Raw genomic sequence first — 56,138 nt, 5'->3', positions numbered from 1 at the left:
TATCCAGCTCGCCATTCTTCTTCTGATCTGGCAGGGCTTTCTGCATCCCATCAAGGGAGGTCTGCTCGTGCTTGCCGTCGGGTTTGCCGCGTTCTTCCTCACGCGGGACTCTTCACGCAGAAATCAGGCCGTCAGTAGAAAAAGCAAAAGAAGGATCGGGGCGGCCCTGACGGGTTCGTTCACCCTATTCCGCTAGGCTCCTGCGTCGCCAAGCTCCACCGAGCCACACGGGCCAGCCGCCCTTGATCGGGCGTCTGGCCCCTGCGTCTCGGCCCTTTCGGGTAACGGTTCACCCGCATTCTTTTCCGATGACGGACGGTCCTGGTGTGGGTGATCGGTTCGTGAGACGGCTCCTCAACCTCCCCGGCCAGTCCTGCGGACCGTCCGGGGAGGCACGTTCCACGACGGCGGCCTCGCATCCAGCGTTCAGTCTGACAGTCGCCGTGCCAGTCCGTAAAGCCACTGCGCGACCCTCGGCGGCAGGTGTCAGGCCCGCGTCTGCTGCAGGGCCGCACGCGACCCCGCATCAGCCGCAAACCTGCCCCCCTTGCTCGGGACGCTGCGGGCTTGACGGCCGGTCCCGTCGCCCGTCTTGGCCGGTGGCAGGATGGGCTCAGGAAAACGCCACCGTCGTTCCACTCTCGTCGCCGTCAGTGTGCTCGCCGCACGGGCAGGATGGGTCTAGGAAAACGACAGGTATTCATGAAGTAATCAAGAAATCTTTTTACTTGTCATGCAAAAATAAATCGCGTTTTATGGCGCTTTTCTGCGTTTTTTCTCTTGTAGGAAAAAGCCAAAAAGGCTATCTTTTACTTGTCGAGAGGGATTGGCCCTCAAGACAAAGCGCCCCGAACGGTGTTACGAGCACCGGACGGGACTTCGCTAGACTAGAAAAGGTTACTTTCATGTCCGACGCAGCAACCACAATCGCACCGAAGGCCCAGAACCGCAAGGCTGCAAACAAGGCCAGCCCCGCGGCCGTCCGCCGTTTCAACGAAGCCCGCGAGCGCACCAAGGCCATTGCCGCTCCCACGCTGGCAGACGTCATGCGCCTTGCCCCCAACGATGACAAGATCGCCGCTATCGTTCAGCATTTCGGTTTCGAGGCTGGCGACTATGACGAGCTGATGGGGGCCGGTCTCAGCATGATCCGCGACCAGTACACGCTTCTTGAGGATGTGCTTGTCGTCACCGACTTCCGGGGCGAGCGCAATTTCAAGGCCATGGAAATGCACCTTGGCCGCATCGTGGACGGCCTGATCCGCTCTGCCTATGGTGCCGCCAACTTCTATGAGAACAAGCGCCAGATTGCCCGCGACGAACAGAACTCTTTCAGCAACGAAAGCCGCGACGAAGACCGCCAAGGCATCGACGGCGGGGAAAACCGCGTAGATCGGGCCGTCCGTTTCGCTGCACAGCAGGCCCCTAAGGCTTACGCGCTCGCCGTCATGGCTCAGGGCGCATGTGACGCCTACCGCGAACTGATCGGGGAAGACTGGAAGCCTTACGTCAAGGACAACGCCCGCAGCCTCACCGAGAACGTCCGCGCCGCACAATGGGGGGCCGTTCTCTAACCCCCACAGGCCGGGCCAGCAGGTCCGGCCACTCACCGGGGCCGCGCTGACGGCCTCGGCGTTGCCCTCGGCCTCTTCTCCCGTCCGCCCTTTTCATTCTCCCGTCGTTTTTTCCAGGAAGGCGGACGCGCCTCATCGGCGCGAAGTGTTTTGCCCCCAATGCTCGCCCCCCACAGGGGGGCTGCGCCAGGAGCGTGCCCGTTTCAGTAATCCTCAATCGCGTTCGATAGCAGATCCAAAAACCATCCAGTCATGCCGGAAATGAACGCAGCCTCAAGGCAGGTCATGCCTTCCTTTTCATGGCCCATTAGCGCCGCTCCAAGCGCCATCGCTCCAAGCAGCGCTGTCAGAGGGACAGCGAGAAAGAGACCATAGCGCGTGCTGCGTCTCACCCATCCCATGGCCGTGTCGAAGACGGCTCTTGTCAGTGAGTGAACGAGGGAAGTTGCGCCTTAACCGCTTTCAGAACCGTCTTGCGTCGCCGAGACGGCAGTCTTGAATAGAATCTGAACCACGAAAAGGGCTGTAAAATAAGGCCATACGGTGGGAAAGTGAGGCATCGTCTCGATCTCCAGACGCAAAACACCGGCCCGTTCGGGGCGCAGTTCGGTTCTGTGGCGTCGAAAGAATCATGCGAGAGCAGTTTGCGACTGAAAACTCTGTCCGAAGTTAATTTCCCGAGCCAGAAGTGAAAGAAGGATCGGGGCGGCCCTGACGGGTTCGTTCACCCTATTCCGCTAGGCTCCTGCGTCGCCAAGCTCCACCGAGCCACAGGGTCCAGCCGCCCTTGGTCGGGCGTCTGGCCCCTGCGTCTCGGCCCTTCCGGGTAACGGTTCACCCGCATTCTTTTCTCTGAACGGACGGTCCTGGTCTGGGTGATCTGTTCGTGAGACGGCTCCTCAACCTCCCCGGCCAGTCCTGCGGACCGGCCGGGGAGGCACGTTCCACGACGGCGGCCTCGCATCCAGCGTTCAGTCTGACAGTCGCCGTGCCAGTCCGTAAAGCCACTGCGCGACCCTCGGCGGCAGGTGTCAGGCCCGCGTCTGCTGCAGGGCCGCACGCGACCCCGCATCAGCCGCAAACCTGCCCCCCTTGCTCAGGACGCTCCGGGCTTGACGGTCTGTCCCGTCGCCCGTCTTGGCCAGTGGCAGGATGGGCTCAGGAAAACGCCACCTCCCTTTCTCTCTCGTCGCCGTCAGTGTGCTCGCCGCACGGGCAGGATGGGTCTAGGAAAACAGGGGGCGATCAGCCGGGGCCGGGTGTCCGGGCGGACGAAAGAGACAGGCGGCCTGCCGGGGCCGTTGTGGCGGTCAGGGCTGGCTGGCCGGTCAGGGTCTGGATCAGGGCGCGGCCCGGTTCAGAGGTGGGAGTCCGGCTGGCATGGCGGGCGATCTCCCGATCCGTCCCGGCCAGGTCTGTCAGGATGTCTGTTTCCCGACCGTGAGCGGCGCCAAACGCAAGGACCTTTTCCCGACTGTCGCCATAGGCAGCCATGTCCTTCTGCACCTTGCCCAGCTCGCGCGCGAAGGTGGGATTGTGGCGCAGTTCTTTTTCGATCTCTTTCCCGAGCGCCGCATGACGGCCTCCGGTCTTCATGCCGGTGAAGGCCTGTGCTGCATCGCCGCCCTCCTGGCGGATCGCGGCCTCGATGTCGCGGCAGACGAGGGACGGCGGGGCCGACCAGAACGCATGAAGAGAGGCGGCGGCCTTGCGGCCTTCTTCCTTGGCCTGCGCCAGGAGCGCCCTTTCGCGCTTCTCTTCCGCAGGCCCGAAGACAGCCGGAATGACCGGACGCGGCACGGGCCGAAGCGTTGGAGCAGCAGAGGCCGTCAAAAAATCGGACTGCACGATGACAGTGTATCCGCCATCCTGTCGGACAGCGTTTCGCAGATCCGCGACAGGCACCGCCACGATCCCGTCAGGCGTTTCAAACGCACCGGAGAGGCTGGTCCGTGTCTTGAAGATCCCCGAGACCGTTTCCCCAGGTGCGGCCGTGCGGATGACGAGGTCATCCAGCGGCCTTGCGGCAGGGCCAGAGCCCATGTCCTGCATCAGCTCTTTCAGAGCACGCGCGCGGGCGGGATCGGTGGCATCTGTCAGCAAGGCCGCCATAGCAGGGTGATCCGGATCCTGCGTGCCGGCAATGGACGCGGACACCATGCGGGCTCTTGTGATGACGGAAAGGTCCACGTTATGCCCGTAATGACGGCCGAGTTCCGCGATGAACGCGTCCTGCGTTCGGCCGTTGCCCTCCCTGTACGGGTGGACATAATTGAGTTCGTTTAGAACCTTTCCGGCGACGGCCGCGAACTGCTCCGGCGTGGAGTTCTTCAGCACATCCGGGTTGCGGATGGGCTTGAAGGCCTCGTTTAGCCCCATGACGATATGGGAGCCGGGGAGGAAGGTTGTTGACCCTTTCCGCATGGAGCCGATCGGTTCGACCCGTGCTCCGTCCACGACCGGCCTTTCGTGGCGCATGTGACCGGCCCACTCATAGACGTCCTGAAAGATATGCCGATGGATGGCCTTCAGGTGGTCGGCATCGAAAGAGCCGGACGGCCCCAGACCCATCCGGATTTCCAGAATCCTGTGACTGGTGCGGCGGTACTCTTCGGGGTGAAGCTCGGAATGGCGGCGCAGGCCGAGACGATTTCGCAGAACGTCCGTCTGGTCAGGATCATCCGAGACATTCGGGTAGGTGTAGCCGTGGGCAGGAGGCATTAACGCGTCAGAGGGCGGGATTCAGTCTCCGCCCCAGTTCGGCGAGGTCGATCTGTCCCGCGACGAACGACTGGCAGGCATCCTCGATAAGGGGATCATGCGTGTAGCCCTGCCGTCTCTGGGCCGCGAGGGTCCATTCGACCGCATCCTGACGGCGCGCGCGCTCTTCATCCGAAAGGCCGGAAAAAGGCGTCGGAGCGAAGAGGGTTTTGGCTGAACTCATAGGAAGAAAATAGCGGTTTTTTCCCGGAATGGCAAGGTTTTCCGGGCTTCGCGGCCTCTCTGGATGCGTATTTTGAAGGAGCGATTTTTTACGCTCAGTCGCAGAACGCGGCGGCACGATGCTCTTATGACGAAGAGCCTTTCCCCTCTCGATAGCCGCCCGAAGCACCTGACCGGGCCGCGCCTGTCTCTTGCCCTGTTCCGGATCGGGTGGTCCGAGCGTCAGGCCGCCGAGAAATGCGACATGCACCGCAACCAGTTCCGGCGCTGCCTGGAGGGCACGTCCTCTCTTCCGGCTGATCTGTCTTTGTGGCTACTGGATCTGGAAGCGGCCCATGTGGCCCATCCCTGTCCCCGGCAGAGAAAGGCCGATCCCATTCTCGCCGAGATCCGCAAAGCCGGGTGACATTGCCCGCGACGTGGTGGCTTCCGGTGTCTCCACGTCCAGGCTCAGGGGATACGAAAAAGGCAGCCCGGAGGCTGCCTTTTTTATTTGTTTGCGAAGACGAAGCCAACGCTTCCGTTGGTCATGACGTATGGCGTGCAAGTCCGGCCAGGATGAACATTAGAATAGGGCTGCAACCACTTGGCCGAGATCCACATGGTCTTCCGCGCTAGGTTCACCGTCTGATAGTAACCGTTAACAGGCTCGACGGCTGTGTTCACAGGAACGAGCGTGGTTGCCGGGGCCACTACAGGTGACTGGTCGGACGGGTTTTGGCGGAATGGGATGGAGAAGTTCGGATCCATCATCTGCGCATCTGTCGCGTTGAGAGTCAGGCACTTATAGCCGGATAGGGGGCTGACAGGCTTGTTCGGCGATGCGGAAGCGCTGAAGGAATAAGACGCCGCCAAGACTGCCAGAGCGAGAAGTTTATGTTTCATAGTGATTGGGTATCCAGTTCTCTGTCTTCTGTCACTTAACTCTGGAGTACGGGAGCACTTGCCCCGGTCCCCATCTTGTTCGCCGTGCTCTGCCGCCACTCGCCGACGGTGGTTCCTGACGAGATGTTGTTGTTGCTCATGGCGGTCGAGGAAATGAAATCTGACATCATCGCGCTATCATCGGCTTGTGCGACTTGAGCCCCAGCATGACTTCCAAAATTATACATCGCTCTCGTATCCAGCGCGGTCGGATTGCTAATTCCTTGCGCCTGCAAGGTCATAGCTTCCTCTTTCATATACTGAGCCGCTGCGACCGCCTGTGTGGCTGGGTCCTGCTGCCCTGCCGTTCCTGATGTAATGGTACTCGCGAGGCCGGGGTTCGATGCCAGAGCCTTGCTCATTTCCTCGCTGTAAGTGCCATTTGCCATCTGAAACGCGCCTGTGATGGTGTGTCCGGACCCGGTGGCCGTATAGACATTCTGACAGCCGGATTCTACCTGACACGTCGCCGCCAGAGCAGCCGGATTAACGCCGAGGGAAGATGCGTTGTCAGCGGCCTGATAGCCCCATGAGCGGCTATAGAGCGTTTGCAATGAATCCGATCCGGTTGAGACGGGCTGCGTGGTCTGAATCACTTTCCCGTCCCCGCCGATCTGCTGGACAGTCCCGGCTGGTACCGTGAAGTTCGGCAGGCCAACTTCCGGATAGACGACATGCGGGACTTCCGGCAGGCCGTTCGGCACGTCAATCGACTGCGCCTGGCACGAACCGCTGAGGCCAAGTCCGGCCGAGAAAGCCAGACCTGTAATCAAAAAGGATTGTTTGAAGGGCGGCGGCATTGAGCACTCCTGTGTTGGGGTGGTCAGTATCCGCCCGTAGTCTGCGACTTGGAGTATTGTCTGAACAGCGCATCTTGTCCCGAGGTGGTGTGTCCGTTTCGGACACACCTAAATCAGGTGATCGAGAATAATTCCGAAGACGGTTCCGCCCACGATCATGGTGGCGAACCATCCTGCCCGCTTGCTGATTTCGTCCCGTCGGACACGAGTGCCCGCCATCACGATCTGCGCTTTCATGCTTTCGGCGATTTCGGCTTTGACGGTGCCCAGGACTTCCGCGACCTTTGCCTTGACGGTCTTTTCGTCAATCTTCTGGAGCTGGCGAGAGGCTGCCACGCCTTCATGAAGAGCCCGCCTGACCTCAATAACCTCCTCTGTTGCCGAGCGTGTGCATTGATCCAGCAGGCTCTCGCACTTGGCAACGCACTGCTCCATTCGTGTCTCGGCCTCTTGAAACAGCGCTCTATGCGCGGCCTCCGAGTGTTCACGATCCTTGAGAAGGAGGGCCTGATGAAGATTGTTCATCTCCATCAGGATCATGAGGCCATCCAGAACCTTGGCCTCAGGTGAACGGGGCCGGAGCGTCCAACGATGCGTCTGCTCGCGCAGCGCATCCAGTGAGCTTTCAAATCTGGCCTGACAGTCGGAAATCCTCTGGGTAAGGCCATCAGACATTACACGTCACTTTCGGCCGGAACCGGGAGGCCCTTAGGCATGTCCGGCAGGCGAGGCGCGCCTAGTTCTCGCAGGAAGACAGGGAAATCGCGGCGGTACCAGCGGTCAATCGCGAGACGGTCGAAAATCGAACTGGTCGGGAATCCGTCCTTTTGCTCGCCCTCGGCATACGCACGGAACGTGAGCGTTCGGTCACAGACGTCCTTCATGGGCTCGGCAGCCGGATAGAGGACGAGCTTTGCGCCGTTGTCCATGGCCTCTACAACCGCAGGGTGAATGGCAACCTCTTCGAAGACATCGTCCACGTCCAGGGAAGGAGGAATGAGGCCTTCGTTGAGAATGACTGCGGCGTTCCGGGGAGAGAACTTCTTGTTCGTCTGGAGGTCTTCCAGATAATCGAGATCTGCGCGTTCATGGCCGATGAGGAAAGCCACTGAGAGCGTGATGCCCATCATATCGAGGGCGCGTGTCAGTGATTCCGTGCTGATTAACTCATGCAGCGCTGTCCATCCGCCGCCGATGTCGAGAATGGCGTCATGGCGACTTTCCATGAGAGACTGGATCTTCTCTTCCAGCCATTTCCGCTGACGTTTCGTGTCGCCGCCTGTGGGGCTTTTCGCATCATGGAAACTGGAAATGGAGTGCGACCGGTTCAGCAGATCGGTGTTCCAGATCTCGGGTGTGCCGCCCTGCTCGTGGATCGTCTGGGCCAGAGCGTTGAGCAGGGTCGTTTTCCCGACCCGCTGACGGCCAATGATCGTAAAAATAACCGGCTTGCGCTTGGGGGCTGCCTTCTGGTCGGCAGCGCTCGTAGCGGTTTTGGCGGCAATATCCTTGGTCATGGATGGTCGGCTCCTGATGAGGCAGCCCCCTCACTGTGAGGTGGGCTTCTCTTCCTCTTTCGGACGCCATAGTGCGGGGCCAGTCTGCGACTTAACCCTGCCGCGCAAAAAAAAAATCAGTCTGGCGTGAGCCTTCTCTTCTCTTCCTTACGTGCCCGAAGCTTTGCCCTGATGTGTTCCAGAGACTGGCGGCCCTCAGCAGAAATGTTCGTATGCGGGTCGGCGTCTCTGGAGGGCGATGGCGTTACGGCGACTGAAATGGCGGGCACCCGTGGCGTGTCGGCAGGTCGTGGCGCGACGGGTCTTTCCTCACGTTCCGCGTAATACTCTTCTACAGCGGCAGGCCGCCAGTCTGCCGGGGTTCGGCTCGGCGGTTCTGGCGTCTGATCGGGTATGTCGTTTGCAGGTTTTCCGACTGTGATTCTCTCTCGCTCGCTCTTGAGGCGGGACCACATTTTCCTGATGGCCCCAAGTCCAACCGGAGAGAGCTCGACCTCCACACCATCTTTTCTCGCAGCTTTGGCGATCATCTCCCAGGTGGCGATCTTCGCATCGCGAAGTTCAGACACGATGTCCTGATTTTTTCTCAACCACTGATAGACGGCTTTCGAATGCGGCTGAGCGGGGCGTGTCTTGTGTGCCTCCTGGATCTCTCTCAGTGCCTTGGACATGCTCACTTTCGCCCCCGCTTTGTGTCCATTTCGGACACACCTCTCACGCTGCGCCGTTTTCACGGCCTCTGGTGTATCGAACCTCTTTCGCAGGCGAGGCATCTCCGTGTCAAGTTCGAGGCGTTATGGAGGCGACTACGAGGCATCTACGAAGCGATTTCGAGGCTTTCACGAGGCGGCTACGAGGCGAGATTGAGAATTAACGAGGCAACTATGAGGCAAAGAAAAGAGCTTCTTCATAGACCATTGCACCGTTGGTGCGGACGGCTGCGCCGCCGCTAGGCGGAAGGAGAGGGGGGGGTGTGACAATCTGTCACCCCCCCCACCACGAACGATCCGTTGCGTTAAGTCGCAGAATGGCCCCGCACTATGGCGTCCGAAAGAGGAAGAGAAGCCCACCTCACAGTGAGGGGGCTGCCTCATCAGGAGACAAGCATGGCCACCAAAAAGCGCCTTCAGAAGTCCACGCGCCTCGTAGATCCCAGCTTCAAATCTGGCGGGCTATTCGACTTCAATGGTGTCGATTACGCGACCTTCGTAAAGGACGGAGAGGCTTGGTTTCGTATGACGGACATCTGCCGTGCCATCGGTCATTCTTCACCTACGCGCGCGGCGCGGGGTTTGGACGATGATGAGCGGCAGGTAGTCGCGCTGCCTTCTGAGAGCGGCGTGCAGGATCAGGTTATGGTTAGCGAGAGCGGTCTGTACCACTTTCTGGTCAAGTCCCAGCTTCCTCTTGCGGTCACGTTTCGACGGCGTGTGACCAAAGAGGTTCTCCCGAGCATCAGACGAAACGGGTTTTATGCGCGGCCAGGGGTGAAGCTCCCGATAGCGGAAGCTCAGTCAATGGATCCTGCCGACCTCACACGCCTAAAGGAAATGCGTCAGTTGCCAGGGCGGTATATGGTTCTGAGTCTGCCGGGTCGGCCTCTGCATGTTGAGGCGCGTGATATGGAAGAGGTTCTGTTAGATTATGAGCAAGCTGACCTACAGACTCTCGTGAACTCTACCAAGCTAGTGGGTTCTCTGTGGCGAGCGCATCGCACAGAGGTGGCGATGCTGGCTGAGACGTTGCTTTCTGACGAAGGCTTTCAGCAGCTAGACCATGCCATCTCGATTAGCGCGCGATACGCACAATGGGTCCAACGGGCTTCGGAAAACAAAGCCTTGGCGCTAGCGAAGGCTACGACGAAATGATCTCAGTCGCATGAGGGCTTTCTATCCTGCCCTCATGACAGATCAGACCCAGACCCCCGACCGCGCTCCTGAGACCGATATTTCGGACCGGGAGCTTCTTGAGCATCTTCTCACGCGCTCTGACGAGCAGGGAGAGGAGATCCGGTTCATCAGCGAAAAGCTGAGTATCCTCATTGAGCTTCTGACCCCCTCGGAGAAGGGGGACGGCCCGACACTGGACGACATTCTCGCGCGCCTGGTCGAGCTGATGAAGGATCAGGAGCCGGTCATCAGGCGCATCGACCATACGACCGCCCGCAACAACGATCTGCTTGAAGGCCGCAAGGTTCGCCCGAAAGCAGAGGACGGCCACCCGTCATGATGACCTTCCGCAAGATCTCGGCGGAGTGCAACGGCCGGTTCGTCGCCGCCTACTTCACCGAGGGCGCGCCAGATCCGGAGCACGATTTTCGCACGGACACCGGCAAGGTGCCTGACGGAGATGGTCAACGCCTCACGAACTACTATCTCGGCCGGGATGGCCGGGCCTCTTTCAATCCGGGTATGAGCCAGAAGATGGCGGACGTGCTCGGCGTGGATCGGCGTGCCATGCCGACGACCGAAACACTTGCGGCCCTGTTTGAAGGCAAGCGCGCCGACAATGGCGAGCAATGGTCTCAGGCCAAGCGGAAGATCAGCGCCTACGACCTGACCATGGCCCCGCATAAATCGGTCACGCTGGCTGCCGAGTTTGCGCCAACACAGGCCGAGGGGGCCGCGATCTGGAACGCAGTGCAGCGGGCCAATGACGCGACCATGCAGTATGTGGCCCGTGAGCTGGGCTTTGCCCGACGCGGCCATGGCGGGGAAGACGGAGAAGAAGCCGGGGAGGTCGCCTGGACGTCCTACCGTCACCGCACGTCGCGCCCGACCCTGACCCTGCATGATGCCGAGACCGATACCACCTATCTGCGTGAGGCCCCGACCGGGGGCGATCCGCAGATGCACATCCATAATTCACTCTACAATGTCGTTGTCACCGACAGCGGCCATGTGGGCTCGCTGGACACGAAGCGCCTGCGCTCTCGCGTGCATGAGTTCGGAGCCTTCTTTCAGGCGGAACTGGCGGATGAGCTGCGCAAACTCGGGATCGCGCAGTCCTACGACGCCAAGGAGCAGGCAACCGTTATCTCCGCCGTTCCGCAGGAGGCCTGTGACGCTTTTTCCAGCCGCACGGCCGAGGTGACGCGATCCGCTCGGGCCTATGCCGAGAAGGAGGGGCACGACTGGAACACCATGACGGCCGAGCTGAAGAACAAGATGCTCAAGGCCGCCAGTTTGGCGCACAGGCAGAAGAAGAATGAATCCGCTGACGACGTTCAGGCCTGGCGCGAACGCGCCGCTGCGATTGGCTGGGAGCATCACAGCGTCATGGGCACGGCTGAGGCCACGGAATTATCTGTCGCGGACCGGCATGAGCAGGCCTACGCGTTTGCGGCCAAGCATCTCGGCAAGGAGTTTGAGACGGCGGCCGTTCTCGATCATGACAAGCTGAGGATGTACGCCGCTCGCGGCCTCATTGGAGCGGGCATCCCCGGGGGCATTGAAGACATCGACCAGGTCGTCAAACTGATCGAGGACAAAGGCCTTGAGGTTCGGGGCGAACAGGTGAGCCTTGTGTCGTGCGTGAAGAATGACCGGATGCGCGTCACCAACACGGCCCAGATCCGTGTCGAGGAGACCCTCGCCAAGGAGGCCGTTCGGGCCTCGGCGGATCGCACTGCTTCCCTTTCGGACGCCCAACTCACAGAGGCCATCGCGCGATGCGACCTCGATTTCGACAACGAACACGGCCAGTCCCAGAAGGCGGCAATCTACGCCCTCGGGAAGGCCGGAAAGATTTCGATGCTCACGGGTGTTGCCGGCTCCGGCAAGACAACGCTGCTTCAGCCACTCGTGGATGCCTGGAAGCGGGATACCCGGTTCTCGGAGAAGGGCCGTGAGATGATCGGTCTTGCGACGGCCTGGCGTCAGGCCGATGCGCTTGGTGATGCCGGGATCCATCAGCGCTACGCCATGATGCCCTTCCTCAGCCGCCTTGAGAAAGGCGAGCAGACCGTGGACGAGAACACGGTTCTGGTCATTGACGAGGTCGGCCAGATCGCACCGCGCCAGATGCTTCAGCTTCTGGAGCTGCAACGCACGAGCGGCTGTACCATCAAGGCCCTGGGCGATCGGGAGCAGGCGCAGTCCATTGAGGCCGGTGATACCGTCGAGATCCTGCGCAGGGTGCTGGCCAAGGAAGACATGCCGGAACTGCTGTCAACGGTTCGCCAGACCACTGCGCGCAATCGTGAGATCGCCGGACTGTTCCGTGGCGAGAAGCCGAGTGCGGATGCACTGGAGGCGCGTCGCCCCAAAGGGAAGGCCGCCTACGCCAACCGGGATCAGGAAAACTGGGATGATCCCCGCAACGCCTTTCACTTTGAGGAAGTCCGCCGCGCTATCGACATGAAGCGCGAGGACGGCACGATCCGGCTAGTCGGCGGCGATCAGGATGAGGTTCTGCAAAAGATTGCCGAGCTTTATGTCACGCGCCGCGACGCTCTGGCCGCGTCCGGATCAAAGCGCGGGATCAGCATGTCGGCCCTGACCAACCAGGACGCGGCCGACCTCAGCCGCGCTGTGCGCAGGATCCTGCAGAACCGTGGCGAGATTTCCCGGGATGAAGTGACGCTGGATGCGGTCGATCAGCGTGGCGAAACCTATGAGCTTCAGGTCGCTGCCGGCGATAAGCTGCGCCTGTTCCGGCGCACCTGGGGGGTGGTCGAAGGGACAGGGACCACCGTTGGCAATAATGGGGATGTCGTGGAGGTTGTCTCGCACGGCAAGGATGGCCTGAAAGTCCGGATGAAGGACGGGCGGGAGGCAGATGTTGAGTGGCGTCGGCTGAAGGACCACAAGACCGGCCGGATCCTGCTAGGCTTCGGTCATGCCATGACCATTGATGCCGCCCAGGGCCTTACCTCAGACGAACATATCAACGCACTCCCGCGAGGCGTGGCGACGGCAACCGGGTTTACATCCTACGTGGCCGAAAGCCGGGCCAAGGGCACCACCTGGACCATGATCTCAGACGGCGCGACGTTTGAGGCGGTGCGCAACGGGCGCGCGCTCGGCGATACGACGGAGATCACCAGCGACGATCTGTGGAATCATGTGGCCAAGGGTATGTCCAATAAGCCCTATAAGGCGCTTGGCATGGATCTGCCCTTCACGTCGCAGGAGGAACGGGAAAAGCACGTTCAGGAGCTGATCCGTCTCGGCAAGATGCAGGAAGAAATGGCGCAGGATGGCCGGGACTATGGGCGCGAGGTGGCCAACCGTGTGCAGGCGATCACTTTGGAAAAGACCGCGCCGCTGAAGCTGAAGGAATTGGACCGGCAGATAGAAGAGCTTCTGGCGCAGAGCAGTGCCTCTGTGTCGCACGCAGAGCAGGCGCTTCGCGAGAGCCGAATCACGATGGCCAAGGCTGCCTCGCCAGCGATCTGAGTTGACCCCGGCTGTCATGTGATGACGGCTTTCGGGTAGCCGTTCGCAACGACCCTCAACGGCCATCTCTGGAGGGCCATTGAGGTTGGCGTGGCGTAACCTTCTAGGCTTGAAGCCTCTCTCCCACTCTTCGAAAGGCGGCGAGGATCTCTTTTTCGCTGCCCCCTTTTGCTCCGACTGTATTGGCCGGGAGTGTTCGGAGCTGGTCGCGTGTCGCCAGAACAAGTACAGCACGCCGACGAGGCGTCCGCCCGGTCCGACTACCCACAAGACGCTCCAGTTGCTCAATCTGCCCCAGAAACGCCCCATCCATGGGCTGCGCTGGAACCAGGCTTTCATCTTTGTTGTCGTCGCGCTGGAACCGACCCCAGGCCAGCATCCCCGCGAACGGCGTGTTGCCTTCTCCATGACCGTGAGCCGTGGTGGCCCGCAGGAAAGCCGTCAGATCGGTCAGGCTCGTACTGACATCGCCCATGAGGGCCTTGCTGTCCCGATGGTTTTCGTTTGCAATCCTGCCAATCAGGGCTTTGAGCGAAGGCGGGAAGGCCGAGCTGGCCGTCTCGATCTGGAAGTCGCCGTTTTCCAGCGTTTCGACAATGCCCCAGGTCTCGGCATCCGGATCCACACCATGTCCGGACTTGGGAGAGGGCAGCATGACCGGACGGGCGCGGCGCACTTCTCCTGAGCGTCCATTGATGTCGGCAAAGAAGGTCTTGGAATGAATGACCCGGCCGCCGAACATCGTGACGGCCTCACCCTCGATCAGGCTTTGCAGATCGTTCCACGGCAGACGGGAGACCTCGCGGACCTCAGCGCCTGAGCCGTTGTAATATCCGTATCCATCGTGCTCCACGCGGGTTGCCTGTGTGACTTCGACCTTGTCGGCCTGCTGTTCCAGCCATTCACGCGTCTTCATGGCATCCTGAAGCCGCAGCGCATGGGTCAGGTTCGCGTTGCCGAGAAGGGAGAAGGCCTTTTCGCCAATCCGGGCCGTCAGGCCGGGCAGATCCTGAAACGAGATCCAGAACATGCAGTTCAGGCCACGGCCCATGGCGAGCATCCGGTCCATGCCGTCCGTCACATAGGCGGCCAACTCGTCGAAGAAGATCTGGAACGGTGCATCGCCAGCACCGGCCTTTAGCTTGAACACTTCGCTGGCAGAGCCGTGCAGCTTGGCGCCGAGGAGCTGGGCCATGACGCCGCGCAAAGAGGCCACGACAATCTTGCCCAGGCCCGCCAGACTGTCCGAGGAGTTCTCCAGAGACGGCAGGATGACGATCAGGATGCGGCGGTTCAGCACCACATCGCGCATGATGATGTCGGCCGTCTCGGCGCTGAAGATATGCCCGAGACTGACGCCAAGCTGGGTGAAGACGCGCGAGAAATACATCTTCGCATAGCCGTGCTGTTCGGACGGCTTGTTTTCCTTCTGCGCGTTCCATTCCAGTGAGGAATCATAGCCGGGCAGTTCGCCGAGATACGCCTGAAGCGGCCACCGCACATCGTCCGGAATATCCTCGACCCTGCGCTCGATAGCCTGATTGGATCCGGGATTGCGGATAAGGAAGACCTTGTGCCGCGCGAGAGTGCCGATCCAGCGCAGGTCGGTGGCATAGCGGATCGCGTCGATATTGATGGGGATGCCGTGGGTGTCGCGCATCCAGACGAGGGCTGGAACCACCGTTCCGATGAGGCCGACAGCACGGTCACGAAAGACGCCGTTGGAATCATTGGCCGACTGCTCGCCAAGCTGGCTGACCAGCATTTCGCGGATGGCGTCCGCGTTTCCGGTGGCAAACGGATTGAACGTGTTGGAATCCCGCGTGCCGGAGGCGGCGAGGAAATTCAGCGCCAGCACCTGGTCATCCAGCCCGAAGCGGCGTGCGAGGGCCAGCACATCGCCATAGACGGTGTTGTCGCCCTTGGCGTCCACCAGGATGCAACCGGAGCCATGCGCCAGAGCGTTCGTCATCAAGGAGACAATGGCCGTGGTCTTGCCGGAGCCGGTGGTGCCCGGAATGGCAGCGTGCTGGCGGGCTGCGTCCGAAGACATCCAGAGCTGGCGACGGGTGCGCGCCTCGGTGCCGAGATAAAGAATGCCGTTGGCCTGGCGGGCCTTGCGATCTTTGGGATTGAGATCGTTCGCATCCTTCAGCCCGCTGTAGCGCGGCATATGGAGCGGAAGACGCTCGGGCCGTAAGACGACCCAGGCTGCCACGGCTGGAGCCGCGAGGATCAGGGCTCCATCAATGGCAGGAACGAACCAGCCGAGACTGACCCCCACAAATCCAAGCCATCCGGCTAGCGGGGAGCGAAGCTCTTCCTTCGTCTTAGTCCAGAACGGGCGCGTGTCGCGGTATGTCTTCCCCCGCTCGACCTGCTGATGGCCAAGCGGGGCACCAATCTTTCGAGCCGTCATGGCTTTAGTTCTCCAGCCCAAATGGCGAACCGGCCTGTGCCGGCGTGGGTGCTGGGGACGGCATTTCCAGATGGGCGGGCTGATGCAGCGCCTTCAGGATCTGCAGTGGTGCCGTGGGTGCCTGAGCTTGCGGCTGAGTCTCCAGCGGGCCGCTGGAGGGCAAGGGCGGAAGAGGCGCGGACTCTGGCATCGTAGGCGCTGACGCGCGTAGGCCGCCAAAGGTGAGCAACAGACACGCGCAGACGGCGGCTGTGGCGGCAACCGGCAGAAAGCGGCGGATCCTGCTGGCCGGAGCGGCCTGAAGTCCAACCGGGGCGATCTCTGCCTGAGGGGCCGCGACAGGCAGGGCTTGCGAGAAATGAAGATGGATCGGGGCCGTGCTCCCCTCCTCGATGTCGAGCGTGAGGGGTGCGTTCTGGCCATGCTGGAGAATGATGCGGGTCATAAAACTGTCTTCCAAGTGGAGCGGAGCGTGGAAAGGGCGCGATCAAGCACCGGGATGTAGAGGGGCCGATGCAGGCGCTGTTCCTCGGACCAGTGGGCGCGGGCGCCAGCGGCTTCGATCCGGGGATTGGGATGCACGTCTTCGTTGGGGTTTTCGCTCGGGTAGCCCAGGGAGTGCAGGGCGTACCAAAGCGGCCGGTCGATCAGCTTGACGATGGCGAACGCCGGAGGCGCCAGCACGCCAGCTTCAAATCGGGCATCGCACAGAAGCGTCATGAGGGCGGTCGTGGTCCATCCGTGACGGTCACAGCTCTGCGCGATCGCGGCTTGCATATCGGGGTCTGCAAGGAAGTCCTGCGCGGTCTTCAAAACGTCTGCGGGCACCTTCAGGCTGACCTTCGGGCCGGTATCGCCATCAAGTCCTGCGTCTGCCAGACCTTCAGACAGTTGACCGAGCAGGGTCATGGCCTCATCGCGACGCTTGAGTTTGTGCAGCGCAAAGGCCGCAAAGAGCACCTGGGCCGCAGGTGGGGTCGCGACGGGTCCGGCTGTTGTGTAGTGCGGGCCGAGCTGACGCTCGAACGCCTCCTGCGCGCAAACCTCACTGAAACTGCCATCAGCGGCTGTGGCAAAGCGGCTGCGCCACTCGTCGGCCGTCAGGGCCGGATCGGCCGGGAGGGGTGCCCCGGTGGAAGGCGCAACAAGCCTGGTTACGCGGCGCTTGGCAAACCCGCGCAGGGTCGGAAACATTTTTGCCTGCACGGCAATCAGGCCTTCGAGATCGAGGACGGCCCGCAGCGCCTTGTTCTCTCCGAAGAAGAGGCACAGGCCCGCGCAGATCCCACCGACCAGGACCGCAACCCACCGAAGGTGCATCCCGACGATGGACAGGCCGTAATAGAGCTGAATCAGACGAATGGATGCCGGATGGTGCAGGGCCTGATGAAGCTGGATATTCAGATGCGCCAGCTCGGGCGTCGGCGACAGGATGCCGATCTGCCAGATCAGGGCCTTGCAGTAAAAGCGGCTGATCTCGGTGTGGAATGTTGACCAGACCATATAGGCGAGGACAACCATGCCCAACAGCGCAACACCGGCCAGCATCAGGGTAATTTCCCCGGACGAGCGTGTGCCTGAGGACCGCGAAACTGTGCCACTCATGCCGGGTCTCCTTGATGGCTGGTGCGGATCAGGGTCTGGGAAATCTCGTAAAAGCGCTTCAGATAGGCCGTGCCAAAGCGGGGCGTATGGGAGTGATAGCCCGCCACGGCCTGCCAGAGGTCGCCCCGGGCCTTGGTCATTTCCTGACCGAGGATCCAGCCGCCCGCTTCAAGATTGGCGCAGGAATTGTTCCGCAACGCCGCGTAGGCGCGGGACGGGGTGGTGTGCCAGTGGCGCGCAATCTCGGGAACATGGATCGTGTTGACCTGCATGGGGCCAAGGTCGGATGTCCCGTTGGTATTCTGCACGGCCTGACCGGGATGGCCGCCTTCGACATAAAGCAGGACGAGCATGACACCCGTCGGCACATGCGCGTTACGAGCGGACTCCTTCAGGCAGGCCGCGATTTGGCGTCCGCCGTCGTCTTCGGCCGAGGCAGCCGGGGCCGCCATGAGGGCCGCGAGGGCCAACGGAAAGAAAAGGCGGGCTTTCATGCGGCCTGCTCCTTCTGGACGGAGACAGGCTGAAGACGTGCCATACTGGCCTGCCAGAGGCCGGTTAGATCACACAGATTGATCTGGCCGTTCTGAACCGGGAGCGCGTCCAGCACATCGAGCAGGCAGAGCAGGACCGTGACGGCTGACTGCGCGTCATGGTCGATGACGCTCACGCCGAGCGCGGCTTCAGGATCATCGACCAGCTTCAGGCCAAAACCGTGCCGGGTCATTTCAAACCACAACGCCTCGGCGGTGATCAGGAACGCTGGCAGGAAGCCGCTGCTGGACGCCGCGAGCGTGCTGGCGCAGGGGGTTGAGTTGGTGGCATCGCTCAACAGAACGCCAAGGCCCTTGCGGTCGATGGCACGGACCAGAACGTCTGACAGCACGCCGATGGCAGGAGAGGCAGTCATCCGTAGCGCCTCCGCTTCCAGGTCGGCCGACCGGACCGGACGGGGCCGGTGATGAGGCGGCGAACGGTTCTGAGGGCCGCGGGCAGCGTCAGGCCAAAAAAGCTGATCGTTGCAAACAGGGCGGTCCCCAGAACGCCAATATACAGCGTCGTCCAGCTCCAGTACGTGACCGTCACGAGAAGCGGCAGACAGGCCCGGCCATCAAGGATGGCCAGACGGACAGGTTTTGCGGTTGCGCGCCACATCAGGCGTCTCTCCTCCAGGCCTCATTGGCCGTCTGTTCGGTGATCAGCCCGTCTTCCAGGGCCTTGCGGATGGCGACCGCGTAGCTCTGGCCGTCGCTTTCGATGGCCTGAGCCACGAGATCGGGCCAAAGCTCGCTCTCGGTGCGCATGAGCTGACGGCGCAGATCCTGATGAAAGGTCAGGTATTCGCGTACCGCGACACGGCCGCCGCCGACCCGATCCAACAGACGCTGGTTGATGACGAAACGCAGCGACTGCGCCAGAGCGCTGACGAGATTGTCCCGTTCGGCCCGGGGGCACAGCGCAATGGAGCGCTGGATCATGAGGGGGCCGTTATCGGCATGGATGGTGGTGGAGAGCTTGCCGCCCGTGATGGCGCAGTTGATGGCCGCTTCCATGGTCGGGCCGTCACGACACTCGCCAAGGACCAGATCCGAGTTTTCGCGGCGCATGGAGCCTTCGACAAACAACGGCGGCGTCATGTTTGGCGGTCGGATCTCCGTCTGGGTGATCCGGTTGCCGTTAGGAGGCTTGAGGCTGTCGAAAAGGAACTCGATCGGCTGCTCGCCCGTGGAGATGTTGCACGAGACGGTCGGATCCATCAGACGCTCATGGATCAGCCCGAACTGCAACGTGGTCTTGCCCGATCCGGTCGATCCTCCCGTGAGCACCATGCCGCTTCTGAGCAGGTTCGTGTCGCGGATCTCCTGCTCGACGCGCTGCTCATCCAGGCTCTTCGGCAGGGTCGGGATCGGCCGCAGGACAAGATTCATGCCCGGGCCGCGCATGGTCTGCACGGGAAAGATGTTGATACGAAAGCGCAGGGACTCACGACGGTTGAGCGTCACGCTATAGGCCGTATCGAGCTGAAGGCTGATCAGGACGCGCGCCGAGCCGTCCGCGCCATAGACGTGATCCACGATCTGCTTGAGATCCAGCGATGTCGTGGGGTCCATGGTGGCGTAGCGGTTGCGGCCATGAACCGTGAGCGTGGCACGGTGTCCGGTCAGCAGGTCGATGCGCGACGCGCCGAGGCCATGCGCCCATTTCAGGAAGTCATCGAGACCGGGCGCATGTTTCCGGGCTTCAGCAACCCAGGGGTATTCTCGCTTCGCCCGTTCGTGTGCCCAGGTGTCAGCGTCACGCAGTTTGAGGACGGCGCTCATCGGCAGTCCTCCGGATAGGCAACGCGGGTGCGGGCCTGAAGACCGGGCTGCCCGGTGATGCGGATCACGCGGTCGCCAAGATGCAGACTGTCGCCGCCGCCCACGGCCTGACGGTTCTCGAAGACCACGCGTGGCTCTTCGACACGACCGGCCCGGAGAAGGACGCGGTAGCGGGCCATGCCCGTGATGTCGCGCTGAAGTCGGGAGAGATCGGACAGGTAGATCTCATCAGCCACCTTTTCTCCGGAGGCCCAGCCTTCGGCCACCCAGTCGTTCCAGTGCCGCACTTCCTTGTCGGTGTGTGGCAAAGCGGATGAGGCCGGATGACGTGGCTTGTTCCAGGAGCGGACCAGATAGGTGCGCCAGTTCGGTGCGGCAGAGGTGAGCTGCGCCTCGCGGGTAATCTCGAAGACACAGCGGCTTTCATGGGCGATGGTGCCGGTGTCGTTCAGGGCGAAGGCCATCTGCGCCTGACTGACGATCGGGGGCTGCATCAGCGTCTGGCCATCACCGACCGGTAGGACGAAGGGACGGAAATCAAAGGTCGTGTCGAGGATCGGTTCGTTATGGCGCAGCATTTCATTGATGGCGAAAGAGCGCGCTGCCTGTCCGCCCTGTGCGCCGTAGGTCAGCGCGGCCTGACGGATCTGCTCGCGTCGGCCCGGTTTGAGGTCGTCGCCGGCTTCATCGTTCGGCCGCGCGTCCTGCAAGGCTTCGAGAGACGGCGGGGCCTCGCCGCCTGTGATGCGGTCGAGCTGAAGCGCGCCCGTGACCGGGGTGTTGGCCGGATTGCCCAGGGCCTCATCATTGGCGTTGACCTGATCCGCGCCTGGTTCAGGCGGGTTTGGCATGGAGACGAGCGTTCCGCTCCGGGCTGGCGGAGGAAGAGAGCTGGTGGACGGCATGATGGTGCCGTTGTCGGCCGCACCTGCGAGGGAGGGGAATGCGAGAAGGGCGGCCGTTGCGAGGCCGCAAAGCAAGGCGCGATCAGCCATGGTACGTCACCGAGATTGCGTGGGAGAGGGGATCGACAGAGACGGTGGCCTGTTCTCCCGCCTGCTCGCCGAGCGTGCGCAGGTGGTCAATCACCGGGGCCACGGCATTGATCTGGACAATCACCTTCCGATGCGGGCCAAACGCGGTCACGCTGTAGCCGATGTCCTTGCCGAGTTTGCGCACGGCAGGCTCAAGCGGGCCTTGCCAGACAAACCAGACCTGGCGCTTGAGGTCAGCCGGGAGGCCGGGATCCGGCGTCATGGGCGGCGGGGTAGGGCGCAACGTGCCGAGCTGGGCCAGATCCGCGTCGGTCGTGGCAATGGCGCGTTGCAGCGCAAGCTCGGGATTGGCCATGCCTGTTGTCGCCACAGGCTCTGGCGGTTTGGTGGCGCAGGCCGAGAGGGCCAGCAGAAGAACAGGTGTCAGAAGGTAGTGGTGTCGCATGGATCCCTCCAGATGTTGGAAGGATCATCGCGGGCCTATCTGCGACTTTCAGAAAAAAATTGAAGGCATTTCATCGCCACTCAGGGACAAGTTTTGCTTGCGCTGCTGGTTTTTTGTGTTGCTTTTGTTGAACATATGTTTAACAGAGATTTCTAGTAAGTCGGTCCCAAAGAGAAGATACGCGAATGCCGGTGAGTGCCGCAGAGTAAAGAGAGATCCCGACACGATGCCCCAGATTACTGCAAACACAGCCCATTTCGGAATGCGGCTTGAAGCCGATTTCAAAGAAGAGTCCTTCAGGAAGGTCAAGGAACTCGGAACGACGCCCGCTGACCTGTTTCGGGACGTTCTTGAATATGTCGTCAGAAACAACCGTCTGCCGATCCGCAAGGAAGTCGTGAGCGACGATGACGCCGTTCTCCTTGATCTGGTCAAGAAACGCCTGAAGAACCCGGGGGAAATTATGAGGAACGTGAACCTTGACGATCTACTCTCTGGACATCCCGGACGTCGTAAGGGATGAACTGTACGCGCTGGATTACAGCGTTGCAGAGCGGTTCGTAAAAAAGCTCCGCAAGATCCTGCATAACCCGCATGTTCCAAAGAACAAGCTTCGCGGTTTGCCGAACTGTTATAAAATCAAACTGCGTGATGATGGCATCCGTGGAGTGTATCAGGTCCACGATCAGGAGATCACAGTTCTTTTGATCGCGGTCGGCAAGCGCGACAAAAGTGCCGTTTACGAAACTGCTAAAGACCGATTGTAAAAAGAGGGGGCCTTATCCCCCCTTTCTTTAATCGTGCGTCTTACGCCGCCGCCCGCTGCTGTTCATCCATGGCCTCAAGGCGTTCGTACAAGCCCCCGGCAATGCCTTGGCCTGACAGGATCTCATCGACCAGAGCGTCCATGACGTCCTGCTGTGCCTGCTCGTCCTGAAGAAACGAGCTTTTCATCGCCAGGGCCTTGCGGCGTGCCAGTTCCTTTTCCGCACTCCCGCCTGGAAACACGATGGCAAGGCACCGCAAGGCGCGGCTTGAGGGCATCCGGGCAAAGAGACGCGACCGCAGAGCGGTATCGTTGGGCGTGCTGGAGAAGGCCCAGAGTTCAATGGGGCCGAGCACGTTGACCAGAAGCTGCTCATATTTACCCTCGGCTGCGTTCATCACCACGAAGAACGGCGCACCGTTGCGGCCTGGACCGGGCAGGCGGTTGCGCACCACATAGGCGCTCGCAGGCGTCAGCTTGAAGTTCTCGATCATCTCATTGGCCTCCCGTTCGTCTCCGCACTTCAGGATCCAGCGGGCCGTGGACTGACCCACGAGATCGGCGCTGAAATCACCGCTGCGCTGACTGATGAACGAAAGCTGCACATTGTGCTTACGGCCCTCACGAACGTCCCGGATCGCCTGCTTATCGACCTGCGGGGCCTCCTTGGGACGATGCCACTCCTCAAAATCGAGACGCTTGATCGTCTCCTTCATCTCGGTGAAGCGGCTGCGATGATACTCCCGCACATTCTCGGGCATGACCGGCAGATCCGCATATTCCGGGTGCAGGAAGAAGTTCCGGCCGATCAGGTAGCGGCCGAGCATATACATCAGTGCCGTCTGCCGGTTTGCACTCTCTGACCCCTGTGGCGCGACACGGGCCAGATCCAGCACGATGATCCGGGCGTCGCCCAGATCAAGCTGGGTCGGCTCGGAGAGCGTCGGATATTTCTTGATCGCCGCCATGATGTAGCGTTCGAACGCATCAATGAGCGTCTCGTGTGTCGGCAGGATGATCTTGGAATAGCGATTGAAGATCTCCGGCGCGCGGGCCGCTGCAATCAGATCCTGAAGAACCGGAACAGCGTGACGTTGGGCAATCCCCGCCAGACGATGCTCGCCCGCAGCGATCAGGGCCGTCACAACGTCACGCCACCAGGTCGGATCCGCACTGTCGAGATCGCCTTCGGCCGCCGCGTGGTGCGGGAGCTGCAGGCCAAGGCGGTGGATGGCCTCATCCACCAGGGGCTCGATGCCCTCGCGGTAGTGCTTCGGATTGCCGCCCGCAACACCCGTGCACTGACGATAGGCCTCCGCAATCACGTCGCCGACGAGCTGGTCCATCCCTTCGAAAGGCTGACCATCAAGGGGTGTGGCCAGCAGGGACACAAAGTTGTCGATGGCGACTTCTTCAAGCGGCAGCGGATATTCCAGGCCCACCTGAAGGTCGAAGATATTGACCTCAAAGCCGGGCGCCATCTGCATTTCCACGAAGATGGCCTCATGGGCACGATCCGGCCCGAGCGCGTTGCGGACCATTTCGATAAAGCCGAGAGACGCATGGCCGATGTCCAGCTTCGCCAGCAGCGGCAGCTTGACGCCATTATTGCCCATGGCCGCAGAACTCAGGAGCAAGCCGAGAAGAATGGTGTTTCCGAGCACGGTCTTACCGCTGCCTGGAGGGGCGACGATGATGTCCGCGATATGCTCACGTACACCGCCGCCAGTCGGATCGAACGGCCAGATCCCGCCATCGGGCTTACGAAAGAGGATGGAACCTTGCGGGAAGGGGGAGGCGCTTCGCATCCACGGCATCATGCTCATGGCATCGCCGAGAGGCGCAAGAGACGGGGTGGCCGTAGAGCCCAAAGAGAGCACGGGAACCGATCCCATGGCGGCCTCAAGCGGATCACCTGGTACCCGGGTCGTTTTGCAGCCGCCCCAGCTTTCAATGCCCTGAGACAGATCGGCCGCACGGCGGCGCAGCAGCTTGTCTTCGCCGACCGGTGCCCAGGTGCTGGCGGTCATCCGCATCCGGACGGAATTATGGTTTTCCGTCTCGCGCATACGTTTGATGGCCTGAAAGGCGCGCGTGATGTCTTTGTTACCCGGAAACATGCCAAGCATGGTGGCCCCCGTCTCCTTGATCGCGAACGCGGCTTTTCCGCCTCCTTCAAGGATCATGGAACTCCGCCAGGGCAGACGCTTGCGGCCCAGAGTGTTGAGCAGTTCGGAGAACGGGCGCGGATCCTCGGGGCCGAGAAGCATATCCACCGGCGCATAGGTATAATCGCCGACCGTCACGAGCTGGCCGCCCTGATTTTCGGCGTCTGCGTTGAAAATCTGATCGCGCAGGGACGGCCAGAGCAGATTTTCGGTCTTTTTGCTCTGTTTTTCGTCATCCGGGAGACGGGGCATGACAGGATCGCCCACCAGCGTCGGCTTCCAGCCGCTTCCGGCCGTCTCACGGTAGAGCGTCTCACGCGCCAGCGTGATGGATTCATCGGCGCGCAGCAGCGTCGTGGAAATACCAAGATTGGACATGCTGTCCTGCACACGCGCGACAAAGGCGTCGTGACGACCGGCCATCAGTTCAGAGCGCAGGGTGAAGCGCTGACCGCTCCCCGCTTTTGGCCAGGCCTTGACCTGCTCCTTCCGCTCCGCCGCCACCTGTTTCTTTTCTTCGCGGGTCAGCACGGCGGGTCGGGTCCACAGGATGTAGCAGGCATCTTCCCATCGCATCACCTGAGGCCACCGCAGCCGGCGCTCATTGATGATGTCGTGGAAGTCGGCGTTCATCATGCGTGAAATCTGCTCGCACCCGTTGAGCGCCAGCAGATCGACGGCCACGCGGGCCTGATCGGGGTCGGAGATGTACCAGCCTTCGATCGCATGGCCGGTGCCTTCGAGAAGGCCTTGCAGCTCAATGCGCTGTTGCTCGGCGATGGCCTCAACGTCTGCACGCGAGCACATGGTGCGCAGACCGTTCACGCGCAGGACAGAGACGTACTCGCCCCGCAGCGTCACGAGCCGGTCCTGATGAACGGCATCCGTGTGATTGGTCTCGACATCACAAAAGGATTCGAGGGGCTGACGAAGGAAGAGGCTCGCGCTGGCAAGCAACTCGGTCAAAAAGCCAGACATTGGAAACTCCGCGTCAGGATGGGGTGAGAGCAAGGGCCTTGTCGAGAAAGGCCGGATAAACGTCAGCGCCAGCGTCGAGCAGTCTGCCGGTCGGCAGAATACGAAGGCCTGCGCGGAGCAGATCGAGATTGCGTCGGACGGCTTCATCGGCGCTGCCACACAGGCGCATGGCCGTTGTGACCTGACGGATGGAGCCCGATTGCAGCCGGTGCTCGGCTTCAGCGCGCCGACTTTCGAGCAGACGCAGGAGCGTCATGGGCGTGCGGAAGGAGGGGGAAAACTGCGTGCCAAGCAACGGGTCCGGGATAGCCTTGAGGATGTTCTCCCAGAACTGGAGGTCAGACTGACCCTGTTGTCTGGCCATCAAGCGGAGTGTCTGGTGGGCCGTGCGAACAAGAAACATCAGGCGCGACTGAGACATTTCCGGCCACCAGACGAGCATGGCTTCGGCGTCGATAGCTGCCCGCGACGTATCCTGAAGAAGATTGCACACCTGACAGACCCGGAGACCGGCCCCTGAGGAGGGACCAGTCCAGGGAAGACCTGCACCGGGCGACAGCAAACCGCAGCACGAGCAGGTAAACGCGCCATCCGACCCGTCTTTCCCGGGCCGGATCTCCTGGTCGAGACCAGGCTGGAGGAAGAACGGATCGGAGGTCATGTCGGCTTACTGGAACTGGTAGCTCTTGGCGGTATTGCTGATTTCAGCATTCCCGTTGGAGGCCGTGTTTGCAGAGTTGTTGATCCACTTCGGACCCGTTGCCGCCACACCGGCCAGAACGAAGCAGACGACGCCGGCGATTGCCATGCCAGGGCGCTTCGTCTCTTCCTTCTGGGACTTGTAGAACAGCACGATACCCGTCACGAGGGCGACAATGGCCAGAGCGTAAAGGGTTGCGGCAGACCCGACACCGATTGTGTCCGTGCCTTCCTGCGCCATGTTCTGGATCTGATGGCCAAGACCGTTGCTGGAGGCTGTGCCCCCTGCGGCAGCAAGGGCTGTGCCAGCCATCACCATCGGCAGCATGGTTGCTGTTGCAACGGTTGCGCCGATCTTGGTGAGGGCGCGGGAAGAAGACGGGGCTGTCTGGGATGTCATGAGTTGTTTCTCCGTTGTGAGGGACAATCCCCTCTGCCGATGACTCTGACCGCGCGATCTGCGACTGAGGCGGGAGAGGGGTATTTTTTTTCGTCAGTCCGTTTCAGGGCCAGAAAGAGAGGATCCAGGTGGCGTCCTTGACCGGATTGAGGAGCATGACGCCAAAGACGTACTGAATGCCGCAGCCAAGGCGCTCGCGGTTCGATCGGCCTTTCTGGATGGCAAACCAGGTCAGGACGGCGAAAAAGCACGTCCAGGCCCCGAACATCTGAAAGAACAGGGCAAAGTCTTTGACGATCGCCATGATCGCGTCTTTGGGGCCGGTGCCGGTGATCAGGCTGTCCGCCGTGCTGTAACTGGTCGCCGCGTCGCCCAGAGTGACCTGCACATCCGTTCCGGCCGAGGCCGTGCTTTTGGTGAGGATGACGTTGAACGAGGCGAAGACACCGCACAGGACAAGCGACAGATAGGGCAGCCACGGCTTGTCCTGCAGGGCCTGAATGGTCGGGTGGTAATACTGGTAGATCCCGATCAGGCTGAAGATCAGGCAGGACACGGCCGCCGCATAGCAGGCCGTGGGCAGGAGCCAGCCCATGCCAACGGCGATTTCGTTGACGAGATTGACAAGGCCTTCCATGCTGGCCTCCTCAGTTCAGGTCGCCATGAGCCGTGTGCAGAACCCAGGTGGCGCCCTGCTGGCTAATGGTCAGGACCGCGCCGTAGCCCGGGATGACCGTGCCAACACCCACCTCGAACTGGCGGGCCTGCCCGCTTGGGGCCGCACTGTCCTCAATCATGGCGAGTTGCGGCGAGGCCGCGACGATCCGGTAGTGATGGACCCACGCAGGCTTTGGAGCCGGACCCGCCACGGCGGCCGGAGCGGGTGGGGCGGCTGAAGATGTTGCGGCCACTGTCGCAGGCTTGTTCATGGCAGCGCTCAGGGCGGCACGTGCCTTTTCGGCTGCGGCGTGGGCCTGGGCGGCCTCATCCGCTCCGGAGTTTTCAGCGCCCGTGACGGCGTGATTGGCTTCAATCAGGGAAATCCGGCGTGTCAGATCGTTCAGGCGGTCTTCCTCAGCTTTGCTGCGCCCTGCCAGAGATTGCCGCAGGCTCTGGACCTCGCCCCGCTCACGTTCGATGACGCGGGCCTCTTCGGTGACGAGCTGAAGCACGTCGATCTGCTGCTGCGTCGCCATGGGCGCGGCCTGAAGGGTCTGGGCTGTCTTGACCGGATCGGCAGGCGGTGCGGGCGGCACAACGGCCGGAGCCTCAGTTCGGGGGGCGTCAGGCTGGGCTGACGCAGACTGCGATGCGGCTGACGGCGTTGCAACGACGGCTGCAGGCGGCGCTTTCGGGGACGTCGCAGTGGCGGGCGGGCTCGCAGCAGCTTTCGGATGGCCGAGGGTCTGCATTTCTGCAAGATCGGCGGATGCAGGAGGGGCCGCTACCGGAGCCGGTTCGGGGGCCTGAGCCACGGGCGCTGCCGACTGATCCATGCCGACTTCCTGGCCAGGCGCGGAGACAGCGCGATGGTGGTGCCCACTTGTCGCCAGAATCCCCACGAGGAGAACGGCGCAGATCCCGAGGCCCGAACCGCCGTAGAGTTTCTGGCGGGGTGTCAGTGCCGCGTAGCGCGAGATGATGGGCGTGAGAAAAGAAGCAGAGTCGGACGATCCAGGGGCCGTCGTGTGACTGTCATCATGGCCCGTGGCTTCGGGGGTGTCCCCGTCCGGACCGTCAGACACCGTGTCGTGCTGGTGAGGCGGTGGGGGCGCTGTCGGGACGGGATCCATCCGGCGTGGCGTGACTTCGGTGTTCAGGTGGTGAACTGTGGAACTCATAAAAAAGATCCTTCTGGCTGAGACTGCCAGAAGGATCGGGGAACGATCTGCGACTGAGTGCGAAAAATCAGGGCTTGTCGAGAACAGGATCCATGAACATCACACCCACGTTCACGTTGGCGGCGAGGATGATCCGCGCGCGTGTTGGCGTGTCCTGTGTCAGGGCACTGTTGACGGCCGAGGCGGCACTTCCTGCGGCGACACCGAGCTGCTGACCCATGTTCAGGCGCTGGATATAGTTCATGCCGCCCAGGGCGCTGTAGCTGCCTTGGACATTGGACGTGGTTTCGATGGCCTGCCCAAGGCCCTGCACGAAGGCTGCGGCGGCAGGCATGACAAACCGCTGGAAAATCAGGGGATCAACGCTGGAGGCGACACCCTGCTTCATGGTGTCGGGCGCCATCACCACGCCGTTGGTTGCGAGAGTGCGGCCCTGATGAATGATCTTGTTGACCTGCACGACCAGAAGCTGCTCGTTTCCGGGTGCCCGCGCAACCGTTGCAATCATGCGGTCGCCCGCAATCGGGCCGCTATCGGCTTCCAGCACGATCTGCCCTGACAGGTCGCTGTCGGTCGCTGTGACGGTATGGGCATAAATCCCTCGACCGGCCGGAATGAGCGCTGGCGCGGCGGCTGTATCATGTGAGGCCGTGGCCGCTGCGGAGGCTCCTGCCGCACCACGCGCGGCCATGGCTTTCTCGGCCTGGGGCTGCGCCTCCTGCTCTGGCTTGAAGACGGCTTCCTGAAGATCCGAGACAGGCGGCCGGGTCTGAAGGCCGCTTTCGATGCGCGCGATCTCTGCGACATAGCGGGCACGGCGCTTCTCGCGCTCCTGCTGCTCGGCCTGAGACGTCTCACCATTCCCGGATGCGGAATAGGCGGGATCGGTCTGGACCAGCGGGGCTTCCGGCGCGTTTTCGATGTGTGGAGGCCTCGGTGGTGGAGCTGGCGACGGTATCGGAGCGCTGTATCCGACTTCCTGGGGGTGAGGCGCTTCGGCTTCATGCGGAAGAACCGCATCCGTCCGCTCGCCCTTGGTGTTGCGTGTTACTGCGGGAGCGAGATCCGGGGTGTAGGATTTCCCGTCCCCCTCGGATTGCTGTGCGGCCTCAGTGTTTTGCATCTGGCGCAGGCGATCCTGCTCAGGGTTGGTATTGGTCCCACCGGGCAGAGCGTTCATCTCCACGATCTGCCCTGGATTGGATTTGGGCATCTGCTTGGTCTCATGATGTGAGACGAGAAGCACCAGAGCGATCACGGAGACGGCCGAGGCACCGAGCAGAATCAAGCGGCGGTTTCCTCCGCGTGTTGCGCTCGACAGAACGGATTTGAATTTGGGAAGCTTCGGGATCATGGCGTCATGTCCTTGAGAGACGCGGACACGGTCCGACCGGAATCCGACAGGAGAATGTAGGGGGTCTGGCGGAAGGCATAGAGGGTGTAGCCGTCTTCGCCACGCTCTGAGCTGTCCCAGGCAGGCGTCATGAGCGCCAGCCGCGTGCGGATGTAGAGTTCATTGCCCATGCGCCACGCCCGCACATCATCAGGAGAAAGACCCTCGACGCTCTGGGGAACGGCGGAGGCCGGAGCGATCCCGGACAGCATGGCATTCATGAACGGCTCTGCCGTGCCGGGGGCGGCTTCCGGACCCATTTCCTGCTTTGCATTGGGGCCGTCTTCGTTCACGCGGACCGTCAGGTTGTCATCATAGGTGCCGCGCCCTGCCAGAAGCAGGAAAGAGATCGGCTTGATTGCGCCCTTCAACGTGACGAGCAGACCGCCACGCGGTGACAGCGACAGTGGCTCGATGTTGATGGTGTTGCTGCCAGCATAGGGAACACAGGTGTAAAAGCCTGTGGTCTGCACGGCAGGCGATCCCCCTTTGCCACCGTCCGAGGAACAGTTCTTCAGACCGTCAGGATTGGCGGATGTGCTGGTCGTGTTCCAGGCAATCGGCCAGGGTGCGCCCGAGCGGTCCACAAAAGAGACGGCTGTGGGATAGCCCTTGGTCGTAAAAATCAGGGATGTCTGCTGACCGGGCGCGAAAGAGACGCGGATGGCCGGTCGGCTGGTCGGTGCGGCGACTTCCGTAGCAACATCTTCACGCGCCTTCTGGTTCTCTTTGAGGCGATTGCCGAGACGGCGGATCATCTCCGGTGTCAGGGGAATGGCTTCGTCCTCGGCAGCCTGCTGGTCCTGCTGCTCTGGAGAGAGGTGTGGCGCGGCTGGCGCGGCATCTGGAGCAGGTGCAACTGACTGTGCCATCCCGGTGAAGGGCAGGAGGCCCATGAGGCCGAGAAGGGCCAGCGAAAAAGAGCGGGTTTTCATGGCGCGGATCCTCACTGCGGGCTGGCCACAAGCTGGGTGATGGCAATGCCGTCGGGGTGATCCTGATCTTCGACCCTTTCCACATGCACGGTTGCAATCAGGGTCTGCGAACTCTCCTGATTGACGTTCTCGCAGGTCTGAACGAACGGAAACTGCACGACATAATGGTGATGGCCGTTGACCATGCTCTGCTGGCGAATGGTTGCGGCGCGCGTTGGCTGTGCATAGCAGAGCAGTTTGGCTTCTTTCATTTTCGCCAGATTGCCGTCCTGAACGAAGGACTGCGCGAACGTATTCCAGCCATTGATGGTGAAATGCGAGCCTGCTGCGTTGAGCTGCGACGGATAATCCCGGTAATTGATGTTGTACGGCTTGAGCGACCACTTGATGACCCAGGACAGGAAATCCTCCTGACTGAGGATCGGGCTGTTCAGCGCGATAGCCGGGCGAGGAGCGTTGATCCCGTCCACGAAGAAATACTTCGGGTGCGGATGGTACGACCAGGCGCGGGCCAGGAGCACGGCCAGCACCACCACGACGGCGGCGAGGGCAATGGACGTCTGCAAGGAACGCTCAACGATCTTACCCTGAAAATCAGGATCGGTCAGGCGTCGGCTCAGGGATCCCGAGGAGCGGCTCATGGCGCGGTGTCTCCGTGGAACGACAGCGGGGCTGCGGATGGCATTTCAAACCTCATGATGACTGTGTCATCGTCACCGTGACCCGTTGATCTGCGACTGAAGCTGAAAAAACAGAGAAATTTGCGGATTAATCGCCAGAGCGCATGACGGCGGTCTGTTGGTGCAAACGGCTGATCCGGTGGCCGTTACGGCGGGTGGTCCAGAAGTAGAACCCGGCCTTGCCGAGGCATTCGCGGCGCACGTAATCCATCTTGTTCAGATAGACTTCATACAGGGCCGGTTCGAACGCCTTGCGCATGTCTTTCTTGGAACGGCGAGGCAGGTGCAGCCAGCCGGACTGACTGACGATAGTGCGATCCGTCAGGAGGAAGTCCTCTGCCACGGCATCAGGGGACTGGTGTGCAAAATGTCGCATGGCGAGCTCGTGCTGCATTTCTACGGACCAGCGTGTGGTGCAGGCGTTCCGGCTGAAGCCGACGACCAACCCGGAGGGTGAGTTTCGGACCTGCCATCTGCGGCCCCGACGCTCTTCTGGCGTCAGGCGCGAGGCCTGTTCCCAAGTCAGAACGACGGATGGGTCGGTGGGAATGGCCAAAGAGTCAGCGGCAGGACGGAGACTGACGAGCTTCCGTTGCAGGCTGCGGACACTGCGTCCCATTTGCTTGGCAATGCGCTGCAACCCAATGCGACGCTCACGATGTGCGAGCAGAGTAGCAACGTCGGCATCAGTCCAGACGACCTCGGCATAGCGCTCTCGTGCAGGCAGACCGAGCGCAGCGCGCTTTTTGCGAACTGCCATGACTGTGCGGTCGAGGCGCTTTGCTATGGCGGACAGGTCTTCGCCGTTGGCCCATGCGCGGCTGAGGCGGCTGATGTCGAGAAGAGACCATGCCCGAGGGCTGTTCCTCAGCGCGGTGCGCTTGAGAGGAAGTCCTTCCTCTCGCGCAATGGCCTCGATTTCCAGGCGGCTTATGAAAAGTGCGGCCGCTATGTGCGCGACATTTACGCCCTTAGTTGCCATCGTGACGACGAGCGCTTTGATTTCCTCAGGGTTTTTCCCAAGGGAAATCGGGGAATGCGTACTGCTGCCTTCTACGAGTGATGATTGGAAAAGCCCACCTGCTACGACGCCGGAAGCCGGAAGTGGGGAGCAGAGGGTGTGTGCAAACATCGTCGGAAGTCCCTATCGCGTTTCAACGTGTAAGGTCTTATCCGACGATAGATCATCCGTTTCAAGTCTTATTACAAGAAACGAAGAAAAGTTTTTCGTTAGTTCACTGTCTTCTGAACAGCTGCGCCTAATGCGATGAAGCTATCGTTAAAAAATTCCACCTGCTCGCGGACGCTCTGAATGTTGCTGTAGAGCCCAAGCGTGCGGAGAGAATTGAAAATGTCTTTTTGGTTGGGGAGGCCAGGGAATAGATCGGCTGTAGCGACCTTCAAGGCCGCTGCGATCCGTCGAAGAGACTCGATTGAGGGCTTTCTCAGGCCAATTTCGATTAGTTGCATAGCGGGCGTCTGGTGTCCGCTAGCCGCGCCCAACTCAGAGACACTCAACCCGCGGGCAAGTCTAATATCTCTGATTCGTTCACCAAGCTGCCTCACAACTGGTTCTCGTGGGTCAGTTTCTGACGAGGTGGCATTCTTGCTTTCGGCCACGTCATGCTCGCGTGCTAAATGGAGCTTATGTATCAGATGAGATAAAGATGTAGACGATTTTTGGAAGGCACTGACCAGGTCCAGATACTTCTGTGTATCCTCTTCGCTTACTTTGACTTCGATCGGCAGTATATCGTGATCATCAGGGGGGAGTATTTCAGTGGGCGGCGTCTTAAGGGCTAGAAGTATTTTATGCAGGGTAACATAAGATACATTTTTACCCCTCTCGATATTTGAAATCGTCCCGACGGCCAAATCTGTTACGAAACAAATATTTACGACATTCATTCCCTTGCCTTCCCGGACATCCTTAATTCGCTGTCCTAGGTCCACAAGGTATTCATCAGATTGGCCGTCACTTACCTGCGTCTCTGTTTTCTTGTTCATGGCTAGTTCTCTCTCTCGGCAGGCTTACGCACCGGACTTCGGGTCCGGATACTGCAAAATACCTACGAGAGCGCCCCTGACAACTGAGTTCGAATTTAACATTTCTCCTCAGTCGCATGTCGATCTGCGATTTAGAATTTTAAGTTATTTCAGGAGAGACCATGTGTTTATAATCTTGCCCCCCGCCCATGTGCAGCCAGCTCCAGCGATGCCCAAAGCAATACTGACGGAAGCGGCCTTCGAGATCAGTCACGCCCCCCCGCCCCTTCCTTCGCCAGCCCCTTCGGGACCGGTCTCTCTTGCACCTCCCGCAGAACCATCCGTGCAGACGGATCCGCCGAAGGTGGTTCATCACTTCCGCATGACGTCCGGCTATGGCCATCAGGTGCCACTCTCGTTTGCGATCAGGCAGATCGTGCCATTCGGTGTGCGTGTCACTTACGGTGCGGGCGTTGATCCAGGCGAGGCTGTGGACTGGCAGGGCGGTCGGGAATGGAACAAGGTTCTGGCCACCACGGTCAGCCCGCTTGGCGAGCGTATCGAGGTCGGGCGCTCACACGTCACTATTTTGAGGAAATAGGCCTTAGTCGCAGATCGAGCTGCTTCTCTGCTGGGACTTACTCAGGAGAGAGGCATGTCACCAGACGATCCCACACCGCACAGGGACACCCCGCAGAGTTCTCTGGCCCCTAACCTTGCTCTTGCACGGCACAATCTGCTTGAGCATTTCCGTGTCCGGAATGGACACACTTCCGGCACGGACGGGGCGATCATCGCCTCTCTGGCCGATCTCCTTGTGTCTTTACCGAGCGAGGAGCGACGGATCTTTGTTTCCGACGTGGTCTCGACCGTCAGCGCCGGAGAAGATCTTGTAGCATCTGCGGTCTCCAGCCGCGCTGAACTGGTCGCATGGACGGACAGCCAGAAGCGGGCAGAACTGTCCGCGCGGGTCTTTTCTGAAGATCGTCTCGCGCTTCTGCGCGACCTTCTCGATCCAGAAGCAGAAAGGGCGGCCGCATGAAACGGACATCCTTTCTTCTCGTGGCCGCTGCGTTGTCGGTCCCTCTGAGCGCATCTGCCGCAACACAGGGCAGTCAGGCCTGCGCCACCCTCACGCAGGCGGCAGCGGACGCCGTAAACGGGCGCATCAAGGCTAACAATGCTTATGAGAAGCAGCCTGAAAGTGTCAGTGGCCTCTCCTGCCTGAACAAGTTCTTCAATGGAACGGGCCTCAATCTCCTGACGAACATTGCGAACCCGGCAGCGCTAATCAATGACGTTGTCGGGCAGGTCGAAGGAGAAATCTGCTCGGCTGCCCAGAACGAGTGGGACAATACCGTCGGGGCGGCCCAGCAATGCGGCCTGAGCCTGAACGGTGTGAATGTCGGCCTTGGCTTGTCAGGCGGAGGCGGCATGATGTGTCCCTCCCTGAACTTTGGCGGCAGCGGCCCCCAGCTCGCGGCCGGGAGCCTCGGGAACGGCGATTCAAACGGGTATGTCCGGGGTGAGCCACGTCTGCCGACCGGCTACACCAGCACCTCTCTGGACGGGGTATTCTGATGAAGATCCGCCTCAATCCAACAATCGCAACGATGCTCCTTTGCACGACCGTTCTTGTCGCGATGCCTAAGCCTGCGAATGCGTTTATCGGTGAAGCGGCGGTGGTCGCGGCCATCAGCGCCCTGCAGAAATTTACGGGCTCCGCGCTGTCGTCGATGACCAAGACGCTGACGTCTCAGTTGAACAATTCGATGGATAGCCTGACGAACCCCAATTCCGTCAGCTCCATGCTGAACAAGGGTTTCACTCAGCTCAGTAACTACGAAAAGGCGGGTGTCGCCGCCGAGCAGCGTATTGCGGATGCGTCCAATACAGCGATGGCGGAGTTTGCTCGCCGCCAGCAGGATACGACGATCCGCGACGAGCATATGATGAACCCGGAGTTCTGCACGGGGATTGACGGGGCGCAGGCCACCCAGGGCGCGTCTCAGTCGGCCAGAACGGCAACCCGCGCGATTGCGACGATTACGGACAGTCGTGGAGAGGCCGACGCCGGAACGCCGTCTTACTATGGCAAGGGTCAGGGCGTGGCATCGAGCATGGCGTTGCACGGGCGGCGGTATTGCTCGCAGGAAGACGTCACAGCCGGTCTCTGCTCGGCTCTTTCCCGTCTGCCCAATGCTGACCAGCGGGCCATTTCCCTGTTCGGGCAGGACACCCTGTCGGCTGACGGCGGTGTGGACGCCGCCAACGATTACAGCACCACACTTATCCAGCCTGTGGCTCCGGCCGCATTGCGCGGCGAGCAGCTTACGTCCACGTCCGGACGTGAGGCCGCGTTGCGTCGTCGCGCCTACAACGCCCGCATGTCGCTCTCGCGCTACGTGATGAATTTCATCACCTCGCTGGAGATCCCGTCGATCAACCTGACCGACGTGCAGAAAACCGAGATGCAGGCCGAGGGCATGACTGTCTCGGATCAGGCCTCGTGGCTGACGTCGATGAGTCTTGAGGTCAATCGCCGTGTCTCTGGCGTGACTTGGAACAAGAACCTTCAGCAGATGCCGCCCGCAACGGTCATGCGTGAGCTGGCGATAGAGCAGGCGCAGGCCAACTACCTCGCCCTGCAGACTTACCGTCTCGGCCTTTTCCAGTCTTCGCTTGCCGCAACGCAGGTGGCCCAGCACGAAGAGGAAAGCGAGGCCAAGAGACTTGCCCCCATCCCATCCCCAAACGTCAATCCCGGAGGCTGACATGGCCCAGAACGATACGCAGATCCCTGCCCTCGCGGACGTCTTCCAGAGCCTGGAGCGTGTGCGGCCCCAACTTGAGAAGGATGCGCCCCAACTGGCCGGTCAGATTACCCTACTTGCCCAGAAGCATCAGGATCCGGACCTTGCGGCCAATGAGCGGTTTCGGACCAACGTGGCCTATGTGCTCCAGGACGCCGAGCGTCTGGTTGGGCCTGTCCTGCCGCAGGAAAATGGGCTGCGCGAGGAAATGACACAGCGCGCCATGACCGTACCTGGCCTGACGTCTGAGACCCTCAAAGGCTTCATGAGACAGACGCCTGACCTCATGGATCAGCGGCTGGTGGACACGGTGCGCTCTGTGTCGGAGCGCGTCGCATCCATGGGGGCCGATCAGCAGGGTAATCCGGAGATTGACGAGGTTCTTCAATCCCTGTCGGAGCGGGTTGCCACTGCCGCACGGTTCTCGACACACGACCCTGACGCGCAGGCCGTTACACAGGACGAACAGGCGGACGTCAGGCCTGTGGAACCGGCTTCCGAGTTTGATGGCAGCCCTGAGCCACCACCTTTCGACGAAATTCCTGAGGCTCCGGATCTGGAGCATGACGGGCTGGAGGAGAACGAGGCAGTATCTCCGGCGCGTACCCCTGAAGCCGAAGCTGTTGATAACAGGATGCACCCTTCGCCCGGTGGCGGTGACAAAAACAGTCAGCCGGAGAAAGATGGCCGCACTCGACCGCAGGCGCAAGACGCCGGACAGCGAGAAGGCGCGGCAGCGCAGAAGCCTGACGGTGATGGCAAAGCCAGACCAACTCAGGATGCAGGGAGTCGTGCGAGGACGGGTTCGTCGCAGAAGGTCGAAGAGCAACCTGACCAGAAGGACGATGAGAAGGTCGTTTATCAGGTGCGAGGACCGGGTCTGTTTACCCGTCTCGCACAGGCCATTCGTCCTGAGGCCGTGCAGCAGACCGTCACGCCCGGTTCTAACTGGATGGCCAAGGCCCAGACGATGAATGCGGCCCACGGGCAGCAGGCCGACGCCAACCATCTGGATCAGACCGAGGCCCTGGGCCTGAAGGCCCAGAGTGCTCTGGAGGCCGTGCAGATTACACCGGCATCGTCAGTCATGCGGGAAATCGCGGAGGCCGCAAAATCCGAGCCAAACGGCATGGATGGTGTGCTGAGCGAAATGCGGCCGGGAGGTCGGCATGAAGGCCTGCAATCGCGATTTCAAGCCGAACGGAGCACCAACCAGGCGTTCGCAGCGCAACTGAAGGAAGCGGGTGAAGCCGTCGCGGCCTATGGTGCTCATCGTGAGAAAGCCGCCGATATTGGGGTGCAGCGTGGGACAGAGGCTCAGGTCGAGCAGCGCTTCAACGGCCTGGACAGCAAGATTGGCGAACTCGCCAAGGGGGTGCCGGGAAAGGAGGCCGGAACCAGCATGGTCGAAGATCTCTCAGAGAAGGCGCGTGAGCTGGTGAAAAAGGCGGTCGAGGCCGTTGCTTCGGTCTTCCGGCCGTCTCCGTCCGCGTCCGCCAGTGCAAGCCCGGGACTATAAGTGATGATTTCCTTCAGACGGTTCAGCAAAACAGGCGGGGCGCTCTGCGCCCTGCCCCTCCTTTTTGCAACAGGGATGGCTCACGCACAGTCGGTCACAGGCAATTCGACGTCGGGAAACTCCACCTATGGCGTGACGTGGAATATGCTCGATCCCGGTGATGACTGGGCCGCGACCATGATCAAGTCTGTCTTTCCGGTCTTCGGATCGTCCTCGACGTCCACCGGCACAGAGGCCACGGTCATCGGGACCATGCTCGGCGATCTGTCCGGCTTCGTCATGGCGTTGGCCATGGCCTTTGTTTCTTACGTCATGATGATGAACATGCACCGCTCGGCCGAGACGTCGAAAGTGCTTGGATCCAATCAGACGTCCATGAGTATCGTGCGTATGGCCTTTGGCGCCATCATGATGCTTCCGGTTGCAGGCGGCTTCAGTGCTGGTCAGGCCGCGTTCGTTCAGGGTTCGCTCTGGGGTGTTGGCATGGCGAAGACGGTCTATTCCTCCGCCGTGCAGGCGATTGGTCCGGACGGAAAAACCATCGCACAGCCCATGGTACCGGGTACGAAAACCATTGTGGCTGGCCTGATCGCCAATGAAATGTGCCGGGATCTGGTCAACCTGGCCTCGTCCAATTCCAGCCTCGTGCCAGCACCGACCGGGAGAACCGTAAAGGCCGTATCCGGCTCCGATCTGGGTATGATTACCTATCCCTATCAGATGACCACGGGAGACGGGCAGCCCGTTTGCGGCTCCGTGACGATCCAGGCTCCACGCACTGCGACGAAGATCCTGGGGATCACGGTCGATACGGCCTCTATGCAGCAGCAGATTCTGGATAGCGTTCTGGTGGGCGAGATCCGGCCGCAGGTCCAGCAGGTTGCAAACCAGTTCTGGCAAACCAAAAAGTCCTCCAGTCTTGCCCCGCTTGTAACCCTTATGACGCAGGCAACCAATGACTACACCAGCAAGCTGACGGCCAAGGCTGCCAATATCCGCCAGCAGGTTCAGGCGGCCGTCACACAGCGCAGTACCAGCTTCCAGGCGTGGAACAGCGGGACCAATGGAGACGCGGCCAACACCAAGGGCCGTCTGGATAGCCTCGGCTGGACAGGTGCGGGGGCCTACTACCTTGAGTTTGCCCGTCTCAATGGGGAAACCATGTCCCTGATGGCGTCAACGCCGACTGTCAGTGCCCCGACCTATGTGGGACTGGGCGAGGACGTTCACGGAGATATTGCGCCGATGATGCAGTCGATTGGCGCACTTCTGGCCAATATCTCCAATATGGTCGCCACGCAGGACGGCATGAATGCTCCAGGCGGAAGCAGTGACCTCTATGCCGGCGTTACTCCGAGCGGTGACGGCGCGGGGGTGCTGTCTCAGGTCGCGCGGTCTCTTCATCTGAGCGACTACACGCTCCAGACGGTCATGGCCTTCATCGAACCGTCTGGCGCTGAAGGTTACTGGACGGATCCGTTCGGCAATCTCATGGGCCTCGGGAACTGGATGATCACCACGGCCCTCCTGGTCATGGCGTCCGCAGCACTTCTTAGTTCGGACGCAGGATCGGCAGTCACAGCGGCTGGCGCGGCTCTAACCGGCAATTTCGCGGGGGCTGCTGGCATTGGTGTGGGGCATGTCGTCGTGCAGTTCCTCAGCACGCCAATCCTCACAGGCGCAATGGCGCTTCTGCTTCCGGGCCTTACACTCGCGTTCGTGCTTCCGATGATCCCCTGGGTGATGTGGATGGCGGGCGTTGCTGGCTGGCTCATTCTGGTGTGCGAAGGCGTAATCGCTGTCCCGCTCTGGATGCTGGCCCACATGACAATGTCCGGCGAAGGCCTGCATGGGCACGCGAAAGCAGGATATGCGCTGATCTTCAACGTCCTTTTCCGACCGACCCTGTTGCTGTTCGGGCTTTTCCTCGGCTACTTCGTGTTTGATGCCATGTCCTGGCTGATCCACCAGACATTCGGTGTGGCAGCAGGGTTCGTGCTGTCACATGGCTGGATCGTGACCAATCTTATTGGTGTCGTCGTCATGCTCGGCATGTATGTCACAGTTCACATCACGCTTGCTCTCATGTGCTTCAGGCTGATTGCGATCCTCCCTGAGCGTGTTCCTGCCATGATTGGCTTCCATGAAGGGAACCGCGTCGATCTGGATCAGTTTTCTAGGGACGCGGCCGTCGTTGGTATGGCTGGGACGCTGAAGGGCATCCAAAGCTCATTAACTAACGGACTGCCTGCAAAAGGAAATTCGCAACTTGCCAACTCGACTTCTGCAAAAGAAAAGCAGATGGTAGATACAACGATGAACAAAATCACCTGAACGGAGGCTGACGGTGGGAAGTGACAGCTCTGGAATGAGTGGCTGGGCAGGATACATGCTCGGGCAAATGGCAGCCGAGTCAGAGCAGTCGCGAAACCTGTTCGTCGCCAAAACGCAGCACCGGATGGTGCAAAACGGCTATGAGGTCCGTATCCAGAACCTTGTAGCAAAAGGGCAAGAGTTCCTCGACCATATCAAGTGGCAAGAAGGGATCATGAAAGAGCGTAAGGACCAGATTGCGGCCCTTGAGGCAGATCTGGCCGAAGTACGCTCCGATTTGGAGCGTCAACGTGCTCTTACGAAAGAATGGGTAACGTATGCCGATGTAGGCGACCGTAACATGGAGCGTCTGCAAAAATGGGCTGATGACGCCGAGGCGTCACTCAAGCAGTATCGCGCCCTCTACGGCCCTCTTCCAGACGCTCCAAAAAGCAGCTCTTAGTCGCATCTCACCCCGATAGGGTCTCCTTAATTCTTCAGGAGACCCATTATGCGTTCTCGTACCTCTCTTTATCTCGCCGGATCGCTGTTCCTGGCTGCACCGGCAATGGCGCAGACCCAATGTGCTGTTCCTTCCCCGCCTGCCCAAACATCAGCACCTCAAAAGGCCGCTTCGCTCGGGCCTCAGCCGACTGACGCGATCCAGCGACTGGTCCAGGCAGGCAGCGAGATCCTGTGGGCAGAGCCACAGCACGGCCTCCAGACTGGCGTTGCTCACGGCGATAACCAGCTTCTTGTGTTCTTCACACCGGAAAATCACAGCTTCATTATTGGCGGGACGCTCATTCCCGTCCCCTATGACCGTCTTCATGAGTTGATGGGCAAGCGGGCGACAGATCTTGAGGTCTGGCGCGGCACCAGAGGCATGTTTGTGCGCAATGGCGACCGTTTTCAGGTTGTCTATGCGACGCCAGACGGTCAGGCCGCGATTGCGGGCACAATATGGGATACCGCAGGCAAAAACGTCACAAGGCAGCAGATCCGCTATATCCCCGGGGCAGTCCCCACGGTTCGGATCGACGTCCCGGAAGGTGGAAAGGCCCCGGCCGGTTCGTTGTCCGAGCAGATCTATGCCGGTGTGGTCGGCCAGAAGGGTGCGCCGGAAGTGATCATGTTTATTGATCCGCGCTGCACGTTCTCGATCCGCGCCATGCAGCTCCTTCAGCCCGCCGTTGACAGTGGGAAGCTACGTTTGAGGGTCGTGCCGCTTTCGCTCCTGGACTATGAGGATGGCGGCGCAAGTACGCGTTACGCCAAGGCCATGACCTCGCTGCCTACGGATGCGAGTATGGTTCAGGCCTGGACGTCTGGCGGCCTCTCGAATGTGCTGGATCACCCGTCTCCTGAAGCGCAGTCTCGACTTGATGCCAATATGGCAGCCGCTAAAGCGGTATCGCTGACGGGCACACCGACCTTTTTCTGGAAGCATCATGATGGGTCTCTGGGGCGTCTCGACGGCGTGCCTCCAGACCTGAACAAGTTCCTGACGGATGTCAGCCAGTGAGTGGGGCGAGCGAAAAGAAGGGAGTCCTGGCCAAGACAGGCCGGGCAGCCCGGTTTGTTGTAGGCTCTCCATCCGTCGCAGTCGGGGCCACGAGTATTCGGGATGGCTACAGTCTGCTTCGGACACTGTGGGGCATTGTCCGGAGAAAGCCTGAAGCGGAAGACGGGTTTCGCGTTGATGATTCGGGCCGCATCGACATTGTTGCGACGGCAGAAGTGTACGATGTCAGTCCGGCCGCAGTAGAGATCTATCTCCAGAACCAACAGGCCAGGACGTATCAGCGCGCCTGGGCCGCAGCCCTCATCGGGGCTTGCCTTCTTGCAGCGTGGATCATTGTCGGCCTCAGCGGGTTATGGCGGAGTCAGACGCTTGTGACTGCGATCGAGATGACGCCGTTCTGGTTCGCCCTGGGGCTCTATATTCTGCAGAATGGGTGGATGAACTGGCAGTTTCGTCAGCGGAGGAAGGCTGGGATGCTGGCCTATATCAGAGAGGCCGACTCCCTTTTTCCTCGACGGTCCTGAAGCAGGTAGCGGCCCCAGAGGGCCGCTTTTCTTTTAGAAGGTTCCGGGCGGGTGTGTGGAGTTGTTGTTAGGGCCACCGACGGCCCAGGCCGCGTGCTCATAGTCTTCACGGCCTCCCGAATTGCGGGGATCTTCCACCTTTACGATATGACCTTGCCGATCATAGACGGGGGGCGCCCAGACCGCTCGGGCTGATCCATAGGCCGCCCCTGGCTCGTAGCGAGCATGTTTAAGTGGAGGTGGCTTGGGACCATGGCCATGATCGGCCGAGACGTTGCCTGAGCAGGCCGCCAAAGCAAAAAGGGTGATTACAGGGAGGAAATGCAGTTTCATTGACCAGTCTCCGTTTCGATGTCACGAAGACTGGCACGCTCATCTGCGACTAAGACGAGAAACGCAGCTCAAGCTTTGAAATCGAAGATTGATTCTTTATGAGCGACGCAGAGCTCTCCGGCCCTACCAGCTTCAAACGCACTGAATTTCTTCAGACATTCGCCTTTGAGTTTGAGAAATACGGTATCGACACAATCCAGATTTTTGAGCTTACTCACATGGCGCTCACACTCTTCGACTTGACTAACGTAGTCGTTTATCAAAGTAGACGAGGTAAAGGTCATTCCAGACATAATGGCGAGAGTGTGAATAACGCTATCAACACAAGATTGTGTTCGAGCGCAAAAGGATAATGCATCGAAGCTAGTAATTAGAGAACCTGACTGATTACTCTCTTGCCTTACAACCGAACCCATCCGACACCTTTACAACTACTAGACGAACCCGAGGCCAGATCGTACCAGAGTTCTGGATACAGTCTCTTTATGGACTTTATCTGCTCTCTCTTCCTTTTCGCTCTAGCACGGGCTCACGCAAAGAAAAAAGGTTTCCTTAACGAATTGTGAAAAAAAATTACGGAAGGCCGCTTTTGTTCTCATCACTCCCTTGCGAGCGTGGAACAGACTCATGTTACAGATGAAAGTCGCAGATCATTGTGGCGATGTCTCAGCGGCCGGGAGACTCTGAAAAGGGCCTTTCTTTCTCGCTACAGGAGAAGCATAAAGGCAAATCGCCTATTTGGGCTTGAAGAAGGAATTGTTTGAGTGAGTTAGCCAGAGCCCAGATACGTTTAAGGCCCCGCTTTCACGAGGCCCTAAGAACGTAGTCCCATCGGTCGCCAAACCGATTGAACTGGATTGAAATTTCTTCCGCTGATTTTTCAATCCTACATTTCAGCTTCGAATGCAAGAGTTTCTTGCAAACGGGAGTGGCTTGTTTGAAGGGTTGGAAAGCAGGGCTTCGGAAACCCGAAATCCTGAGAAGTTTTCCATGACCTGTTCTCTTTCGCATGACCCCCATCAGGCTGGGGTGAGACGCATCACTCCAGCCATGATCCTGGCCGAAATGCAGTGTGAAGCCCTGCCCCGCAGCGGTGCCACCAAGGCGCAGATCCTAAGCGCTTTGCATACAGAGCCCCGGGCGCTTGGCCTTCAGCCGCGCCAGTCCGATCTGCTTGGCTTTCTGATCAGCCGCACGAAGCCAGTGGACTGGGAAGACGACAATCTCACCATCTGCTCTGTACGCAATCGCGACATCTGCGAGCGCTTTGGGATCGAGAGATCCACGGTCAAGCGTTGGCTTCGCGGCCTCAGCGAATTGGGCTGGATCATCATGCGCGATAGCCCGAATCAGCAGCGCTGGCTAAGGCGCGAGGGCCGCAATGGTGCGATCCTTGAAGGGTATGGGTTCGATCTGTCGCCGCTGTCTCGCCGCTATGATGAAATGCTCCAACGCGTCGAGGCCTTCAGAGAGCGGGAGCGCGAAGGAAAGCGTCTGCACAAGCGGGCGATGGTGTTAGGCCGCCGCATTACGGCCCTTTGCGCTACGGCCCTGGAGACGACGGCTGACAGGCCGACGGTCATGAGCATCCAGCAGAACGGGCATCAGCTCCTGGCGTTGCGTGGCAATGACCACGACCTGGACATCCTGTCGCCGCTGGTTGAGCAGATGGAGGGTTTGGTCGAGCGTCTGGAAGCCATGATTGCGGGGGCTGACCCTGTGGAAATGGACCCCATGGGGCGCACTGATGGATCCCACAATACTAATACAAACCCAAATACTATAACTAAAGTTACTGTAAGCGGAGCCGGCTGCGCCGGCATTGGCATAGAGGAAGGAGTAGTTGGGTCTGACAGCGCCTCCCCTCCCAAGGCCTCACCGCTTCGGGGCTTCAAGGCCGGACCGAATTTCCTTCTCCAGCTTGTTCCTGAATTGCGAGATCTCTGCGCCAGCAGTCGCCCACATGAGGCCGAACTGATCGAGGCCGTCGAGATGCTGACAGGTTCTCTGGGAATTTCCTCTCATGCCTGGCGCCAGGCGTGCAGCGTCATGGGCCGATACGAGGCCGCCGTCGCCGTCTGTGTGATTTCCGCGAAGTCCCGCAAAGGGAAAGTGCGGTCGGCTGGTGGCCTGCTTCGGGCCATGATCGAGCGTCACCTTGACGGCAAGCTTGTTCTGGACCGTACCCTCTATGGGCTTGCGTCGGACCTTTCGACTGATCGGACTTACCATTGATGCCTCAGTCGCAGACTGAGCTGGCAGATTGGGCGAGTGAAAGGAGAACTGTATGTTGGCACATGAAGAACAGGACACAGCATCTGCTGAGACCACCGTTCAGACCGGAGGAATTGCAGCGGATCGCCTGAGATCCATCATTGAGCGGGTTGAACGCCTGGAAGAAGAACGAAAGGCGTTGGCCGGAGACATCAAGGACATCTTCAGCGAAGCCAAGTCGGCCGGGTTCGACGTCAAGATCATTAAGCAGATCCTGAAGCTTCGGAAAATGGAGCCTGCCCAGGTTGAGGAACAGGAAACCCTTCTGGACATCTATCGTCGTGCTTTGGGAATGTGACTTACTGGTGTGTCCATTGCGGACACACCTTAAAGGAGAAGCCAGATTTTCACGCCAGCAATGACGGCAATGTCCTACCGTGTGGCTATGGTATCCGGGATTGTTGGGATCAGTCTGATCTTGGCCGGGTATGCGCGGGTGAAATATCTGCGGTCTAACCCATCCCCGTCAGGCCTGTCGTCTGCGGCGGTTGAGCGAGTTCTTCTGATTGTTTTCTACGGGTCGCTCGTCAACATCGCCGTCGCTTTGCTCACCCTCTGAGCGTGGTTGCCAGCCAATCCGCTAAAGAGTCGGAAGCGATAAGAAGATGTTCTGGACAGGGCGCAGTCCCGTTACTACGCCTGCACCTCAAAGGATCTTGCGTCCTGTCAGCTTTAGCCACCACGTTGACCATGGCAGAAGGCATGGAACATCAGGATGCATTCTGGACACGGCTGAAGGCTGCACATAGGCGCAAACTGGCGTTCTGGTCGTTGGTCTCCGATCCGTAAGTGTGGTTTTTCCGAAAAAGTAGGTGGGCCTGCATGACACACAAACTTTATTGCCATCCGACCAGCGTGTGGATATACTTTCGACATATCCCGCATGGAGGTTAGGATGCTCACCCGCACGACGCTCTTTCTGTCCAATCGCTCTCAGGCCGTGCGCCTTCCCAAAGCAGTGGCGTTTGATGTCAGCCTAAAAGACGTGGTGATCATCCCGGATGGTCCGCGTCGCATCATCGCCCCGGCAAATGTTGCATGGGACGATTTTTTTGCTGCTTCGGGCACTCCATTGCCTGAGCGCGACCAGCCCGGAATGCAGGAGCGCGAAAGCTTCTGATGCTCCGTTATCTTCTGGATACAAACTTTTGTATTCGCGTCTTGCGTGATCGTCCACAAGGTCTGCGCGAACGTTTCAATGATAACGCTGAGGCGCTCTGCATCTCCGACGTTGTCCTTTACGAGCTTCTTTATGGAGCTGAAAAGTCTCAGAATCCGCTCAAGACCCGGCGTGAAGTCGAGCATTTTGCAGCCCGTCTGTCTGTGTTGCCGTTTGATGATGATGCCGCAGTCCATACAGCGGAAATCAGGGCATCCCTGGAAACGCGTGGCTGTGTCATCGGTCCGTACGATTTGATGATTGCCGGTCATGCGCGAAGCAGGGGGCTTGTCGTCGTGACCGGAAACCTACGAGAATTTACCCGTGTAAATGGGTTGCGATCTGAGGATTGGACGGCAGATTAGGGGGGGAGGGCTGGAGGTCGGCTATTAGGCCGTAAGAATAGAGGAACTGCCATATGGTGAGGTCGACACGGGAGGTCACTTCACGTTGGAGCAGGCATTCAACAGACAGATGGTAAGCGTGCCGAAAGCACGGAGTATTGACCTAGGACGCATCCGGTCTAAGCAGAATTGTAAATTTTCTCTCTCCATTATCGCCATGCAGTGGCTTACACGATTGAATAAATCTGGGTAAAGTAAGACGGATATTATGTGGAAATTGTTCAATGTCATCATCCACCTTCTCGCCGTCCGATAACTTTAGTCCGCCAAGAGAGAACCGCTTATACCCGGAGCTATTTGCGCTCCATAAAGAAATTCATGATTTTTCCAAAAATTTAAATGATTTCTTACGTCTTCTGGAAATCCAAAAAAGAATAATAACTTCAATTTCTGAAGCAGAAAAAGAGATCCAATCTTCAAAGAAGGCTAGGCGCGATCCGAAAGACTGGCAGTATATAAGATACAACTTCTTGTGCCTTGGGGATTGCTTAGCGTTTCTCTACATGGACAGATTTGCATTGAAGCAAACATATTTTAATGTCGAGACATACGAACCCAAGCCGAGTGGTGGCTTCATCTCAGGTAAATCTGGTTATGAATACGAGATGAAGTGTCTGGAAACGGTTATTTCCCTCAATGTTCCTGCGGTTCTATGTGATATTACCAATGTGCTTCGTTACGGAGATATTTGCCTGCTGGGAGGCAATGACCCGTCTTTTATTGAAGTCAAATCATCTAATACGAAAGATCGTCGTGGTAGACGTCAACAGAAGAAGCTTCAAACGCTATGCGATTTTCTAATCTCTGATCGTGCAGAGAACTTTCGTGGTCACCACGGTGTAACTATTAGGTCGGAAATATCGAATACTCCGATATTGTATGCAGATGAAATGCAAGCGGCTGTTGAAGAGGCAATTAAGGTAGGCTCAACGAGCTTTGAAATCGATGAGTGCCTGAAAGTCGTTGTAATCGCAGACGGAAATGTAAATTCTGATTACGGAAATCTCTTTGAAAAAAGAGACTTATCCAGATCCCTGTTTGTTTTTGTTAATGAAATAAAAACAAACATGTCGTGGGGTTCCTATTACCCATACCCTTTGACTTTTTCAGAGCCCACTCATTTTGAAGCCTTTATCCGAGGTGAAGTTCACATTATTACTTCCCTCAACATAGACGCATTCGAGAAAAAACTAGCCCCCGAGCATGTCTCGCTGACCTTTGAAGAAAATGGATGTGAAATCCAGTGTCACATCCATTTTTCTGATTTCCTCGTTGATGGCGAAAAAGCACACTTCGTAATCAGCGAGCATATGTTGTGCCGTATATGGACAGATTTTATACGCCCAAGATGGGTTATTGAGAATGCTATCTGTTTGATAAGAAATATTCCTGATGTAATGTTGGCGCACCCAAACTCTGATGATCAGCGTAAATAGTATAGAAAGAGATATAAAATACAACAAATACGACTATATAAAATATAAATCAATCAAAGAAAAATTAGTGATAAAGTGCCTTTATAGCATAATATTAGATTGAGAAATGATTTTACTGTATGGAATTTTATCATATTTACTGAATCACTGTTATTGTTTGATTAACTTTATTTATTTGGATTTGGTTCAATCCGACGCTTCACCTTTGGACAAATCGTGTCAGCTATGTGGAAATATGTTGCTTACAGCGTATGTCTGACATGAGGCAATTCTGTTGAAAAAGTCGCTTGCTGTACTGGGCGGATAGGGTCTTGTGAGGAGCTTAATGCTCCTTTTTTCCTTCAGGTGGCCCGCTGGAGGGAGCTGACTGGCATCAGCTTTGCCATTTTGCGCAGGTTCTGGGCGGTTGCGGCGAGGAGGAATTCATCTCTGGCACCATTTGGACCTCGTAATCGCAGTCGATCCAGTTTGAGTATGCGTTTGAGATGCGCGAACAGCATCTCAACCTTTTTCCTCTGTCTTCGTGATGTCACGTAAGCATCGGTTTGGGCGATATCCCGCGCCATGTCGCGAGCGCCTTCATGCACGGACCGCATGATCTTGCGGGCAGGTGTATTCGGAGTGCAGCGCTGCCGGAATTCACATCCACTGCAGTCCTTTACGCGGGCTCGGTAACGAATGAAGCCATCCTTGTCGACACGGGAACGGGGTGTTGTGAAGTTCCGATTGGATGTGCGGAGTTGATGACCACCCGGGCAGGTATAAAAGTCATTCTCATGATCGAATGTGAAATCAGACCGTGCAAACGTCCCGTCGTTGCGGGCTGACTTGTCAAACACAGGAATGTGCGGTTCGATCCCTTTGTCCTCTACCAGCCATGCGAGGTTTGCGGCATCACCATAAGCACCGTCTGCAGCCAGGCGTTCGGGCCATAAACCAAAGATATGCTGTACCCGTTCAGTCATGCGACGTTGTGCCGTGACTTCCGCCTGACGCACTGATGTCGTGGCCTCAACATCGACAATAACAGCATGCCTGAGGTCGATCAGATAATTGGTGCTGTATGAAAAGAAAGCCTGATTGGGCGTGGCTGCAGAATAGCGTGCAGCAGGATCTGTGGGAGATAGCCTTTTAGGGACAACGGGTGTCGACGCACCGAATGCGGCATCGTCAAGAACGGCAAGATATTCTTTTACGGCACGCCCTGCCGCATCAGGAGGAAGACCTTCGTCTCCCGGCACAGCCCGCTGTCGATTGGCATCCGCCCGGATCAGGCTGGCATCCACGGCAAAACCTTCCCCACCGACCAGGCCCGTCTCGATACAGCGCCGGACGGTCATCTCGAACACTTCGCGCAGAAGGTTGCTTTCACGAAAACGGCCATGTCGATTCTTTGAAAATGTGGAGTGGTCAGGAACAGTCCCATCCAGACCCAACTGGCAGAACCATCGATAGGCGAGGTTCAGATGCACTTCTTCGCACAGGCGTCGTTCAGAACGGATGCCCATGCAGTAACCGATCAACAGCATCCGGATGAGAAGCTCGGGATCAATCGAAGGTCGCCCCATTGTACTGTAAAACGGGAAGGTGTTCTCGAATTCCAGAGAGATCAATCAGCCGGTCAATGGATCGAAGCAGGTGATTGTCTGGTACATGCTGCTCCAGACTGAACCCGTAAAACAGGGTTTCCTGAACCCCGGTTCGTTCACCCATCATTCGCCATACTCCTTGAGTGAAGATGACTGAATCAGGAAGCTATGATTATTTCAAGAGCGACTTTTTCAACAGAATCAGGCGAAAGCAGCCAACGTCTTTCAATCTGTTAACACCGGCGTGCCCTGTTTGAACCAAGCGCGTTTTATTTTGTCGCCTTCCAGCTCGTATATGCCAATGACATCCAGTGTGCCGCGCCCTTCGGGGAAGCTTCGGGTCACGACTTCACGATCTATCACTAGTCCGCCCACACCTACTCGGCTGATCAATTTGGCAAACAGATCTGGCTCTTTAAAGCGTTCAACGTGTCGCGTTCTGATGGCCTCCGCGCCCGAAGCAAGCAAAGTATCGGGCCAAGCATAAACCTCTGCATCTGGTGCCCAGCATGCCATAAAGGCTTTGATGTCACGTGCATTATAAGCATCCAACTGTCGACGGATGATTTCAGCTTGAGCGCATGACTGCGTATCGATTTCCAAGGTTATCAGCCCCTTATTTGCACAGATGGACCACTTTCATCGACGGCTGCTTTCAGGATGACGTTAACAGACTTAGAATGACCGTAAAGAGGCGAGAGGGGGTCGTTTGCGGGAGGGGGCGAAATCCTACGCTAAGCTGAGAACGCGCTTCCCATAATCCCTGAGCTCGCCCTTCGGTCCGACATATCTGTATAGAGTGACGCGCTCGATCCCGAGTTCCTTGCACAGATCGGAAACAGACGTGTCGCGCTGCGCCATGGCGGCCTGGGCGAGACGCACCTGTGCTTTGGTCAGGGCGAATTTTCGCCCTCCCTTTCGTCCGCGCGCTCTGGCTGCGGCAAGGCCAGCCATGGTGCGCTCGCGGATCAGATCCCGCTCGAACTCGGCCAGAGTGGCAAAGATACCGAACACCATGCGGCCGGATGCGGTCGTGGTGTCGATCTGAGCGCCTTTTCCGGTCAGCACACGCAGGCCGATCCTGCGGTCTGACAGATCCTTCACGGTGTTGACCAGGTGGGCGAGCGAGCGCCCGAGGCGATCGAGTTTCCAGACCACCAGCACATCGCCGTCGCGCAAGGATTTGAGGCATGCAGCTAAGCCGGGCCGATCATCGCGGCTACCGGATGCACGATCATCATAAATATTACCTGGCTCGATACCGGCGGCACGCAGGGCGTCGTGCTGGAGGTCGAGGGATTGGGAACCATCGGCTTTGGAGACGCGGGCATATCCGATCAGCATGTTTCTTAAACGTTCGTTTACGTGACATGTCAGATCTAAAGCCTTCATGAGGTTATAAGAGTATCATAACCTGTCTTACAAACTAAGTCATCTAAACCATTCAATCAAAGAATTAAGTGATTAATGTGAAGCAAAGATCGAGAACGATTTTATCGCCTGACCAGAGAGCCGTTCTCTTTGACCCTCCTGACAATTCCGAAACAATAGAACGTCTCTACGCTTTAGGGGCCGATGACATGGCCCTCCTTGCACGTCGTCGGCGTCCGGAAAACCGTCTCGGATTTGTTGCGCAGCTATGCTATCTGCGGCATCCCGGTCGCGCATTGCTACGAGGAGAGCGACCTCCAGCTAAAGTTCTGGAAATCCTCAGTCGCCAATTTGCATGCAGCATCAAGGACTTTGCAGCTTACGCCGCTCGGACAACCACTTTGCGGGAACACCGCTCCGAGATCGAGCAATACCTGGGTCTGCGAAGTTTTACGCGGGCCGATTTGCGCGACATGCTTATCCTTGGCATCGAGGTTGCGACGTCCACTGACCGGGGCATGGCAATCATGACTACCATGGTCGAGCGGCTACGACTTAAGCGGATCGTTCTGCCGACCGCCGATACACTCGAACGGGCGGCCTTGATTGCCAGAGCCCGCGCACGTCAGATAGCGTACGCGACTCTTGGATCGGATTGTACTCTCGAACAACAACGTCGCCTTCAGGCCCTCATTGCTCCGGGAGAGGGAGAGAGGACACAGATGGGCTGGATCCGCGATTGGTCTGAATCGCCGTCCGCCAGAAACCTGAAGGCCATTATTGATCGGCTGGAAAAGGTGCGCGCTGTCGGGATTGAGGCAGATCGGCGTCGTCGGATTCATGCAGCCCGCTATACGGTCATTGCGCGGACTGCGGGAATTGTCACAGCGCAGCACGTTCGGCGATTAAATCATAGCCGACAACTCGCAATGCTGATTGCCTTTGTGATTGAGATGGAAGCGACACTTACGGACGCTGCAATCATAATGGTCGAAAAGATGCTCGGTTCATTGTTCCGACGCGCGGATCGCATGCGATCAGATCGACTTCTAGGTCAGGCACGTCTGCTTAAGGATACAGCGCGAGTTCATGCGAAATTGGTCCGCTTATTGCTCCAGGCCAAAGAGGCAGCTGTCGATCCGATCGAAGTGATCCAGACACACCTGGGATGGGACCGCTTGACCCATAGTGCACAGATTGTTGAAGGCCTGACCCGTTCCAGCGAGGACGATCTGCGAGATGTTGTCGAACGTTATCCGTCCGTACGAAAATACCTCCCGGCCTGTCTCGCCGCCTTTACCTTCCGCGCTGCACGCAGCAGCGATCCACTGCTGGGCGGGATTGATTCCCTGAAGAAGATGTATCGTGAGGGTCGATCAGTCCTAGCGAAACGCGTGCCATTGTCCTTTCTCAAACCACAATGGATAAAGATCGTTTGTGTTTGTGACGGCCTAATCGATCGGCGAGCCTATGAAATTGCTGTGCTTGTCCATCTGCGGGAACGATTGGGCTCTGGCAGTATTTGGGTGGACGGTAGCCGAGCGTACCGCACACTCGACGACTATCAGTTACCCGAGGTTGTGTTTTCAACCATGCGTGCTGAGGATCGATTAGGACTGGCGGTGCCATCGTCATTTTCGGCATGGCTTGCGGATCGGCAGACCGTCATGTCGGACCGCATGACGGCTGTCGAACAGGCGGCGTCGGCTGGCACGCTGGTTGATGTGACGATCGAACGCGGTCAACTATCGGTCTCACCGCTCCGGCGATCGCCATCTGATCAGGCTGAGCTTCTCAAGGCCCGCCTGTATGGCCTGCTACCACGCATCCGGATCACCGATTTGCTTGTTGAAGTCGCCGCCTGGTCGGGTTTCACGGATTATTTTGTCCATGCTCGGAATGGTGAGCCGACATCCGACCAGGCTGCCCTGATGGGATCAATCCTTGCCGACGCCACCAATTTGGGGTTGGGCCGGATGGCCGAAAGCTCGCGCGGTTTGACTCTATCCCGACTGCGATGGACCACCGAATGGCATGTTCGCGATGAGACATATCTCGGTGCGCTGGCGGCAATTGTAAATTGTCACACTGCCCATCCGATGGCGCGTATCTGGGGTGATGGTGATGTTTCATCCTCTGATGGCCAGTTCTTTCGGGCCGGCGGTCGGGGCGAAGGGCGCGCTGACTACAATGGGCGCTACGGCACGGATCCCGGTGTCCTGTTCTACACACACGTTACCGATCGCTATACGCCGTTCCATACCAAAGTCATTGCGGCGAATGCCGGAGAAGCCGCGTATGTTCTTGATGGCTTGCTGAATCACGAAAGTGAACTGACTATTCGCGAGCACGCGACCGATACGGCCGGGGCCGTCGATCACGTCTTCGGCCCGTGTCATCTGTTGGGTTTTCGGTTCGCTCCGCGTTCCGGGATCTGAACGAGCGGCGTCTTTATAGTCTTTCTTCGCTAGCGCCCTGGCCCCCCCTACGACGGCTGGTCGCGGGTCCGATTAATGTTCGGGCTATTGAAGAGCACTGGGACGAAACTCTACGCCTGGTCGCCTCGATCCTGGCGGGCACGGTCACAGCTTCAGTCATGTTACGCAAACTGGCAGGCTATCCTCGTCAAAATCCTGTGGCCCGGACCTTGCGCGAAATTGGCCGTGTCGAGCGCACGCTGTTCATGCTCGACTGGTTCGACGACCCCGAACAGCGGCGCCGAACCAACAGTGTTCTTAACAAGGGCGAGGCACGCAACGCGCTTGCCCGGGCCGTATTCTTTAATCGTCTGGGCGAACTGCGAGATCGCACGTTTGAAAACCAGCGGCATAGGGCATCGGGTCTGACGCTTGTGACAGCAGCTATAACTTTGTGGAACACGGTCTATCTGGACCGTGCCGCTCAGCATCTTCATCAGACGGGCATCGCGGTACCCGATGACGTGCTTGCTCATGTGGCACCACTCGGCTGGGAGCATATTGGTCTCACAGGTGATTATCTTTGGGGTGAAATCGGGCAGCCGCGAGATGATTTCAGACCTCTTCGGTTGCAATCCGGTTTCTAAAATCCTTAGCGTACGTTTTCGAACAGTCTCTCACCGCTCCCCTAGATGGAATCCTGATTCCGTTGATACGATTTTTACTGCAGGAAGAAGAGTCGACGGGTTTTTCCAATGTTGTTCGTTAATCGTTAATTATTGTTTGTATTATATTAACTTATGTTTGCAATTTGACAACGTGCGATGACCATTTTAATGATTTTTATTTTAATCGACTCTCCAAAACACATTTCCCTTAGATCCTTCCTTTTGTCTGGGGAGCGCTGTTGTATCTTGAACAGGATTAACGATGACGTCTTATCTTTGGACGGGCGCTAGTAATACTGACTGGAATAATCCCAATAACTGGAACGTCACGAAAGACACGATTTTAACAACAACCACAGGCGTCCCAGGCTTAGCGGATAATGTCCTCATTATGAGCGGCAACTTGCTAAATAAGGCAGGCTACACCTACAATGGGGATTCAAATTCCATAAACAACGTCGTCAAAAACATGACACCCATACTGAGCGGCAGCACGCCAGTGACCGTTGCGAACGTAACACTCGGCGGCAATTGCGGACCCGCAACCCTGTCAACTGGAAGTACGCCCTTCATTGTGACTGGCAAGTTGCAGGATCCGCAAAGTGCGGGATTCAAGAACGCTCAGGGCGGCTCATACAGTCTTCAGGGAACGAATATCCATCTTTTCCATCTTGTGTTGGGAACAGAAGGCAAAGTATCTTACGGAACAGAAAGTACACCTGCCAAAGTCACGGTCGAATGGCTGACCGGGGCCGGTCAGAATTACAATGGCAACAATTCCGCCATGACAGTCACCAAGGGATATGACGTTAACAGTAGCGGTAGCCCGTCCTTCCAAAGCGGTAAAGACGGCAATAATAACTGGAAGATCACTTATGCTGATGGCGCTGAGAAGCGCTATTCGAATGCCTGCTTCCTGACAGGTAGCAGGATCCGCACCCTGCGTGGTGAAATGGCTGTCGAGGATATCAGCCCGACAGACAGCGTCATTGCCTGCGTGAACGGTCAGGACGTCGCTCGGGCGGTCGTATGGGCCGGAAAAGCCCATGTTGTCGTCAATGCGGCCCTCCCTGAGGAAGCTGCGGGGTATCCGGTCAGAATCGTTAAGGACGCACTGGCCCAGGGCCTTCCCTCGCAAGACCTTCTGGTGACATCGGAGCATTGCCTGTTTCTCGATGGGACTTTTGTTCCGGTCCGGATGCTCGTCAACGGCAGGTCAATTTTTTACGACACCTCGATAACCTCCTATGATCACTATCATCTCGAGACAGAAGAACATTCTGTCATCACGGCCAATGGCATTCTGACAGAAAGCTACCTCGATACCGGCAGTCGCCGCGCGTTTCGTCCTGGCGGATCTGTTGCTTCGCTTGGCATCAGAACGCTGACATGGGAACACGATGCGGCTGCCCCCCTAGACGTCAGCCGCGCGTTCGTTGAACCCCATTTTCTCAGGCTTCGTCAGAGAGCTGCGGCGATGGGCATTCCAAGTCTTACGATCGCTTGTTCCACCACCGATGATGCCGATCTGCGCCTGTTGACAGAAACTGGACACATCATTCGCCCGGCCCGCATACAGGGTGATCTCGTGATGTTTATGGTTCCGTCATCTGTAAGGAATATTCACATTCTTTCGCGAGCCAGCCGTCCAAGCAAAGCGATTGGACCGTTCATCGACGATCATCGCGAACTAGGCGTATTGATTGGCCAGATTACCCTGTTTGACTCTGTCAAGAAGGCCAAAATTGACCAGCATCTGAAAACAGAAAGTCTGTCAGGCTGGGAAGCGCGTGAGCATATTCCAGCTCGTTGGACAAATGGTTACGCAAAACTCTCTCTGAACGCGAGAACCCCTGACGGTATCGGGATGCTGGTGCTCCAGATCCTAGCCTCTGGTCCGTATGCCATTGAACAATAGAGGCCATCGTGTGGATGGTACGCTAAACAACGTTTAGAATGAACAACGATAGAACAATCAGGCTGCCCTAGGTGTTTAGTCCCGGGATTTGATGGTGTGGTATTTTCACGTGAGTGGAAGGAAGCATTATGGGACAGATACGTCATGGCAGCGCCACGACCACGCACGCCGTGCGAGCAGCAATACAGCGATCGCAGGCTTCGCTCGCGGCGCTGAGCAAGGAATTCGGGATCAACCCGAAAACAGTTGCAAAATGGCGTAAGCGCCAGACTGTCGAAGATCAGAAAACTGGCCCTAAAGAGCCTCGCTCAACGAGCCTGACAGAAACCGAAGAAGCCATGGCAGTCGCTTTTCGCCGGCATACTTTACTGCCGCTGGATGACTGCCTTTATGCCCTGCAGGCCAGCATTCCTCATCTGACACGTTCGGCCCTGCATCGCTGCTTTCAGCGTCACGAGATCTCACGGTTGCCGGACATCGAGGGAGACAAGCCCAAACGCCAGCGCTTCAAACGCTATCCCATCGGCTTTTTTCACATCGATATTGCCGAAGTCCAGACTGCTGAGGGCAGGCTGCACCTCTTCGTTGCTATCGACCGGACAAGCAAATTCGCTGTCACACAACTCGTCGGGAAAGCCGATCGGAAGACAGCCTGGGAATTCCTCGAACATCTCCTGAGTATGATCCCTTATCGGGTGCATACCATTCTGACCGATAACGGCATCCAGTTCGCTGAGCAGCCTCGTAATCGCAATACGGCGTGGTCGCGTCCCATGCGCTTCGACATGATCTGCGAAGCCCACGGGATTGAACACCGCCTGACGAAACCCAATCATCCCTGGACGAACGGTCAGGTTGAGCGGATGAACCGGACAATCAAGGAAGCAACCGTCAAACGCTTCCATTACGACAGTCATGAGCAGTTGAGGATACACCTCAACGACTTCATAGCAGCCTATAATTTCGGGCGAAGGCTCAAGACGCTGAGTGGCCTCACACCTTACGAATATGTCTGTAAAATATGGACTTCAGAGCCAGAAAGATTCATCATCAATCCAACCCATCAAATCCCGGGACTAAACACCTA

At 58.7% G+C, this 56,138-nt stretch carries 55 protein-coding genes and 2 pseudogenes (1 of these 57 running past the window's edge); 26 read left to right on the top strand and 31 right to left on the bottom strand.

Annotated features, from left to right (window positions below; translation table 11 throughout):
* Both ABDK75_RS16335 and ABDK75_RS16330 read left to right on the top strand, forming a co-directional pair.
* Positions 1-196, top strand: partial view of a hypothetical protein gene (locus ABDK75_RS16335; RefSeq protein WP_194255952.1) — the 3' portion only. The gene continues 38 nt to the left of window position 1, outside the view; 196 of the gene's 234 nt are visible here — the last part of the coding sequence; its start codon lies off the left edge, out of view; its stop codon occupies positions 194-196.
* A 709-nt stretch (positions 197-905) separates the two neighbouring features.
* Positions 906-1,574 carry a hypothetical protein gene (locus ABDK75_RS16330; RefSeq protein ID WP_062028005.1) on the top strand — a complete coding sequence of 223 codons (669 nt, stop codon included), beginning with the start codon at positions 906-908 and terminating at the stop codon, positions 1,572-1,574.
* 203 nt (positions 1,575-1,777) lie between these two features.
* Here ABDK75_RS16330 and ABDK75_RS16325 read toward each other — a convergent pair whose 3' ends face one another.
* From ABDK75_RS16325 to ABDK75_RS16315, 3 genes are all read right to left on the bottom strand, one after another.
* Entirely contained in the window at positions 1,778-1,966 is a 189-nt protein-coding gene (locus ABDK75_RS16325; RefSeq protein WP_346006437.1) for a hypothetical protein, read from the bottom strand.
* Positions 1,967-2,819: 853 nt separating this feature from the next.
* Positions 2,820-4,295 (bottom strand): Fic family protein, encoded by a 1,476-nt coding sequence (locus ABDK75_RS16320; RefSeq protein ID WP_346006436.1) that lies wholly within the window; start codon positions 4,293-4,295, stop codon positions 2,820-2,822.
* Between the two features lie 7 nt (positions 4,296-4,302).
* Positions 4,303-4,635, bottom strand: a complete 333-nt coding sequence (locus ABDK75_RS16315; protein WP_346006435.1) for a hypothetical protein — start codon at positions 4,633-4,635, stop codon at positions 4,303-4,305.
* A gap of 9 nt (positions 4,636-4,644) precedes the next feature.
* On the opposite strand from ABDK75_RS16315, the gene ABDK75_RS16310 reads away from it, so the two are divergent.
* Positions 4,645-4,923: a hypothetical protein gene (locus ABDK75_RS16310; protein WP_225198652.1), complete on the top strand. Its 279-nt coding sequence runs from the start codon at positions 4,645-4,647 to the stop codon at positions 4,921-4,923.
* Positions 4,924-5,006: 83 nt separating this feature from the next.
* Here ABDK75_RS16310 and ABDK75_RS16305 read toward each other — a convergent pair whose 3' ends face one another.
* The 5 genes from ABDK75_RS16305 to ABDK75_RS16285 form a co-directional block, all read right to left on the bottom strand.
* Positions 5,007-5,402 carry a hypothetical protein gene (locus tag ABDK75_RS16305; protein WP_061507385.1) on the bottom strand — a complete coding sequence of 132 codons (396 nt, stop codon included), beginning with the start codon at positions 5,400-5,402 and terminating at the stop codon, positions 5,007-5,009.
* A gap of 35 nt (positions 5,403-5,437) precedes the next feature.
* Entirely contained in the window at positions 5,438-6,241 is an 804-nt protein-coding gene (locus ABDK75_RS16300) for a hypothetical protein (protein ID WP_346006434.1), read from the bottom strand.
* Positions 6,242-6,349: 108 nt separating this feature from the next.
* The gene (locus ABDK75_RS16295) at positions 6,350-6,916 is read right to left on the bottom strand and encodes a hypothetical protein (protein WP_346006433.1); all 567 of its coding nucleotides are present in this window, start codon (positions 6,914-6,916) and stop codon (positions 6,350-6,352) included.
* Positions 6,916-7,758, bottom strand: a complete 843-nt coding sequence (locus ABDK75_RS16290; protein ID WP_061498316.1) for a hypothetical protein — start codon at positions 7,756-7,758, stop codon at positions 6,916-6,918. The genes ABDK75_RS16295 and ABDK75_RS16290 overlap by 1 nt, the downstream gene beginning before the upstream one ends.
* Positions 7,759-7,874: 116 nt before the next feature.
* On the bottom strand, positions 7,875-8,429 hold the full coding sequence (locus tag ABDK75_RS16285; RefSeq protein ID WP_346006432.1) for a hypothetical protein: 555 nt from the start codon (positions 8,427-8,429) through the stop codon (positions 7,875-7,877).
* 435 nt (positions 8,430-8,864) lie between these two features.
* Between ABDK75_RS16285 and ABDK75_RS16280 the strand changes: the two genes are divergently transcribed.
* The 3 genes from ABDK75_RS16280 to mobF are packed head-to-tail and all read left to right on the top strand — an operon-like array spanning position 8,865 to position 13,157.
* A complete protein-coding gene (locus tag ABDK75_RS16280; RefSeq protein ID WP_346006431.1) occupies positions 8,865-9,626 on the top strand; it encodes a Bro-N domain-containing protein in 762 nt (253 codons plus the stop codon).
* Positions 9,627-9,636: 10 nt separating this feature from the next.
* Positions 9,637-9,987, top strand: a complete 351-nt coding sequence (locus tag ABDK75_RS16275) for a hypothetical protein (RefSeq protein ID WP_346006430.1) — start codon at positions 9,637-9,639, stop codon at positions 9,985-9,987.
* Complete coding sequence (mobF, locus tag ABDK75_RS16270) at positions 9,984-13,157, top strand: MobF family relaxase (RefSeq protein ID WP_346006429.1); 3,174 nt, start codon at positions 9,984-9,986, stop codon at positions 13,155-13,157. Before ABDK75_RS16275 ends, mobF begins: the two co-directional genes overlap by 4 nt.
* Before the next feature lie 103 nt (positions 13,158-13,260).
* On the opposite strand, the gene ABDK75_RS16265 is transcribed toward mobF, so the two are convergent.
* From ABDK75_RS16265 to ABDK75_RS16225, 9 genes are read right to left on the bottom strand one after another with little or no spacing between them, the layout of a single operon-like run.
* On the bottom strand, positions 13,261-15,576 hold the full coding sequence (locus tag ABDK75_RS16265) for a type IV secretion system DNA-binding domain-containing protein (protein WP_346006428.1): 2,316 nt from the start codon (positions 15,574-15,576) through the stop codon (positions 13,261-13,263).
* Positions 15,577-15,580: 4 nt separating this feature from the next.
* Complete coding sequence (locus ABDK75_RS16260) at positions 15,581-16,021, bottom strand: hypothetical protein (RefSeq protein ID WP_346006427.1); 441 nt, start codon at positions 16,019-16,021, stop codon at positions 15,581-15,583.
* Complete coding sequence (locus ABDK75_RS16255) at positions 16,018-17,181, bottom strand: hypothetical protein (RefSeq protein WP_346006426.1); 1,164 nt, start codon at positions 17,179-17,181, stop codon at positions 16,018-16,020. Before ABDK75_RS16255 ends, ABDK75_RS16260 begins: the two co-directional genes overlap by 4 nt.
* Positions 17,178-17,675: a lytic transglycosylase domain-containing protein gene (locus ABDK75_RS16250; RefSeq protein WP_211497301.1), complete on the bottom strand. Its 498-nt coding sequence runs from the start codon at positions 17,673-17,675 to the stop codon at positions 17,178-17,180. The genes ABDK75_RS16255 and ABDK75_RS16250 overlap by 4 nt, the downstream gene beginning before the upstream one ends.
* Positions 17,672-18,091, bottom strand: a complete 420-nt coding sequence (locus ABDK75_RS16245; RefSeq protein WP_211497300.1) for a hypothetical protein — start codon at positions 18,089-18,091, stop codon at positions 17,672-17,674. The genes ABDK75_RS16250 and ABDK75_RS16245 overlap by 4 nt, the downstream gene beginning before the upstream one ends.
* Positions 18,088-18,336, bottom strand: a complete 249-nt coding sequence (gene icmT / locus ABDK75_RS16240) for an IcmT/TraK family protein (RefSeq protein WP_015074953.1) — start codon at positions 18,334-18,336, stop codon at positions 18,088-18,090. Before icmT ends, ABDK75_RS16245 begins: the two co-directional genes overlap by 4 nt.
* A complete protein-coding gene (locus ABDK75_RS16235) occupies positions 18,336-19,502 on the bottom strand; it encodes an ATPase, T2SS/T4P/T4SS family (protein ID WP_346006425.1) in 1,167 nt (388 codons plus the stop codon). The genes icmT and ABDK75_RS16235 overlap by 1 nt, the downstream gene beginning before the upstream one ends.
* On the bottom strand, positions 19,499-20,497 hold the full coding sequence (locus ABDK75_RS16230; RefSeq protein WP_346006347.1) for a type IV secretory system conjugative DNA transfer family protein: 999 nt from the start codon (positions 20,495-20,497) through the stop codon (positions 19,499-19,501). Before ABDK75_RS16230 ends, ABDK75_RS16235 begins: the two co-directional genes overlap by 4 nt.
* Positions 20,490-20,942 (bottom strand): DotD/TraH family lipoprotein, encoded by a 453-nt coding sequence (locus ABDK75_RS16225; protein ID WP_346004419.1) that lies wholly within the window; start codon positions 20,940-20,942, stop codon positions 20,490-20,492. Before ABDK75_RS16225 ends, ABDK75_RS16230 begins: the two co-directional genes overlap by 8 nt.
* Positions 20,943-21,168: 226 nt before the next feature.
* Here ABDK75_RS16225 and ABDK75_RS16220 point away from each other — a divergent pair, with 226 nt between their 5' ends.
* Positions 21,169-21,465: a type II toxin-antitoxin system RelB/DinJ family antitoxin gene (locus ABDK75_RS16220; protein WP_194258207.1), complete on the top strand. Its 297-nt coding sequence runs from the start codon at positions 21,169-21,171 to the stop codon at positions 21,463-21,465.
* On the top strand, positions 21,422-21,709 hold the full coding sequence (locus tag ABDK75_RS16215; protein ID WP_273498699.1) for a type II toxin-antitoxin system RelE/ParE family toxin: 288 nt from the start codon (positions 21,422-21,424) through the stop codon (positions 21,707-21,709). Before ABDK75_RS16220 ends, ABDK75_RS16215 begins: the two co-directional genes overlap by 44 nt.
* 40 nt (positions 21,710-21,749) lie before the next feature.
* On the opposite strand, the gene ABDK75_RS16210 is transcribed toward ABDK75_RS16215, so the two are convergent.
* The 10 genes from ABDK75_RS16210 to ABDK75_RS16165 all read right to left on the bottom strand — a co-directional run bounded on the left by ABDK75_RS16210 (position 21,750) and on the right by ABDK75_RS16165 (position 32,809).
* Positions 21,750-24,854, bottom strand: coding sequence for an ATP-binding protein (locus ABDK75_RS16210; RefSeq protein WP_346006424.1), 3,105 nt, complete (start codon positions 24,852-24,854; stop codon positions 21,750-21,752).
* A gap of 13 nt (positions 24,855-24,867) precedes the next feature.
* The gene (locus ABDK75_RS16205) at positions 24,868-25,515 is read right to left on the bottom strand and encodes a hypothetical protein (protein WP_099213460.1); all 648 of its coding nucleotides are present in this window, start codon (positions 25,513-25,515) and stop codon (positions 24,868-24,870) included.
* 6 nt (positions 25,516-25,521) lie between these two features.
* Entirely contained in the window at positions 25,522-25,953 is a 432-nt protein-coding gene (locus tag ABDK75_RS16200) for a hypothetical protein (protein WP_099213461.1), read from the bottom strand.
* A 103-nt stretch (positions 25,954-26,056) separates the two neighbouring features.
* Positions 26,057-26,590, bottom strand: coding sequence for a hypothetical protein (locus ABDK75_RS16195; RefSeq protein WP_346006423.1), 534 nt, complete (start codon positions 26,588-26,590; stop codon positions 26,057-26,059).
* 10 nt (positions 26,591-26,600) lie between these two features.
* Positions 26,601-27,794: a hypothetical protein gene (locus tag ABDK75_RS16190; RefSeq protein WP_346006422.1), complete on the bottom strand. Its 1,194-nt coding sequence runs from the start codon at positions 27,792-27,794 to the stop codon at positions 26,601-26,603.
* A gap of 67 nt (positions 27,795-27,861) precedes the next feature.
* Entirely contained in the window at positions 27,862-29,148 is a 1,287-nt protein-coding gene (locus ABDK75_RS16185; RefSeq protein ID WP_346006421.1) for a DotG/IcmE/VirB10 family protein, read from the bottom strand.
* On the bottom strand, positions 29,145-30,122 hold the full coding sequence (locus ABDK75_RS16180; RefSeq protein ID WP_346006420.1) for a DotH/IcmK family type IV secretion protein: 978 nt from the start codon (positions 30,120-30,122) through the stop codon (positions 29,145-29,147). Before ABDK75_RS16180 ends, ABDK75_RS16185 begins: the two co-directional genes overlap by 4 nt.
* An 11-nt stretch (positions 30,123-30,133) precedes the next feature.
* Entirely contained in the window at positions 30,134-30,763 is a 630-nt protein-coding gene (locus ABDK75_RS16175) for a DotI/IcmL/TraM family protein (protein ID WP_064272965.1), read from the bottom strand.
* A 127-nt stretch (positions 30,764-30,890) separates the two neighbouring features.
* Positions 30,891-31,934, bottom strand: a complete 1,044-nt coding sequence (locus tag ABDK75_RS16170; protein WP_346006419.1) for a hypothetical protein — start codon at positions 31,932-31,934, stop codon at positions 30,891-30,893.
* Positions 31,935-32,032: 98 nt separating this feature from the next.
* Positions 32,033-32,809 carry a helix-turn-helix domain-containing protein gene (locus ABDK75_RS16165; RefSeq protein ID WP_148621415.1) on the bottom strand — a complete coding sequence of 259 codons (777 nt, stop codon included), beginning with the start codon at positions 32,807-32,809 and terminating at the stop codon, positions 32,033-32,035.
* Between the two features lie 163 nt (positions 32,810-32,972).
* Here ABDK75_RS16165 and ABDK75_RS16160 point away from each other — a divergent pair, with 163 nt between their 5' ends.
* The 9 genes from ABDK75_RS16160 to ABDK75_RS16120 are packed head-to-tail and all read left to right on the top strand — an operon-like array spanning position 32,973 to position 41,482.
* Positions 32,973-33,389 carry a hypothetical protein gene (locus tag ABDK75_RS16160; protein ID WP_346006418.1) on the top strand — a complete coding sequence of 139 codons (417 nt, stop codon included), beginning with the start codon at positions 32,973-32,975 and terminating at the stop codon, positions 33,387-33,389.
* A 54-nt stretch (positions 33,390-33,443) separates the two neighbouring features.
* Positions 33,444-33,830 carry a hypothetical protein gene (locus ABDK75_RS16155; RefSeq protein ID WP_346006417.1) on the top strand — a complete coding sequence of 129 codons (387 nt, stop codon included), beginning with the start codon at positions 33,444-33,446 and terminating at the stop codon, positions 33,828-33,830.
* Positions 33,827-34,369: a hypothetical protein gene (locus tag ABDK75_RS16150; RefSeq protein ID WP_346006416.1), complete on the top strand. Its 543-nt coding sequence runs from the start codon at positions 33,827-33,829 to the stop codon at positions 34,367-34,369. The genes ABDK75_RS16155 and ABDK75_RS16150 overlap by 4 nt, the downstream gene beginning before the upstream one ends.
* Positions 34,369-35,562, top strand: coding sequence for a hypothetical protein (locus ABDK75_RS16145; protein WP_346006415.1), 1,194 nt, complete (start codon positions 34,369-34,371; stop codon positions 35,560-35,562). Before ABDK75_RS16150 ends, ABDK75_RS16145 begins: the two co-directional genes overlap by 1 nt.
* Before the next feature lies 1 nt (position 35,563).
* The gene (locus ABDK75_RS16140; protein ID WP_346006414.1) at positions 35,564-37,120 is read left to right on the top strand and encodes a hypothetical protein; all 1,557 of its coding nucleotides are present in this window, start codon (positions 35,564-35,566) and stop codon (positions 37,118-37,120) included.
* A 3-nt stretch (positions 37,121-37,123) separates the two neighbouring features.
* Positions 37,124-39,454 (top strand): DotA/TraY family protein, encoded by a 2,331-nt coding sequence (locus ABDK75_RS16135; RefSeq protein WP_346006413.1) that lies wholly within the window; start codon positions 37,124-37,126, stop codon positions 39,452-39,454.
* Between the two features lie 34 nt (positions 39,455-39,488).
* Positions 39,489-39,896, top strand: a complete 408-nt coding sequence (locus ABDK75_RS16130) for a hypothetical protein (protein ID WP_211512923.1) — start codon at positions 39,489-39,491, stop codon at positions 39,894-39,896.
* A gap of 48 nt (positions 39,897-39,944) precedes the next feature.
* Complete coding sequence (locus tag ABDK75_RS16125) at positions 39,945-40,958, top strand: thiol:disulfide interchange protein (protein ID WP_346006412.1); 1,014 nt, start codon at positions 39,945-39,947, stop codon at positions 40,956-40,958.
* A complete protein-coding gene (locus ABDK75_RS16120; protein WP_346006411.1) occupies positions 40,955-41,482 on the top strand; it encodes a hypothetical protein in 528 nt (175 codons plus the stop codon). Before ABDK75_RS16125 ends, ABDK75_RS16120 begins: the two co-directional genes overlap by 4 nt.
* A gap of 33 nt (positions 41,483-41,515) precedes the next feature.
* Here ABDK75_RS16120 and ABDK75_RS16115 read toward each other — a convergent pair whose 3' ends face one another.
* Positions 41,516-41,815 (bottom strand): hypothetical protein, encoded by a 300-nt coding sequence (locus ABDK75_RS16115; protein WP_346006410.1) that lies wholly within the window; start codon positions 41,813-41,815, stop codon positions 41,516-41,518.
* A 990-nt stretch (positions 41,816-42,805) separates the two neighbouring features.
* On the opposite strand from ABDK75_RS16115, the gene repC reads away from it, so the two are divergent.
* The 6 genes from repC (at position 42,806) to ABDK75_RS16085 (ending at position 47,088) form a co-directional block, all read left to right on the top strand.
* The gene (gene repC / locus ABDK75_RS16110; protein WP_346006409.1) at positions 42,806-44,050 is read left to right on the top strand and encodes a plasmid replication protein RepC; all 1,245 of its coding nucleotides are present in this window, start codon (positions 42,806-42,808) and stop codon (positions 44,048-44,050) included.
* Positions 44,051-44,102: 52 nt separating this feature from the next.
* Positions 44,103-44,387: a DUF2312 domain-containing protein gene (locus ABDK75_RS16105; protein WP_061490889.1), complete on the top strand. Its 285-nt coding sequence runs from the start codon at positions 44,103-44,105 to the stop codon at positions 44,385-44,387.
* Between the two features lie 60 nt (positions 44,388-44,447).
* Positions 44,448-44,648, top strand: coding sequence for a hypothetical protein (locus ABDK75_RS16100; RefSeq protein WP_346006408.1), 201 nt, complete (start codon positions 44,448-44,450; stop codon positions 44,646-44,648).
* A 336-nt stretch (positions 44,649-44,984) separates the two neighbouring features.
* Positions 44,985-45,209 (top strand): type II toxin-antitoxin system VapB family antitoxin, encoded by a 225-nt coding sequence (vapB, locus tag ABDK75_RS16095; RefSeq protein ID WP_099213436.1) that lies wholly within the window; start codon positions 44,985-44,987, stop codon positions 45,207-45,209.
* A complete protein-coding gene (gene vapC, locus ABDK75_RS16090) occupies positions 45,209-45,613 on the top strand; it encodes a tRNA(fMet)-specific endonuclease VapC (RefSeq protein ID WP_346006407.1) in 405 nt (134 codons plus the stop codon). The genes vapB and vapC overlap by 1 nt, the downstream gene beginning before the upstream one ends.
* A 263-nt stretch (positions 45,614-45,876) precedes the next feature.
* A complete protein-coding gene (locus tag ABDK75_RS16085; protein WP_346006406.1) occupies positions 45,877-47,088 on the top strand; it encodes a hypothetical protein in 1,212 nt (403 codons plus the stop codon).
* A 341-nt stretch (positions 47,089-47,429) separates the two neighbouring features.
* On the opposite strand, the pseudogene ABDK75_RS16080 reads toward ABDK75_RS16085, so the two are convergent.
* The 3 genes and pseudogenes from ABDK75_RS16080 to ABDK75_RS16070 all read right to left on the bottom strand — a co-directional run bounded on the left by ABDK75_RS16080 (position 47,430) and on the right by ABDK75_RS16070 (position 50,021).
* Positions 47,430-48,804: pseudogene (locus ABDK75_RS16080) on the bottom strand (transposase).
* Between the two features lie 98 nt (positions 48,805-48,902).
* Positions 48,903-49,280, bottom strand: a complete 378-nt coding sequence (locus ABDK75_RS16075) for a nuclear transport factor 2 family protein (protein WP_346006405.1) — start codon at positions 49,278-49,280, stop codon at positions 48,903-48,905.
* A gap of 126 nt (positions 49,281-49,406) precedes the next feature.
* Positions 49,407-50,021: a recombinase family protein gene (locus ABDK75_RS16070; protein WP_010512305.1), complete on the bottom strand. Its 615-nt coding sequence runs from the start codon at positions 50,019-50,021 to the stop codon at positions 49,407-49,409.
* Positions 50,022-50,137: 116 nt separating this feature from the next.
* Between ABDK75_RS16070 and ABDK75_RS16065 the strand changes: the two are divergent.
* From ABDK75_RS16065 to ABDK75_RS16050, 3 genes and pseudogenes are all read left to right on the top strand, one after another.
* Positions 50,138-53,112, top strand: a pseudogene (locus ABDK75_RS16065) (Tn3 family transposase).
* A 283-nt stretch (positions 53,113-53,395) separates the two neighbouring features.
* Positions 53,396-55,051 (top strand): Hint domain-containing protein, encoded by a 1,656-nt coding sequence (locus tag ABDK75_RS16055; protein ID WP_346006402.1) that lies wholly within the window; start codon positions 53,396-53,398, stop codon positions 55,049-55,051.
* A 128-nt stretch (positions 55,052-55,179) separates the two neighbouring features.
* A partial coding sequence (locus ABDK75_RS16050; protein WP_346006401.1) for an IS481 family transposase occupies positions 55,180-56,138 on the top strand: 959 nt, incomplete at its 3' end.

This window comes from Gluconobacter sp. OJA, from assembly GCF_039638325.1.
GTDB classification, from domain to species: Bacteria; Pseudomonadota; Alphaproteobacteria; order Acetobacterales; family Acetobacteraceae; genus Gluconobacter; species Gluconobacter cerinus.
The sequence above is the reverse complement of the archived record's forward strand: the minus strand, read 5'-3'. Positions and strand labels throughout refer to the sequence as shown.

Excerpts from the sequence above, each read along its gene's own strand:
- ABDK75_RS16330 (WP_062028005.1), top strand. The coding sequence starts at position 906 with ATGTCCGACGCAGCAACCACAATCGCACCGAAGGCCCAGAACCGCAAG.
- ABDK75_RS16115 (WP_346006410.1), bottom strand. The coding sequence starts at position 41,815 with ATGAAACTGCATTTCCTCCCTGTAATCACCCTTTTTGCTTTGGCGGCC.
- ABDK75_RS16155 (WP_346006417.1), top strand. The coding sequence starts at position 33,444 with ATGTCACCAGACGATCCCACACCGCACAGGGACACCCCGCAGAGTTCT.
- ABDK75_RS16285 (WP_346006432.1), bottom strand. The coding sequence starts at position 8,429 with ATGTCCAAGGCACTGAGAGAGATCCAGGAGGCACACAAGACACGCCCC.
- ABDK75_RS16310 (WP_225198652.1), top strand. The coding sequence starts at position 4,645 with ATGACGAAGAGCCTTTCCCCTCTCGATAGCCGCCCGAAGCACCTGACC.
- vapC (WP_346006407.1), top strand. The coding sequence starts at position 45,209 with ATGCTCCGTTATCTTCTGGATACAAACTTTTGTATTCGCGTCTTGCGT.
- ABDK75_RS16260 (WP_346006427.1), bottom strand. The coding sequence starts at position 16,021 with ATGACCCGCATCATTCTCCAGCATGGCCAGAACGCACCCCTCACGCTC.
- ABDK75_RS16275 (WP_346006430.1), top strand. The coding sequence starts at position 9,637 with ATGAGGGCTTTCTATCCTGCCCTCATGACAGATCAGACCCAGACCCCC.
- ABDK75_RS16145 (WP_346006415.1), top strand. The coding sequence starts at position 34,369 with ATGAAGATCCGCCTCAATCCAACAATCGCAACGATGCTCCTTTGCACG.
- ABDK75_RS16150 (WP_346006416.1), top strand. The coding sequence starts at position 33,827 with ATGAAACGGACATCCTTTCTTCTCGTGGCCGCTGCGTTGTCGGTCCCT.
- ABDK75_RS16255 (WP_346006426.1), bottom strand. The coding sequence starts at position 17,181 with ATGAGTGGCACAGTTTCGCGGTCCTCAGGCACACGCTCGTCCGGGGAA.
- ABDK75_RS16070 (WP_010512305.1), bottom strand. The coding sequence starts at position 50,021 with ATGCTGATCGGATATGCCCGCGTCTCCAAAGCCGATGGTTCCCAATCC.
- ABDK75_RS16085 (WP_346006406.1), top strand. The coding sequence starts at position 45,877 with ATGTCATCATCCACCTTCTCGCCGTCCGATAACTTTAGTCCGCCAAGA.
- ABDK75_RS16280 (WP_346006431.1), top strand. The coding sequence starts at position 8,865 with ATGGCCACCAAAAAGCGCCTTCAGAAGTCCACGCGCCTCGTAGATCCC.
- ABDK75_RS16195 (WP_346006423.1), bottom strand. The coding sequence starts at position 26,590 with ATGGAAGGCCTTGTCAATCTCGTCAACGAAATCGCCGTTGGCATGGGC.
- ABDK75_RS16130 (WP_211512923.1), top strand. The coding sequence starts at position 39,489 with ATGAGTGGCTGGGCAGGATACATGCTCGGGCAAATGGCAGCCGAGTCA.
- ABDK75_RS16135 (WP_346006413.1), top strand. The coding sequence starts at position 37,124 with ATGATTTCCTTCAGACGGTTCAGCAAAACAGGCGGGGCGCTCTGCGCC.
- ABDK75_RS16305 (WP_061507385.1), bottom strand. The coding sequence starts at position 5,402 with ATGAAACATAAACTTCTCGCTCTGGCAGTCTTGGCGGCGTCTTATTCC.
- ABDK75_RS16265 (WP_346006428.1), bottom strand. The coding sequence starts at position 15,576 with ATGACGGCTCGAAAGATTGGTGCCCCGCTTGGCCATCAGCAGGTCGAG.
- ABDK75_RS16290 (WP_061498316.1), bottom strand. The coding sequence starts at position 7,758 with ATGACCAAGGATATTGCCGCCAAAACCGCTACGAGCGCTGCCGACCAG.
- mobF (WP_346006429.1), top strand. The coding sequence starts at position 9,984 with ATGATGACCTTCCGCAAGATCTCGGCGGAGTGCAACGGCCGGTTCGTC.
- ABDK75_RS16200 (WP_099213461.1), bottom strand. The coding sequence starts at position 25,953 with ATGACATCCCAGACAGCCCCGTCTTCTTCCCGCGCCCTCACCAAGATC.
- ABDK75_RS16230 (WP_346006347.1), bottom strand. The coding sequence starts at position 20,497 with ATGGCTGATCGCGCCTTGCTTTGCGGCCTCGCAACGGCCGCCCTTCTC.
- vapB (WP_099213436.1), top strand. The coding sequence starts at position 44,985 with ATGCTCACCCGCACGACGCTCTTTCTGTCCAATCGCTCTCAGGCCGTG.
- ABDK75_RS16100 (WP_346006408.1), top strand. The coding sequence starts at position 44,448 with ATGACGGCAATGTCCTACCGTGTGGCTATGGTATCCGGGATTGTTGGG.
- repC (WP_346006409.1), top strand. The coding sequence starts at position 42,806 with ATGACCTGTTCTCTTTCGCATGACCCCCATCAGGCTGGGGTGAGACGC.
- ABDK75_RS16220 (WP_194258207.1), top strand. The coding sequence starts at position 21,169 with ATGCCCCAGATTACTGCAAACACAGCCCATTTCGGAATGCGGCTTGAA.
- ABDK75_RS16235 (WP_346006425.1), bottom strand. The coding sequence starts at position 19,502 with ATGAGCGCCGTCCTCAAACTGCGTGACGCTGACACCTGGGCACACGAA.
- ABDK75_RS16180 (WP_346006420.1), bottom strand. The coding sequence starts at position 30,122 with ATGAAAACCCGCTCTTTTTCGCTGGCCCTTCTCGGCCTCATGGGCCTC.
- ABDK75_RS16105 (WP_061490889.1), top strand. The coding sequence starts at position 44,103 with ATGTTGGCACATGAAGAACAGGACACAGCATCTGCTGAGACCACCGTT.
- ABDK75_RS16185 (WP_346006421.1), bottom strand. The coding sequence starts at position 29,148 with ATGATCCCGAAGCTTCCCAAATTCAAATCCGTTCTGTCGAGCGCAACA.
- ABDK75_RS16320 (WP_346006436.1), bottom strand. The coding sequence starts at position 4,295 with ATGCCTCCTGCCCACGGCTACACCTACCCGAATGTCTCGGATGATCCT.
- ABDK75_RS16300 (WP_346006434.1), bottom strand. The coding sequence starts at position 6,241 with ATGCCGCCGCCCTTCAAACAATCCTTTTTGATTACAGGTCTGGCTTTC.
- ABDK75_RS16190 (WP_346006422.1), bottom strand. The coding sequence starts at position 27,794 with ATGAGTTCCACAGTTCACCACCTGAACACCGAAGTCACGCCACGCCGG.
- ABDK75_RS16210 (WP_346006424.1), bottom strand. The coding sequence starts at position 24,854 with ATGTCTGGCTTTTTGACCGAGTTGCTTGCCAGCGCGAGCCTCTTCCTT.
- ABDK75_RS16125 (WP_346006412.1), top strand. The coding sequence starts at position 39,945 with ATGCGTTCTCGTACCTCTCTTTATCTCGCCGGATCGCTGTTCCTGGCT.
- ABDK75_RS16205 (WP_099213460.1), bottom strand. The coding sequence starts at position 25,515 with ATGACCTCCGATCCGTTCTTCCTCCAGCCTGGTCTCGACCAGGAGATC.
- ABDK75_RS16295 (WP_346006433.1), bottom strand. The coding sequence starts at position 6,916 with ATGTCTGATGGCCTTACCCAGAGGATTTCCGACTGTCAGGCCAGATTT.
- ABDK75_RS16245 (WP_211497300.1), bottom strand. The coding sequence starts at position 18,091 with ATGACTGCCTCTCCTGCCATCGGCGTGCTGTCAGACGTTCTGGTCCGT.
- ABDK75_RS16225 (WP_346004419.1), bottom strand. The coding sequence starts at position 20,942 with ATGCGACACCACTACCTTCTGACACCTGTTCTTCTGCTGGCCCTCTCG.
- ABDK75_RS16140 (WP_346006414.1), top strand. The coding sequence starts at position 35,564 with ATGGCCCAGAACGATACGCAGATCCCTGCCCTCGCGGACGTCTTCCAG.
- icmT (WP_015074953.1), bottom strand. The coding sequence starts at position 18,336 with ATGTGGCGCGCAACCGCAAAACCTGTCCGTCTGGCCATCCTTGATGGC.
- ABDK75_RS16175 (WP_064272965.1), bottom strand. The coding sequence starts at position 30,763 with ATGAGCCGCTCCTCGGGATCCCTGAGCCGACGCCTGACCGATCCTGAT.
- ABDK75_RS16165 (WP_148621415.1), bottom strand. The coding sequence starts at position 32,809 with ATGAACAAGAAAACAGAGACGCAGGTAAGTGACGGCCAATCTGATGAA.
- ABDK75_RS16250 (WP_211497301.1), bottom strand. The coding sequence starts at position 17,675 with ATGAAAGCCCGCCTTTTCTTTCCGTTGGCCCTCGCGGCCCTCATGGCG.
- ABDK75_RS16055 (WP_346006402.1), top strand. The coding sequence starts at position 53,396 with ATGACGTCTTATCTTTGGACGGGCGCTAGTAATACTGACTGGAATAAT.
- ABDK75_RS16170 (WP_346006419.1), bottom strand. The coding sequence starts at position 31,934 with ATGTTTGCACACACCCTCTGCTCCCCACTTCCGGCTTCCGGCGTCGTA.